This is a genomic window from Massilia sp. ST3 (assembly GCF_018119405.1).
Taxonomy (GTDB): Bacteria; Pseudomonadota; Gammaproteobacteria; order Burkholderiales; family Burkholderiaceae_D; genus Telluria.
In genome coordinates this window covers 1-45,766 of sequence record NZ_JAGPWC010000038.1, presented here as the reverse complement: position 1 = coordinate 45,766, position 45,766 = coordinate 1, and the positions used below count along the sequence as shown (strand labels likewise).

The 45,766-nt window shown below is 66.6% G+C and carries 33 protein-coding genes and 1 pseudogene; 24 read left to right on the top strand and 10 right to left on the bottom strand.

Annotated features, from left to right (window positions below; all coding sequences use genetic code 11):
• Positions 1-207: 207 nt before the first annotated feature.
• Positions 208-1,218 carry a LacI family DNA-binding transcriptional regulator gene (locus KBW98_RS14355; RefSeq protein ID WP_211520829.1) on the bottom strand — a complete coding sequence of 337 codons (1,011 nt, stop codon included), beginning with the start codon at positions 1,216-1,218 and terminating at the stop codon, positions 208-210.
• A 287-nt stretch (positions 1,219-1,505) separates the two neighbouring features.
• Between KBW98_RS14355 and KBW98_RS14350 the strand changes: the two genes are divergently transcribed.
• From KBW98_RS14350 to KBW98_RS14320, 7 genes are all read left to right on the top strand, one after another.
• Entirely contained in the window at positions 1,506-3,920 is a 2,415-nt protein-coding gene (locus tag KBW98_RS14350) for a TonB-dependent receptor (protein ID WP_211520828.1), read from the top strand.
• 76 nt (positions 3,921-3,996) lie between these two features.
• Complete coding sequence (locus KBW98_RS14345) at positions 3,997-5,340, top strand: GH1 family beta-glucosidase (RefSeq protein ID WP_211520827.1); 1,344 nt, start codon at positions 3,997-3,999, stop codon at positions 5,338-5,340.
• 37 nt (positions 5,341-5,377) lie between these two features.
• Positions 5,378-6,436 (top strand): glucokinase, encoded by a 1,059-nt coding sequence (locus KBW98_RS14340; RefSeq protein ID WP_211520826.1) that lies wholly within the window; start codon positions 5,378-5,380, stop codon positions 6,434-6,436.
• On the top strand, positions 6,423-7,760 hold the full coding sequence (locus KBW98_RS14335; RefSeq protein ID WP_211520825.1) for an MFS transporter: 1,338 nt from the start codon (positions 6,423-6,425) through the stop codon (positions 7,758-7,760). The genes KBW98_RS14340 and KBW98_RS14335 overlap by 14 nt, the downstream gene beginning before the upstream one ends.
• Complete coding sequence (locus KBW98_RS14330) at positions 7,757-9,949, top strand: heme-degrading domain-containing protein (RefSeq protein WP_211520824.1); 2,193 nt, start codon at positions 7,757-7,759, stop codon at positions 9,947-9,949. Before KBW98_RS14335 ends, KBW98_RS14330 begins: the two co-directional genes overlap by 4 nt.
• Complete coding sequence (locus KBW98_RS14325; protein WP_211520823.1) at positions 9,949-10,953, top strand: Gfo/Idh/MocA family protein; 1,005 nt, start codon at positions 9,949-9,951, stop codon at positions 10,951-10,953. The genes KBW98_RS14330 and KBW98_RS14325 overlap by 1 nt, the downstream gene beginning before the upstream one ends.
• A gap of 188 nt (positions 10,954-11,141) precedes the next feature.
• Positions 11,142-11,831 (top strand): PEP-CTERM sorting domain-containing protein, encoded by a 690-nt coding sequence (locus KBW98_RS14320; protein ID WP_211520822.1) that lies wholly within the window; start codon positions 11,142-11,144, stop codon positions 11,829-11,831.
• Here KBW98_RS14320 and KBW98_RS14315 read toward each other — a convergent pair whose 3' ends face one another.
• The gene (locus KBW98_RS14315; protein WP_211520821.1) at positions 11,832-12,908 is read right to left on the bottom strand and encodes a porin; all 1,077 of its coding nucleotides are present in this window, start codon (positions 12,906-12,908) and stop codon (positions 11,832-11,834) included.
• A 94-nt stretch (positions 12,909-13,002) separates the two neighbouring features.
• Positions 13,003-13,566, bottom strand: a complete 564-nt coding sequence (locus KBW98_RS14310) for a putative glycolipid-binding domain-containing protein (RefSeq protein ID WP_211520820.1) — start codon at positions 13,564-13,566, stop codon at positions 13,003-13,005.
• 312 nt (positions 13,567-13,878) lie between these two features.
• Here KBW98_RS14310 and KBW98_RS14305 point away from each other — a divergent pair, with 312 nt between their 5' ends.
• From KBW98_RS14305 to KBW98_RS24205, 12 genes and pseudogenes are all read left to right on the top strand, one after another.
• A complete protein-coding gene (locus tag KBW98_RS14305) occupies positions 13,879-14,406 on the top strand; it encodes a gluconokinase (RefSeq protein ID WP_229429195.1) in 528 nt (175 codons plus the stop codon).
• A gap of 88 nt (positions 14,407-14,494) precedes the next feature.
• A complete protein-coding gene (locus tag KBW98_RS14300; RefSeq protein WP_211520819.1) occupies positions 14,495-17,488 on the top strand; it encodes a TonB-dependent receptor domain-containing protein in 2,994 nt (997 codons plus the stop codon).
• Positions 17,489-17,501: 13 nt separating this feature from the next.
• Entirely contained in the window at positions 17,502-18,809 is a 1,308-nt protein-coding gene (locus KBW98_RS14295) for a gluconate:H+ symporter (protein ID WP_373888947.1), read from the top strand.
• 13 nt (positions 18,810-18,822) lie between these two features.
• Positions 18,823-21,843, top strand: coding sequence for a glycosyl hydrolase family 28-related protein (locus tag KBW98_RS14290; protein WP_211520818.1), 3,021 nt, complete (start codon positions 18,823-18,825; stop codon positions 21,841-21,843).
• Positions 21,843-22,736, top strand: a complete 894-nt coding sequence (locus tag KBW98_RS14285) for an alpha/beta hydrolase (RefSeq protein ID WP_211520817.1) — start codon at positions 21,843-21,845, stop codon at positions 22,734-22,736. Before KBW98_RS14290 ends, KBW98_RS14285 begins: the two co-directional genes overlap by 1 nt.
• Positions 22,737-22,754: 18 nt before the next feature.
• Positions 22,755-23,531, top strand: a complete 777-nt coding sequence (locus KBW98_RS14280; RefSeq protein WP_211520816.1) for a ThuA domain-containing protein — start codon at positions 22,755-22,757, stop codon at positions 23,529-23,531.
• 182 nt (positions 23,532-23,713) lie between these two features.
• Entirely contained in the window at positions 23,714-24,442 is a 729-nt protein-coding gene (locus KBW98_RS14275) for a YIP1 family protein (protein ID WP_211520815.1), read from the top strand.
• Positions 24,439-25,725: an efflux RND transporter periplasmic adaptor subunit gene (locus KBW98_RS14270; protein WP_211520814.1), complete on the top strand. Its 1,287-nt coding sequence runs from the start codon at positions 24,439-24,441 to the stop codon at positions 25,723-25,725. Before KBW98_RS14275 ends, KBW98_RS14270 begins: the two co-directional genes overlap by 4 nt.
• Positions 25,722-26,456 (top strand): ABC transporter ATP-binding protein, encoded by a 735-nt coding sequence (locus KBW98_RS14265; RefSeq protein ID WP_211520813.1) that lies wholly within the window; start codon positions 25,722-25,724, stop codon positions 26,454-26,456. The genes KBW98_RS14270 and KBW98_RS14265 overlap by 4 nt, the downstream gene beginning before the upstream one ends.
• Positions 26,449-27,678, top strand: coding sequence for an ABC transporter permease (locus KBW98_RS14260; RefSeq protein WP_211520812.1), 1,230 nt, complete (start codon positions 26,449-26,451; stop codon positions 27,676-27,678). The genes KBW98_RS14265 and KBW98_RS14260 overlap by 8 nt, the downstream gene beginning before the upstream one ends.
• Positions 27,679-27,771: 93 nt before the next feature.
• Positions 27,772-28,155, top strand: a complete 384-nt coding sequence (locus KBW98_RS14255) for a VOC family protein (RefSeq protein WP_211520811.1) — start codon at positions 27,772-27,774, stop codon at positions 28,153-28,155.
• 58 nt (positions 28,156-28,213) lie between these two features.
• Positions 28,214-28,390, top strand: a pseudogene (locus KBW98_RS24205) (anti-sigma factor domain-containing protein); the annotation flags it as partial.
• Between the two features lie 129 nt (positions 28,391-28,519).
• Here KBW98_RS24205 and KBW98_RS14250 read toward each other — a convergent pair.
• The gene (locus KBW98_RS14250; protein ID WP_211520810.1) at positions 28,520-29,137 is read right to left on the bottom strand and encodes a hypothetical protein; all 618 of its coding nucleotides are present in this window, start codon (positions 29,135-29,137) and stop codon (positions 28,520-28,522) included.
• Positions 29,138-29,217: 80 nt separating this feature from the next.
• Entirely contained in the window at positions 29,218-29,724 is a 507-nt protein-coding gene (gene ssb / locus KBW98_RS14245) for a single-stranded DNA-binding protein (protein WP_211520809.1), read from the bottom strand.
• 507 nt (positions 29,725-30,231) lie between these two features.
• On the opposite strand from ssb, the gene uvrA reads away from it, so the two are divergent.
• Complete coding sequence (uvrA, locus tag KBW98_RS14240; RefSeq protein WP_211520808.1) at positions 30,232-33,081, top strand: excinuclease ABC subunit UvrA; 2,850 nt, start codon at positions 30,232-30,234, stop codon at positions 33,079-33,081.
• Positions 33,082-33,087: 6 nt separating this feature from the next.
• On the opposite strand, the gene KBW98_RS14235 is transcribed toward uvrA, so the two are convergent.
• Genes KBW98_RS14235 through KBW98_RS14225 form a run of 3 tightly spaced genes read right to left on the bottom strand, consistent with a single transcriptional unit; the run spans position 33,088 to position 38,065 of the window.
• The gene (locus tag KBW98_RS14235) at positions 33,088-34,290 is read right to left on the bottom strand and encodes a cyanophycinase (protein WP_211520807.1); all 1,203 of its coding nucleotides are present in this window, start codon (positions 34,288-34,290) and stop codon (positions 33,088-33,090) included.
• Between the two features lie 10 nt (positions 34,291-34,300).
• Complete coding sequence (locus KBW98_RS14230) at positions 34,301-37,045, bottom strand: TonB-dependent receptor (protein ID WP_211520806.1); 2,745 nt, start codon at positions 37,043-37,045, stop codon at positions 34,301-34,303.
• Between the two features lie 24 nt (positions 37,046-37,069).
• Positions 37,070-38,065 carry a MurR/RpiR family transcriptional regulator gene (locus KBW98_RS14225; protein WP_229429194.1) on the bottom strand — a complete coding sequence of 332 codons (996 nt, stop codon included), beginning with the start codon at positions 38,063-38,065 and terminating at the stop codon, positions 37,070-37,072.
• 140 nt (positions 38,066-38,205) lie between these two features.
• Between KBW98_RS14225 and KBW98_RS14220 the strand changes: the two genes are divergently transcribed.
• Both KBW98_RS14220 and KBW98_RS14215 read left to right on the top strand, forming a co-directional pair.
• A complete protein-coding gene (locus KBW98_RS14220) occupies positions 38,206-39,336 on the top strand; it encodes a succinylglutamate desuccinylase/aspartoacylase family protein (RefSeq protein ID WP_307727600.1) in 1,131 nt (376 codons plus the stop codon).
• 2 nt (positions 39,337-39,338) lie between these two features.
• Positions 39,339-40,739, top strand: coding sequence for a YfcC family protein (locus KBW98_RS14215; RefSeq protein ID WP_211520805.1), 1,401 nt, complete (start codon positions 39,339-39,341; stop codon positions 40,737-40,739).
• 145 nt (positions 40,740-40,884) lie between these two features.
• Here the strand turns inward: KBW98_RS14215 and KBW98_RS14210 are convergent, their stop codons facing one another.
• Positions 40,885-42,747, bottom strand: a complete 1,863-nt coding sequence (locus KBW98_RS14210) for a phosphoenolpyruvate carboxykinase (GTP) (protein ID WP_211520804.1) — start codon at positions 42,745-42,747, stop codon at positions 40,885-40,887.
• A 341-nt stretch (positions 42,748-43,088) separates the two neighbouring features.
• Here KBW98_RS14210 and KBW98_RS14205 point away from each other — a divergent pair, with 341 nt between their 5' ends.
• The gene (locus KBW98_RS14205; RefSeq protein WP_211520803.1) at positions 43,089-44,081 is read left to right on the top strand and encodes a D-2-hydroxyacid dehydrogenase family protein; all 993 of its coding nucleotides are present in this window, start codon (positions 43,089-43,091) and stop codon (positions 44,079-44,081) included.
• A gap of 149 nt (positions 44,082-44,230) precedes the next feature.
• Here KBW98_RS14205 and KBW98_RS14200 read toward each other — a convergent pair whose 3' ends face one another.
• The gene (locus tag KBW98_RS14200; RefSeq protein WP_211520802.1) at positions 44,231-45,004 is read right to left on the bottom strand and encodes an L-asparaginase; all 774 of its coding nucleotides are present in this window, start codon (positions 45,002-45,004) and stop codon (positions 44,231-44,233) included.
• A 146-nt stretch (positions 45,005-45,150) separates the two neighbouring features.
• Here KBW98_RS14200 and KBW98_RS14195 point away from each other — a divergent pair, with 146 nt between their 5' ends.
• Positions 45,151-45,636 (top strand): asparaginase domain-containing protein, encoded by a 486-nt coding sequence (locus KBW98_RS14195; RefSeq protein ID WP_211520801.1) that lies wholly within the window; start codon positions 45,151-45,153, stop codon positions 45,634-45,636.
• The last annotated feature ends 130 nt before the right edge of the window (positions 45,637-45,766 follow it).

The window sequence follows — 45,766 nt, the reverse complement described above, 5'->3', positions numbered from 1 at the left end:
CACCACCACGGTGGGCACCACCGCCGCCTGCTACGCCAACGCGACCGCGGCGGGGGGGGGGGCGGGGGGGGGGGCGCGCCCCCCCCCCCCCGGGGCCCCCGGGGGGGGGGGGGGGGGCGGGGGCCCCCCCCCCCCCCCCCCCCCCCCCCCCCACAGCGCAGAGAAAACAAGCAGGAGCTGGGATCAACCCCGGCCCATACGCCACCATCAAACCAGCCTCACCGACTCCCTGACAATCAAGCTCAGCGGCGGCACTTCCGCCGGCGCCTGCTCATGTCCCAGTAAGGACAGCATCCTGCGTCCGATCCCGACACCCACCTCATACAGCGGCTGGCGCACCGTGGTCAGCGGCGGCGTGGTGTACATCGAGCTGTGCAAGTCGTCGAAGCCGACGATCGAGATGTCTTCCGGCACCCGGATGTTGCGGCGGTACAGGGCCAGGCGCGCGCCGTAGGCGCTCAGGTCGTTGCTGGCGAAGATGGCGGTGAAGCGGCGGTTGGCGCTCAGCAGCTGGTTCACGGCCAGCAGGCCGCCGGATTCCTGGAAGTCGCCCGGCACCACCAGTTCCGGATCGGCATCGATCCTGTGCCTGGCCAGGGTGTCGTAATAGCCGGCCAGGCGCGCGCGGGCGTCGGCGTGGTCGGCCGGGCCGGTGATGAAGGCGATGCGCCGGTGGCCCTGCTGGACCAGGTAGCCCACCGCTTCGCAGGCGCCGGCATAGTTATCGAGGCAAAACCCCTGCATGCGCTCGCCCGCCAGCTGGCGGCCGAATGCCACGATCGGCACGCGCCGCGAAAAGTCCAGGATCTGTTCGTCGCTCAGCTTGCCGGTCAGGATGGCCACGCCGTCGACCCGGCGCCCGATCAGGAGCTCGACGCGCTCGGCTTCCTCGTCCGCGTGCCAGTGGCCGCTCATGATCAGGAGCGCATAGCCGGCCGACTTGACCGCATCCTCGATCCCCACCATGGCGCCGTTGAAGTAGCCGCTTTCCAGCGCCTGGGTCAGCACGCCGATCGTACGCGTGCTGCCCATCTTGAGGCTTTGCGCGAGGCGGTTCGGTTTGTAATTGAGCTCCTGGATGACGCGCTCGATCATGCGCCGCTTGTCGTCGGAGACCTTGGCGGTGCCGTTCAGGAAACGCGATACCGTGGCGGGAGAGACACCGGCCGCACTGGCGACCTGATACAAGGTGGTGGTGGTGCTCTCGTCGTTTTTCATGAATTCCGGTGGCCGGCCAAGCAGATTTTGTCCTGAGTATATCACGCGCTTTTTCCCGTTCCTCCGCCCATGCAAGCACCATGAAACTCTTTCATAAGTATGATTATGGTAGCGCTATCGCAACAGGATGTATATTTTTTAAAAAATTCCGTTTGACATATCTTCCCAGGTAAAAATACTATGAAATCGGTTTCACATTTTATGAAATCGGTTTCTGAATATTGCTGTAGATCTCGCTGTAGAACGACCCCTACTTAAAAATCAATAATTCAAAGATTGGAGACCGTATGACGAACTCCGTACCTCGAGGTGTGCGGGCGCTCGCGCCCATTCCGTTTGCCGTCCTCACCCTGATCGCGGCCATGGGCGGCGCCCAGGCTCAGAACACCGGGGCCGCCGCTTCGACCCCGACCACGGCCGCCGCCGGCGCCGCCAACGACGGCAAGATCGCCGAAGTCGTGGTTACCGCGACCAAGCGCTCGACCTCGCTCCAGCGTACCCCGGTGGCGGTGACCGCGCTGAACGCCGCCACCCTGGCCGACAACCACGTCCAGACCATGCTGGACGTGGTCAACCTGGTGCCGGGCTTCCAGGCCACGGCCCAGGGCGACCACGGCGTCACCACCATGACCCTGCGCGGCATCGGCAACGACAGCGCCAAGACCCAGTACGCCGACCCCGAAGTGGCGAGCTTCGTCGACAACGTCTACTCGCCGCGCGCCGAAGGCGCCACCGCCCTGATGTTCGACGTCGAGGGCATCGAGGTGCTGCGCGGGCCGCAGGGCACGCTGTGGGGCCGCAACTCCACTGTCGGCGCGGTCAACATCACCACCGTCAAGCCGGAACTGAACAGCCGCTCCGGCTACGTCGAAGGCGGCATCGGCGACTACAACCGCTTCGGCGCACGCGGCGCGGTCAACATTCCGCTGGCCGACAACGCCGCCCTGCGCTTCGCGGTGGTGCACGAGCGCCATGACGGCTATGTCGACTACCAGAAATTCCCGGGCGTGCCGGTCGAGCAGCAGCGCGCGGCCTTCCTCGCCGCAGGCGGCAACGCGGCCGCCTTCCGCCCGATCAACGGGAACAACTACGTCACCGACGGCGACAAATACAGCGCCCAGGACCAGACCGCGGCCCGCCTGTCGCTGCTGTGGCAGCTCGCGCCCAACCTGCGCTGGGACATCGCCTACGAGAAGTTCATCGACCGCGGCACCCCGAGCGCCAACCTGATGCAGACCCCGCGCGCCGGCCAGGACCACTGGTCGATACTGAGCGACAGCGCCCCCTGGATCCGGCGCGACAGCCACAACCTGCGCAGCCGCCTGAGCTGGGACATCAATCCGGACATGTCGCTGCACTACGTGGCCGGCGCCTCCAAGTACAAGGGCAGCATGCGCTTTGACCAGGACGGCGGCGCGGTGCTGCCGACCTCGATCATCTCGGGCGGCGTGTGGCAAGAGCACACCACGGTCGATTCGGACTACCGCAGCCAGAGCCACGAACTGCTGCTGCAGTCGACCGGCACCCGCACCGTCGACTGGCAGGCCGGCGCCTACTACGCCAACGAGAAGAACAGCATCCGCTTCGACATCCCGATCATGAACGGCACCGAGGACGGCACCGTCGTCTGGCAGGGCTCCTTCATCCAGCCGAAGGAAACCGTGGATTCCTACGCGGTGTTCGGCCAGGCCACCTGGAACCTGAGCGACAAGCTGCACCTGACCGGTGGCGTGCGCTGGACCCACGACAAGCGCGCCAACATCGGCGGCCGCGCCTATACCTGGGCCTACGACGCGACGTCGCCCCAGCTGCCCCTGAATCCCTCGATGGATCCGCGCCTGCCGGGCCAGGGTTTCAAGGAAGACGTGCCGGGCAACGACGGGGAGTTCAGCGACAGCAAGGCCACCGGCCTGGTGCGCGTGAACTACGACATCGACCGCGCCAACATGGTCTACGCCAGCGTCTCGACCGGGTACAAGTCGGGCGGCGTGCAGGACCGCGGCGTGCCCTACTTCCCCGAGACGCTGACCAACTACGAGGTCGGCTCCAAGAGCACCTTCCTGAACGGCGCGCTGCGCGTCAACAACGCCCTGTTCTACATGGACTTCAAGGACTTCCAGTTCAATTCGCCGGTCAGCTTCCCGGACGGCAGCCGCGGCCTGGCGATCGAGAATGCCGAAGGCGCCGAGGTCTATGGCCTGGAATCGGAAATCGCCGCGCGCCTGTCGCCGGACGACCGCCTGTCGGTGAGCTTCGCGCTGCTCAAGTCCAAGCTGGGCCGCCTGATCGCCGGCTCGAACGACTATGCGCTGCCGCCCTGCACGGTCGACACCCGCATCGCCACCTGCCTGGACGTGACCGGCCACACCATGCCGCACTCGCCGCGCTTCTCGACCACGGTCCAGTACCAGCACACCTTCCGCTTCGATAACGGCTCGACCCTGGTGCCGCGCATCACCGCGCGCTACGAGACCGACGCCGAGCTGAGCGTGTTCAACCTGGGCGCGGAAGACCGCCAGGAATCCTATGCGACCGCGGACCTCGGCCTGCGCTACCAGAAGGATAAGTGGTGGGTCGACGGCTTTGTCAGGAACGTGAACGACAAGAAGATCAAGACCAGCGCCTTCAACGGTTTCGGACCGTGGCTGGCGCAGTACAAGCCGCCGCGCACCATCGGCATCAACACCGGTTTCGACTTCTGAGACCGGACCACGGCAGGCGCCTCCCGGCGCCTGCCGTTTTCCATCCGCCTGACCGGCATTGCAACCTGAGACAGACATGACCAAGAGCCCCGACTTCGACTTCCACAACGACTTTCCCGCCGACTTCACCTGGGGCGTCGCCACCAGCTCCTTCCAGATCGAAGGCGGCTGGGACGCCGACGGCAAGGGGCCCTCGATCTGGGACACGTTCTGCCTGACTCGCGCCAACATCAAGGACGCCAGCGACGGCACCGTTGCCTGCGACCACTACCACCGCTACCGCGAGGACGTCGGCATCATGGGCTCGCTGGGGGTGGACGCCTACCGCTTCTCGATCGCCTGGGCCCGGGTCCAGCCGGACGGCAAGGGCGCCTGGAACGAAGCCGGCTTCGCCTTCTACGCACGCCTGCTCGACGAGCTGGAGGCCAGGAACATCCGCGCCCACGTGACCCTCTACCACTGGGACCTTCCCCAGGGCCTGCAGGACGACGGCGGCTGGCTGAACCGCGACACCGCCTACCGCTTCGCCGACTATGCGCGCGAAGTCGCGCGCCGCTTCGGCAACCGGGTCGAGGCCATCGCCACCCACAACGAACCCTGGTGCACGGCCAATCTCGGCTACGGCAACGCCCAGTTCGCGCCCGGCGTGGCCGACCTCAGGCAGTCGATCCAGGTCTCGCACCACCTGCTGCTGTCGCACGGCCTGGCCATGACGGCGATGCGCGAAACGGGCGTGTCGGCAAAACTCGGCATCGTGCTGAACCAGTGGACCGCCGATCCGGCCACCAATTCGCCCGAAGACCGCGCCATGGCGGACTTCGAATACGCGCGCTCGACCCAGTGGTTCATGGACCCGATCTTCAAGGGCCGCTACCCCGAACTGGCCCTGCGCGGCCATGGCGCCAACGCGCCGGTGGTCGAGGACGGCGACTTCGCCATCATCCGGCAGAAGATCGACTTCCTGGGCTGCAACTACTACTTCCGCGCCTGGTGCAGCGCCGCCACCCCGCCGGTTCCGGCGCCGGCCCCGCACGGCACCACCGACATGGGCTGGGAAATCTATCCGGAAGGCCTGCCCGAGCTGCTGCTCAAGCTCAAGGCCGAGTATCCGGACCTGCCCCCTATCTACATCACCGAGAACGGCATGGCCAATCCCGATGCGGTGAGCGGCGGCCAGGTGCACGACCGCGAACGCATCGCCTTCGTGCGCAGCCACCTGGATGCGCTCAAGGAAGCCATGGACAAGGGCGTCGAGGTGCGCGGATACTTCCTGTGGAGCCTGCTCGACAACTTCGAATGGAACTCGGGCTACAGCAAGCGTTTCGGCATCGTCCATGTCGACTACGCCACCCAGCAGCGCACGCTCAAGGACAGCGCGCTGTGGTACCGCGAATTCATCGCGGCGCGCGCCGCGGCTTGACCCTGGCGCGTACAAGAACAAGGACATGGAGGAGACAATGCAAAGCTACAACGACGGTGCGTATGTCGGCGGTCCGCGCCTGCTGGCCGACATCGGCGGCACCAATGCCCGCTTCGCCCTGGAGCCCCGCCCGGGCGAGATCGGCGAGATCACGGCGCTGGCCTGCGCCGACTTTCCGCGCTTCGAGGACGCGCTGCGCGCCTTCCTGGGCGGGCGGCGCGTGCGCCACGCCGTGATCGCGATCGCCAACCCGGTCGACGGCGACGCCATCAAGATGACCAACCACCACTGGGCTTTCTCGATCGAAGGCGCGCGCCGCGAGCTGGGACTGGACACCCTGCTGGTGGTGAACGACTTCACCGCGCTGGCGATGTCGCTGCCCGTGCTCGCTGCGGCCGACCTGATGCAGGTCGGCAGCGGTGCGGCGCGGCCCGGCAGCGCCATCGGCCTGGTGGGCGCCGGCACCGGCCTGGGCGTCTCCGGCCTGGTGCCGGCGGAAGGACGCTGGACCCCGCTGCATAGCGAGGGCGGCCATGTCGCCTTCTCGCCGATGGACGAGCGCGAGCTCGAGGTGCTGCGCTACTGCTGGCGGCGTTTCGACCACGTGTCGGCCGAACGCTTCGTTTCCGGCCCGGGCCTGGCCCTGATCCGCGAGGCGCTGGCGGTCAGCCGCGGCGTGGCGGCCGACCTGGCGCTGGCGCCGTCCGATATCGTGGCGCGCGCGCTCGAAGGCGACGACGCCCTGTGCCGCGAAACCGTCGACTGCTTCTGCGCCATGCTCGGCACGGTGGCGGCCAACCTCGCCGTCACCCTCGGCGCGCAGGGCGGCATCTACATCGGCGGCGGCGTGGTGCCGCGCCTGGGCGACTACTTCGCCGCCTCGCCCTTCCGCGCGCGCTTCGAAACCAAGGGCCGTTTTTCAGGCTTCACCGCCCGCATCCCGACCTTCCTGATCACCGCGCCCTACCCCGCCCTGCTGGGCGCCTCGAGCATCCTGGCCGATCATCTCGCGCATGCCGCGCCCGCCCAGCCAGCGCGCGGCATGGCGCGCCCTGGCAGCCATCAGACCCTGCGAGCCGATCATGCATCCTGCTAAACCTTCCGCTTCCCCATTGCTGTGGGTGCCGACGGGCTACTTCACGATGGCGCTCGGCTACGTGATGCTCACCAGCGTCACCGCCATCATGTTCAAGAACCTGGGCATGGACAACGGCCGCGCGGCCCAGTATTCGAGCCTGCTGATCCTGGCCTACACCATCAAGCCGCTGTTCGCGCCCTTCGTCGAGATGTACCGCACCAAGAAGTTCTTCGTGCTGTGCGCCCAAGTGCTGATCGGCGCCGGTTTCGCCGGGGTGGCCCTGCTGATGGAGCTGCCCGGCTACATGAGCTTCCTGATGGCGATCTTCTTCGTCTTGTCCTTCATCGGCGCCACCCAGGACATCGCCAGCGATGGCGTCTACGTCACCTCGCTCGACGCGCGTTCGCAGTCGCTGTACTGCGGCATCCAGAGCCTGTCGTGGAACATCGGCCCGATCGTCGCCGCCGGCGGCATGGTGTTCCTGAGCGGCTACCTGCACACCAGCGTGTTCGGCTACGATCCCAAGGTCTTCGGCCCGGACTGGATCGACGCCTGGCGCATCATCTTCCTCCTGGTGGCGGCCATCACGCTGCTGATGGCGGCCTGGCACTGGCGCATCATGCCGGAAGGCGCGCGCGCCGCCGATACCCCGTCGAGCGTCAAGGACGCGGGCCGCATCCTGCTCGACGCCTTCGTCACCCTGTTCCAGAAGCGCGACGTGTGGCGCATGATCGCCTTCGCCTTCCTGTTCCGCCTGAGCGTGGGCTTCCTGGAAAAGATCGGCCCCTTCTTCATGGTCGATCCGGCCGCGAAAGGGGGCCTGGGCCTGTCCAACGAGATGCTGGGCCTGATCTACGGCACCTATGGCCTGGCGGCGGTGCTGCTCGGCTCCCTGCTGGGCGGCCTGTACGTGGCCAGGCGCGGCCTGAAGCGCACCCTGTTCGTGCTGTGCTGCGCGATCAACATCCCGAACGCGGCCTTCCTGGTGATGAGCATCTACCTGCCATCCAGCCTGATGCTGATCACGCTCGGCGTGGTGGTCGAGAAGTTCTTCTTCGGCTTCGGCGCGGTCGGCTTCATGATCTACCTGATGCAGCAGCTGGCGCCGGGCAAGTACACCACCACCCACTACGCCTTCGGCACCGGCCTGATGGGCCTGTGCAACCTGGTCACCGGCGTGGTCAGCGGCCACCTGCAGGAGATGATGGGCTATGTCAGCTACTTCGTGTTCGTGATGGTCGCCACCATCCCGTCCTTCCTGGCCACCTGGTTCGCGCCCTTCCACCACGACGACGGCAGCGCGCCCGCGCTGGATGCGAACGGAAAGGCGGTGCCGGCATGAAGCTCCTGGCGCTGCCCCTTCTCCTGATCGCCGGCGCCGCCGGCGCCCAATCGAACACCATCAAGCTCAACCAGCTCGGCTTCCTGCCCCAGTCGCAGAAGCTGGCCGTGGTGCCGCAAGGCGCCGGCGAGCGCTTCGAGGTGATCGGCGCCGACGGCAAGCCGGCCTTCGCCGGCAAGCTGGGCGCCGCAACAAGCTGGGCTCCTTCGGGCGAGACCGTGCGCGTGGCCGATTTTTCCTGGCTGAGCAAACCGGGCGCCTACCGCCTCAAGGTCGAGGGCCTGCCCCTGTCCGATCCCTTCACGGTGGCCCAGGACGGCTACCGCGCCCTCAACAGCGCGGCCCTGAAGGCCTTCTACCTGAACCGCGCGGGCATCGCGCTCGACCCGAAGCATGCGGGCCGGTGGGCGCGCCCGGCCGGCCACCCGGACGACAAGGTGCTGGTGCACGCCTCGGCCGCCTCCACGGCGCGTCCGGCCGGCACGGTGCTGTCCAGTCCCAAGGGCTGGTACGACGCCGGCGACTACAACAAGTACGTGGTCAATTCGGGCATCTCCACCTATACCCTGCTGGCCGCGCTCGAGCACTTCCCGCAATGGTTCGCGCGCCAGGACATCGGCATCCCGGAGTCCGGCAACGGCGTGCCGGACATCCTCGACGAGGCGATGTGGAACCTGGAGTGGATGCTCAGCATGCAGGACCCCTTAGATGGCGGCGTGTACCACAAGCTGACCAACCTGCGCTTCGACGGCATGGTCATGCCGCATGCGGTGGGCAAGGAGCCGCGCTACGTGGTGGCCAAGGGCACCGCGGCGGCGCTCGACTTCGCCGCCACCATGGCCGCCGCCAGCCGCGTGCTGGCGAAGCATGACCAGCAATGGCCCGGCATGTCGGCCAAGATGCTGGCGGCCGCCGAACGCGCCTGGCAGTGGGCCGCCGCCCATCCCGCGGCCGTGTTCAAGAATCCGGCCGGCGTGGTCACCGGCGAATATGGCGACGCCCACCTGGAGGACGAATTCGCCTGGGCCGCGGCCGAGCTCTATATCGCCACCGGCAAGGAGGCCTACCACAAGGCGCTGCGTCCCGAGACCGTGGCGGCCACCGCACCCTCGTGGAGCGACGTACGCGGCCTGGCCTGGATGTCGCTGGCCCAGCATCGCGATCGCCTCAAGGCGCCGGATGCCGCCCTGGCCGCGAGCCGCCTCGACGGCCTGGCCCGGCAGCTGGTGCAAGAATGGCGTTCGTCCGGCTACCGCGTGCCGATCAAGGGATCCGAGATGGTCTGGGGCAGCAATGCGGTGATCCTGAACCAGGCCATGATGCTGCTGCAGGCCTACCGCCTGAACGGCGCCCAGGACTACCTGCTGGCCGCGCAGTCGGCGCTCGACTACGTCCTGGGGCGCAACGCCACCGGCTATTCCTTCGTCACCGGCTTCGGTACCCGCTCCACCCTGCATCCGCACCACCGGCCCTCGATGGCCGACGGCGTCGACCTGCCGGTACCGGGCTGGCTCGCCGGCGGACCCAATCCGGGCCAGCAGGACAAGAAGGATTGCCCGGTGTCCTACCCGAGCGCCCTGCCCGCGCTGTCGTATATCGACCATGGCTGCAGCTACGCCGCCAACGAGGTCGCCATCAACTGGAACGCGCCGCTCGTCTACGTGAGCGCGGCGCTGTCCGAACTCACGCCCAAGCCGAGGACCACCGCCATGACCGACACCCCCGTTCCCCTCGAGGTGCTGCAGCGCCAGGAACAGCTGCTGCAGTTCGAGCGCTTCGACAACGATACCGCGCTCGAGATCGGCCTCAAGCTGATCGAGCTGGCGCGCGCCAGTAAAAAAGCGGTGTCGGTGGAGATCGCCCGCAACGGCACCGTGCTGTTCGCGCATGGCATGAACGGCACCTCGCGCGACAACAGCGACTGGATCCGCCGCAAGAGCAACCTGGTCAACCGCACCGGCCATAGTTCCTTCTACATCCACAACCAGGTGCGCCTGGCGGGCGGCGACCACGACGCCATCCCCGCCCTCGATCCGCGCGAGTACGCGGCGCATGGCGGCTCCTTCCCGATCGTGCTCAAGGGCAGCGGCCAGGTCGGCACCATCACGGTCTCCGGCCTGCCGGGCGCGGAAGACCATGCGATGGTGGTGGCGGCGCTGAAGGATTATCTCAAGGTGGCGGAGCTGTAATGGACAGACCGATCAGATGGGGTATCCTGGGCACCGGCCGCATCGCCCATGACTTCGCCGCAGGCCTGCGCGATGCGCCCGGCGCGGTGCTGGCGGCGGTGGGTTCGCGCAGCAAGGAAAGCGCGCAGGCCTTCGCCGACGAATTCGGCGTGCAATCCGGAGCGAAAGCCGGCATCGCCGCCTACGGCTCCTACGGCGAGCTGGCGCTGGCGCCGGACATCGACATCATCTACATCGGCACCCCGCATCCGATGCATGCGGAGAACGCCGTGCTGGCCCTGCGCGGCGGCAAGGCGGTGCTGTGCGAGAAGCCCTTCGCCATGAACCGGCGCGAGGCCGGCGAAATGGTGGCGCTGGCGCGCGCGAAAAACCTGTTCCTGATGGAGGCGATGTGGACGCGCTTCATGCCGGCGCTGGCCGAAGTGAAGCGCATCATCGCCTCCGGCGAGATCGGCACGGTGACCCAGGTGCATGCCGACTTCGGCTTCTCGGCCACGCAAGATCCCGAGCACCGCGTCAACAAGCTGGAACTGGGCGGCGGCGCGCTGCTGGACCTGGGCATCTATCCGCTGTCGATCGCCTGCGCCCTGCTCGGCAAGGTGAGCGCGGTCCAGGCCCAGGCGATCATGGGCGAGACCGGCGTCGACCTGAGCACCGCCTTCACCATGAAGCACGCGGGCGGCACGCTGTCGGTGTGCAGCTGCTCGCTGCGCGCCCGCTCCGCTTCCGAACTGGTGGTGTCGGGCACCGAAGGCCGTGTACGCATGCACCGCATGTTCCACCTGGCGACCGGGGTGACGGTCGACCTGGCCGACGGCAGCACGCGCACGGTGCCCACGCCCTACCTGGGCAACGGCTATACCCACGAGGCGATCGAAGCCGGGCGCTGCCTGCGCGAAGGCTTGATCGAGCATCCCCTGATGACGCATGAGGAGACGCTCGGCCTGATGGCCTTGCTCGACACGATCCGCCAGCAGATCGGGCTGCGCTACCCCAGCGATTGACGCCAGCCGGAATGCATACTTTCCTGTCGGAATTTTTTACATCCTGGCAAACAATGTGACGTTAAAGCATGGACAAGTGATTGATTCCTCAGAATTAATTCTCTTAGGCATGAAACGTGCTTCATGGTAACCCAATAAGATGGTGGCCCCGTCCACCGCCAACGCATTCGACAAGACAAGGGAACTCCATGAAACGCCTCTTTGCCGCCGCCGCTGTCGCAGCGCTGTTCGCCAGCACCACCGCCCAGGCCGATGTGATCGGCGTCTACGGTTCCTACCCGAGTGCGGGTACGGTCCAGGCCCTGAGCCAGCACGGCCATACCGTGCTCGACCTGGAAAGCCTGTCGGCCGGCGCGCTGGCCAAGGTCAGCACCGTGATCCTGGGCCGCGACCGCACCGGCAATGCCGACCTGGAGATGTTCATTAACGCCGGCGGTAAACTGATCACCGAATGGAGCTCGGCAAGCTACGGCATGCACCTGCTCGGCGGCGTCGCCGCGGACGCCTGGAATCCGGCCGTCAGCAACGTCGTATTCACCAATGCCGGCCTTGACGCCGGCCTGGGCCAGGCGCTGGGCGCCCAGTACAGCGACGACAACGCCACCCAGTACTTCCAGTACTTCAGCAACCTGGGCAAGGGCACCGTCTATGCGACCCGCAACGGCACCGACGCGGCGATCGTCGGCGGCGCCGTCGGCGCGGGCTTCGTCTGGGTCAACGGCTACGACTGGGCCGACTACCCGGGCGCTCCGACCATCCAGCTGCTGGCCAACGAAATCGCCTTCGACGGCGTGCCGGCCGACGTGCCGGAACCGGGTTCGCTGGCCCTGCTGGGCATGGGCCTGCTCGGCCTGGCCAGCCTGCGCCGCCGCGCCTGATCAGAAGGCGTGCCGCAACCCGAGCGCCGCGCCCCTGAGCGTGACGCCGGGCGCCTGGCCAAGACCGTTGATGGCGAAGTCATAGGCTGCCGCGGCCTCGTTGTCGAGGCGCGTGACATAGGCGTAGACGCCGCTGCGCTTCGATAGCGCCACATCCATTCCCAGGGTCAGGTGCAGGGCGCCGGTCTCCTCCCCGCCGCGCACGAAGCCGATCCGGCTGCCCGGCGCGCCCTTGCCGTCCCCCGCCCAGCCCAGTCCCGCGCGCAGTCCCAGCGCGCCCAGCTGGTGGCTGAGCGACACATAGGCCGCATTGCGCGCCAGCTTGCCGGACGCGAGTCCGTACTTCAGCCTTTCCGCCACCAGCGCCACGCGCGTTGCGCCGAAGGCATGGGCCAGCGCGGCCTTGGTGCCGCTGTCGTGGCTTCCCGGCCCCTGGTAGTCCCGATGGCGCTCGTGCGCCAGCACCGCCTGCCACGCCCCGCGTTCCATCAGCAGCGCGGCCGAGTGCAAGGCCGGCCTGGCGCCGCCCGCCGGGCGTTCCTCGTTCACGCCATGCGTCAGGCGCAGGCTCAGGCCATGCCAGGGGCGGCTCCAGTAATGCAGCGAATTGGCCTGGCGCCGGTCGAAGGAAGCCAGGCTGCCGCCGTTGTCCGCCGAGGGCGCGGCGCCGTTGGCCAGGATGCTCATGGTGCCGGCCGTGGTCGGATAGAAGGGATCGAGGCTTGAAGTGGCGCCGGTATAGGCCGTGGTCCAGTGGCCGAGGAAGAGCGTGCCGAAGCCGCCGTCCAGGCCGATGCGGGTGTCGCGCCGCGCGATCTCGCCGGCGCCGGTGTCGGGCGCCAGCGTGCCTTCGACCTGGAACAGCGCCTTCAGGCCGCCGCCCAGGTCCTCGCTGCCGCGCAGGCCCAGCACGGAGCGGTTGTTGACGATGCGGACCTGGCTGCCGTCATCCCCCTTTCGCATCGTTTCGGCGGCCACGTTCAGCCGTCCATACACCTGTACATCGGTCTGCGCGCACGCTGATGCAGCGCACAGCGCCACGCATGCTGCCGCGCTGTGGCGAAGCGTCTTGCTCATTGAATCCTCCTTGGGAGGCAGATTGTTGCCCGCGCGGCGACGCGCCGGCCATCTCCCATCCGAAGGCGCCGCCGTCCACCCGGTCGTGTCTTGCTCAGGCGCCGCGCCGGTCGAACAGGCCGGGATAACGCAGCACCAGCCCATCCTCGTCGGTCTCGATCTCGGCGCGGAATCCATGTTCCGGACTCTCGAACAGGTAGCGCCCCGCATCGAGCCGGGTGTACAGCTGGGGCCAGGCCTTGAGCGCCAGTCCCGGGAAGTCGACGAAGGCGACCCGGATCGCCTGGCGTTCGCGCAGAGCATCGCCCAGGCGCCGGATCGGCAAGGTATTGGTGAAGGGGCTGCAGGCGAGATCGACATCGATGCAGCCGTCCAGCGCGGGCAGCGGCGCGCCGGCGCCGTCGGTCCAGCGCCCTTCGCCGTCGGCCGCCAGCGCCAGCGACGGGCCGCCGCCGACACGCAAGGCCAGCTCGCGCACGCGCCAGTCCGGATCGCAGCGCAGGCGGTAGATGCAGCCGAAAGGCTCGTCGCCGAACAGCGCGCCGGATACTGGACCGATCACCACGCCTTCGGCCACGATGCCGTCGGCGGACAGGTCGAGCGCCAGGTGCTCGATGCCGCCCCCTTCCACGGTGTGCCAGCGAACGATGCGCCGCATGTGTCCTCCTCCCGATGCGATCCAGGCCTTACGATAAGCCAGCCGCGCGCGGCGGCAAACACGTGTCGTAAACACCACATTGAACTTTCCATGCTGCAGCGCGATATTGTTAGCGCTATCAAACTACTGTCTTCACCGCTGAGCGAAACCTGGCTTCGCTAGGAATGACAGCTCTCTCAAAAGCGTGTGCATCGGCCGCGCACGATGTTGCGATGCAACACAAATCGCATGTTTACAAAATTCCGGGCTTGTTGAAAACTTACTGAAAATAATGATAGCGCTAACGTAAGTCCTTCGGAGACCAGACCAAACATGGCAAGCGATTCACTTCCACCCCGCCAGGGCAGCACCACCCGCTGGGTCATCATGGGTGTCAGCGGCTGCGGCAAGAGCACCATCGGCACCGCACTCGCCAATACCTTCGGCGTCCCCTTCCTCGAAGGCGACGCCTTCCACCCAGAAGCCAACGTCGCCAAGATGTCGGCCGGCGTGCCGCTCGACGACGCCGACCGCGCCGGCTGGTTGCAGGCGCTGGCGGCCGAGATCCGGCGCGCGCGCCAGCAAGGCAAGGGCCTGGTCCTGTCCTGCTCGGCCCTCAAGCGGCGCTACCGCGACCAGTTGCGCGAGGCCGATCCGGCCCTGCAGTTCGTGCACCTGGCGGGCCCGCGCGAACTGATCGCCGCGCGCATGCAGCAGCGCGTGGACCATTACATGCCGCCGTCCCTGCTGGACAGCCAGCTGGGCATCCTCGAACCGCTCCAGGACGACGAGGCCGGCATGGTCCTGGACATCACGCTGGCGCCGTCGGCGCTGGTCGAACGCATCACCGGCACTGCTTGAGCGGGGGCCTGCCCCCGCGACACGTCGCACACCTGGCGCAGCCGCCCGCATCGAGGCGGCGCGCCGATTCGATCACAAAGGAGACAATATGCGTACCCCAGTTCAAAGGACCTTGATCAGCCTGGCCGTGTCCAGCGCCTGCTACCTGCTGGCTTCCAGCGCCCACGCCCAGGCCCAGCCGGACGCCGTGCCGGCCGCTCCGGCCACCGAAACCGCAACGGCGCCGGAAGCGCCGCCCGCCGCTCCCGCCGTGCCGACCGTGGCCGCCGACACCAACGTGGTGCGGATCTCCGGCTCGCGCATCGTCGCGCGCGGCTTCACCCAGCCGACGCCGACCACCAGCCTGTCCAGCGCCGACCTGGAAAAGGCGGCCAAGCCCAACCTGTTCAACACCCTGACCGAACTGCCGGCCCTGCAAGGCAGCACCGGCCGCACCACCAGCACCAACAGCACCAGCTCGGGCATCCAGGGCCTGTCCTCGCTCAGCCTGCGCGGCCTGGGCACGATCCGGACCCTGACCCTGCTCGACGGCCAGCGCGTGGTCGGCGCCAACGTCACCGGCGTGACCGATGTCAGCCAGTTCCCGCAGCTCCTGGTCAAGCGCGTGGACGTGGTCACCGGCGGCGCCTCGGCGTCCTACGGCTCGGACGCGGTGGGCGGGGTGGTCAACTTCGTCACCGACAAGCGCTTCACCGGCTTCAAGGCCAACGTCCAGGGCGGCCAGACCAAGTACGACGACGACAAGGGCGCCACCGTGCAGGCGGCCTGGGGCCGCGGCTTCCTGAACGACCGCTTCCACGTGGCCGTCAGCGGCGAGTTCACCAAGGAGAACGGCATCGAGTCGCCCGGCTTCGGCCCGGACGCCGCCAACGGCCGCACCTGGTTCGACAACGTGGCCTATTCGGTACGGCCGCTGAACCAGACCGGCGACGGCCTGCCGCAGTACCGCGTGATCCGCGAGGCGCAGCAGTACCAGTATTCGAAATACGGCCTGATCACCAACGGCCCGCTGCAGGGCACCGCCTTCGGCGACGGCGGCGTGCCCTTCCCCTTCCAGTACGGCTCCAACGGCCGTCCGACCGGCACCGGCGCCGTCACCAACTGCGTCAACCCCTTCTGCATCGGCGGCGACCTGAGCGGCAGCGTAGGCGCGGGCACCAACCTGGCGATGAACTTCAAGCGCCAGGTGGCCTACACCCGCATGTCCTACGACCTGACGCCGGACCACCAGCTCTATTTCACCGCCAACTACGGACAGGTGGCCTCGCACTTCTCGCCCAACCCGGGCGCGGCCAAGAACGCCAACCTGACGATCCAGTGCGCCAACCCCTTCCTGCCGGCCTCGATCGTCGCGGCCTGCGCCCAGAACAACATCACCAGCTTCCAGTACGGCACCGCGAACGCCATCTTCCCGGCCAACATCAACGTGCACCCGACCCGCACCCAGCGCCGCTTCGTGCTCGGCGCGGAAGGCAAGTTCGGCGCCTTCGGCAAGGACTGGCGCTACGACGCGTACGTGACCCACGGCGAGAACAAGACCAACATCGACGTCAAGGACATCACGCTCAACGCCCGCTACAACGCCGCCATCGACGCGGTGCGCCTGCCGGACGGCAGCATCGCCTGCCGCAATCCGGTGGCGCGCGCTTCCGGCTGCGTCCCGCTCAACATCATCGGCAACAATCCGATCGATCCGGCGGCCTGGCGCTACATCGCGCCTGAACAGGGTCCGCGCCAGCGCACCACCCAGAGCCAGGACGTGGCCAGCTTCAACATCAACGGCGAAGTGCACGAGGGCTGGGCCGGCCCGATCTCGCTGGCCACCGGCGCCGAGTACCGGCGCGAGAAGTACCGCGTGCGCGGCGACGCCTACGGCAACGGCGTGTGGGCCGAGTCGCCCAACAACGCCTACTACCCGGCCGACCCGCTGCTGAACACCGCGGTCGGCAACAACTGGTATGCGGGCAACTACCACAACGGCCAGGGCGAATACAGCGTGCGCGAAGCCTACCTGGAACTGAACGTCCCGCTGTTCAAGAACGAGGCCTGGGGCGAGGCCAACCTCAACCTGGCCGACCGCGAGACCAAGTACAGCACCGCCGGCAGCGTCGGCACCTGGAAGCTGGGCGCCAGCTGGCAGACCCCGGTCGACGGCCTGCGCCTGCGCGGCGTAACCTCGAAGGACGTGCGCGCTCCCAACCTGAGCGAACTGTATGCGGCGCCGGTGGTGGTCAACAACGTGGTCCAGTACCAGGGCAACACCATCAGCATCCAGGACCGCACGGTCGGCAACACCAATCTGCGCCCTGAAGTAGCGCGCAACAACTCCTTCGGCATCGTGCTGAACCAGCCGAAGTGGGCGCCCGGCTTCTCGCTCTCGCTCGACTACTTCGACATCGAGGTCAAGGGCGTGATCTCGGCCCTGACCACCCAGCAGGAAGTCGACCTGTGCGTGGCCGGGAACCAGGAGATCTGCTCCGCCATGGTGCTGAACAGCCCGGGCAACAACTACGTCACGGTCCAGAACTTCAACCTCGCTTCGCTGAAGACCAAGGGCTTCGACGTCGAGACGGCCTACCGCACCGGCCTGGACAAGCTGAACCTGCCGGGCCGCTTCACCTTCCGCGCCCTGGGCACGCGCAACCTGCACTACATCACCGATTCCGGCGTGGTCGGCACCATCCCGGTCGACTCGGCCGGCTCGAACATGGGCAACACGCCAAAGTGGAAGGTGCTGGCGCAGCAGACCTGGGAACACGACAAGCTGAGCCTGACCCTGACCGAGCGCTGGATCAGCGACGGCACCTACCGCAACGACTTCATCGAGTGCCAGACCAACTGCCCGGTGTCGACCCTGATCCACCCGACCATCTACGACAACAAGATGAAGGGCGCGACCTACGTCGACCTGGGCGGCAGCTACAACCTCTCGAAGCAGCTGCAGTTCTACTTCAAGATCGACAACATCGCCGACCGCGATCCGGTCGGCGCGCCCCAGACCAACGCCGGCTTCGGCATCAACCCCGCCCTGTACGACGTGGTGGGCCGCACCTATCGCGTAGGCCTGCGCTACAACCACTAAGCGGGAGCCGGCCGTGTGGAATATCGTTTCCGTACTGCTGGCGGTGGGCCTGCTGACCGTCATGATCGCCTGGGGCAAGGTGCAGCCCCTGCTGGCCTTCGTGGTGGCGGCGCTCATCGCCGCCCTCCTGCTGGGGGTGCCGCCCAAGGACATCCCGGGCGCCATCGAGAAGGGCATCGGCGACCTGCTGGGCTCCCTGGTGGTGATCATCTGCCTGGGCGCCGTGTTCGGCAAGCTGATCGCCGACAGCGGCGCCGCACGCCGCATCGCGACCTGCCTGATCGCGGGGCTGGGGCCGTCGCGCCTGCCGGTGGCCCTGACCTTCACCGGCTTCGTGGTCGGCATCCCGCTCTACTACAACGTCGGCTTCGTGCTGCTGGTGCCGCTGATCTTCTCGCTGGTCACCCAGTCGGGGCGGGCGGCGGTGGCGCTCGCGATTCCGCTGCTGGCCGGCCTGTCGATCGCGCACGGCTTCCTGCCGCCGCATCCGTCGCCGGTGGCGCTGGTGTCGGCGATCCAGGCCGACATGGGCGCCACCCTGCTGTACGGGATCGTGGTCGGTATCCCGACCCTGGTCATCGCCGGGCCGGTATTCGCCATGTCGCTGCGCCACATCCGCGCCCAGCCGGCGGGGGTGTTCCGCGCCGCCGAGGTGGCGGATGCCGACCTGCCGGGCGTCTTCAACAGCTTCGCCACCGCCCTGCTGCCGGTGGTGCTGCTGGCGGCCACCACCCTGCTCACGATGGCGCGCCCGGAACTGAACGGCGCGCTGGCGGTCCTGTCGAATCCCCTGGCCGTGATGCTGCTGTCCTACGCGGTCGCGATCGTCACCCTGGGCCTGGGACGCGGCAAGCGCTTTTCCGAGGTAATGCAGGGGCCGGCCGAGGCAATGCGCGAGATCGCCCCGATCCTGCTCATCATCGCCGGCGCCGGCGCCCTCAAGCAGGTGCTGGTGGTGTCGGGCGTGAGCGCGGAACTGGGCGCCCGGCTGGCCGGGCTGCCGGTGCCGCCGCTGGTGCTGGGCTGGTCGGTCGCAACCTTGATCCGCATCTGCCTCGGCTCGGCCACGGTGGCCGGGGTCACGGCCGGCGGCATCGTGGCGCCGCTGGTGCAGAGTTCGGGCGTCGATCCGAACCTGATGGTGCTGGCCATCGGCGCAGGGAGCCTGATGTGCAGCCACGTGAACGATTCCGGCTTCTGGATGTTCAAGGAATATTTTGGTTTATCGCTGCGGGATACCTTCCGCTCCTGGACCTTGATGGAGACCCTGGTCGGGGTGGTGGGCCTGCTGTTCGTACTGCTCTTGTCGCTGTTCGTCTGATAAGGAAATAACAATGAAAATGACGTTCCCGGCCCGCCCCGCGCTGGCCCTTGCCGTACTTCTGGCTTTTTCCGGCGCCGCAACGGCCGCCTCGGTATCCGCCTACCAGACCATGCCCGAGGACCCGAAATCGGTCGTCGTGCGTGCCAAGGGCGACGGCAAGGCCGACGATACCGCCGCCATCCAGGAGGCCATCGACCAGGCCGCCAACAAGGGCGAAGGCGGCGTGGTCTTTCTGCCCTCGGGCCGCTACCGCATCACCCGCTCGATCCTGATCCCGCTCGCCGTGCGCGTGTACGGCGTCGGCCCGACCCGTCCCGTGTTCGTGCTGGCGCCCAACACCCCCGGCTTCCAGAAGGGCGTGGCCAACATGGTGATCTTCACCGGCGGCGACCAGTACACGGTGGGCAAGGTGCCGATGCCTGTGCCCAGCGCGGTCCCCTTCAGCGAGAACGTGCGCAACGCGAATTCGTCGACCTTCTATTCGGCGCTGTCGAACGTCGACTTCGAGATCAAGGACGGCAACCCGGCAGCAAGCGCGGTGCGCATGCACACGGCCCAGCACTCGAACCTGAGCCACATCGACTTCCACATCGGCTCCGGACTGGCCGGCGTCTACCAGGTGGGCAACGTGGCCTTCAACCTGCGCTTCTACGGCGGCCGCTACGGCATCCTGGCCGAGAAGACCTCGCCGGCCTGGCAGTTCACCCTGATGGACTCGACGTTCGAGGGCCAGCGCGACGCCGCGATCCGCGAGCACGAGGCCGGCCTCACCATGATCAACACCGAGATCAAGAACACGCCGGTGGGCGTGGAGATCGACCGCGGCTACGGCGACTGGCTGTGGGGCAAGGACGTGCGCTTCGAGAACGTCAGCAAGGCGGCCGTCATCGTCAGCAACGAGGACAACGTCTACACCCAGGTCGGCTTCGAAAAGGCCATCGCGCGCAACGTGCCGACCTTCGCGCGCTTCCGCGACAGCGGCAAGACCCTGCCGGGCAAGGGGCGCGACTACCACGTCAGCGAATTCAACTACGGCATGGTGGTAAAGCAGATGGGCGAGCCGGGGCAGTTCACCACCAACTACAAGACCGCGGCCATTCCAGCGAAACCGGCGGCCACGCGCGCCTTGCGCCCGCTGCCGTCCACCAAGGAATGGGCCAACGTGCGCAAGTTCGGCGCGCTCGGCGACGGCCGCACCGACGATACCGCCGCGATCCAGAAAGCGATCGACAGCAGCCGCGTGGTCTACCTGCCGCTGGGCTTCTACGTGGTCAACGACACCATCCGCCTGAAGCCGGATACGGTCATCATCGCCCTGCATCCGGGCCTGACCCAGCTCATGATCCCGAACGGCTCGCCGAAGTTCCAGGGCGTCGACACGCCGGTGCCGCTGGTGGAGAGCGCGCGCGGCGGCGACGCCATCGTGTCCGGCATCGGCCTGGCCACCGGCGAGGTGAACCCGCGCGCGGTGGCCCTGATGTGGCGCGCCGGCGAGCATTCGCTGGTGGACGACGTGCGCATCCAGGGCGGCCACGGCACCCGCCTGTACGACGGCAGCCGCAACGACCCGTACAAGAAGGACGCCAAGTTCGACACCACCGCCCACTGGGACCGCCAGTATCCGAGCGTGTGGGTCACGGACGGCGGCGGCGGCACCTTCAACGCCATTTGGTCGCCCAGCGGCTATGCCCAGGCCGGCTTCTACGTGAGCAATACCAAGACCCCGGGCAAGGTCTACGAGCTGTCGGCCGAGCACCACGTGCGCGCCGAGATCGTGCTCGACGGCGTGGAGAACTGGGAATTCCTGGCGCCCCAGACCGAGGAAGAAATCCGCGACGGCGCCGACGCCGTTTCGCTCGAGATCCGCAATTCCAGGAACCTGCTGTTCGCGAACTACCACGGCTACCGCGTGACCCGCTCCTACAAGCCGATGCCGGCCGCCGTATTGATCAGCAACTCGAGCGACATCCGCTTCCGCAACGTGCACGTCAACGGCGAGAGCGGCTTCGCCACCTGCGACGAGAACGGCTGCGCCACCTACCTGCGCGCCAACAAGTACGCTTACGAGAACGCGATCCGCGACGTCACCAACAAGCTCGATATCCGCGAACGCGAATTCGCCGTGTTCGACTACAGCGGCAAGCAGACCAGGGCCCCTGCCGCGCTGGGCAAGGTCGAGAAGCTGGAAGACGGCTTCTATTCCATCGCCGGCGCCGCCGTCGACGCCAAGGGCAAGCTCTATTTCGTGGACCGCTACTGGAAGCGCATCTACAGCTGGAGCAAGGACCAGGGCCTGCTGGTGGTGCGCGACGCCCCGCACGATCCGGTCAACCTGGCGATCGACAACAGCGGCAACCTGATGGTGATGTCCTCCTATGGCCCGCAGGCCACGGTCTACGCCTTCAAGCCCGATGCAGCGCCGAGCACCGGGCTCATCATGATCAAGCCGACGCCGGTGGCCCAGCGCGCGGGCGCCAAGGTGGCGATCCCGGTCAACTTCTGGCAGAACGGCGAATTCAAGGACCAGCTCAACTTCGACACCTACGAATTCACCACCCTGGCCGAGATGTTCGCACGCGACGTGGCCCTGCCCAAGGCGAACGAATACGTGTCGCCGGACGGCAGCCTGGTGCTGCCGGCCTACCGCGTGCTGCGCCAGGGACCGGCCGACCACCTGGGCTGGCGCTGGGCCGATTCGCTCCAGGCCTACGGCTTCGTCACCGCACCGGTGGGCCAGCGCGTGGTGTTCACCAACGGCTCGGAAAACCGCACCTTCAGCGGCGTGGTCAACCAGGGTGGCGGCCTCTCCGACCTGAAGCGGCTGGCCGACCGTGGCGGAGAGAGCGCGGTGCTGGGTCCGGATGGCGACGTCTATGTCGCCAACGGCCAGGTCTTCGTATATGGCCAGGACGGCAAGCAGAAGGGCCGCATCGACGTGCCGGACCGCCCGCTGCAGCTGATCTTCGGCGGTCCCGACAAGCGCACCTTGTTCATCCTGACCCACCACGCGCTGTACTCGGCGAAGATCTGATGCGCGCCCTGCTCCTGTGCTCTGCGCTGCTGCTGGTGCCGGCGCTGCCGGCCATGGCCCAGCCCGCGCCGCCCGTGGTGCGCCTGTGGCCGGACGGTGCGCCCGGTTCCGCGCAGCGCCGCGGCGAAGCGGAAGCCGTCAAGGACGGAATCTATTTCAGCAACGTGCACGACCCTTCCCTGACCGTCCTGCAGGCCGACCCGCGCCACGCCAACGGCGCCGCCGCGATCGTGGTGCCGGGCGGCGGCCACCGCATGCTGGTGTTCCAGAACGAAGGCATGCTGGCGGCGAAAAACCTCAACCGCATCGGCGTCACCGCCTTCGTGCTGAAATACCGGCTGGCGCGCGACCAGGGCTCGGGCTACTCGATCGAGAACGATGCCGCCGCCGACCTGCGCCGCGCGGTGCGCTGGGTACGCGCGCATGCGCAGGAATACGGCGTCGATCCCGCCCGCATCGGCGTGATGGGCTTTTCCGCGGGCGGCGAACTGGTGTCGCTGGTAGCGGACAATCCGGAGCCGGCGCGCACCGGCAAACGCGATGCGCTCGACAGCGTGAGTGCGCGGCCGGACTTCCAGGTGCTGGTTTATCCTGGTCCGCTGGGCGTGCCGGCGCAGGATGCGGCGAATGCGCCGCCGGCCTTCCTGGTGGCCGGCTCGCGCGACAGCTGCTGCATGCCGCCGACCCTGGCGCTATACCAACAACTGGTGGCGGCCGGCGTCTCGGCCGAGCTGCACCTGTATGCCGATACCGGTCACGCCTTCAACGTCGGCCAGCGCGGCGAACGCCTCTCGCTGCAGCACTGGCCGGACCGCCTGAACGACTGGCTGGCCGACGGCGGCTGGCTGGTGCCGCGCGGCGGCCGCAAGCCGGAAGGCGTGCCCGCGCCATAACCCTATCAAGGAGACACGATGAAACGAAGCCTGATGGCGCTGGCCGCATCGATGGCCATGGCGCCGGACAGCTGGGCGGACAGCCAGTTCAAGCTGCTGGTGCTGGCCATGCCGAGCAAATACCACTACGAATACATCCCGATCGCGCGCGACAGCCTGGAACGGCTGGCCAAGCTGCACGCCTTCGAGTTCGACTGGACCAACAAGACCCAGTCCTTCGACGGCGACCTGTCCCGCTACGCGGCGGTGGTCTTCATGAACACCCCCGGCGAGGAGCTAAACCCGGCCCAGCGCCAGAAATTCGAGGCCTACATGCGCGCCGGCGGCAACGCCGTCGTCGTGCACCGTGCGGCCATCACGCCGCCGGACAACTGGCCCTGGTACGAAAAACTGGTGGGCCGCCGCGTGGGCGTGCACCCGATGCTGCAGACCGGTGTGGTCACCGTGGCCGACAAGGGCTTCCCCGCCACCTATGGGCTGCCGGAGCGCTGGATCTGGAGCGACGAGTTCTACACCACCACCAATCCCTACAATATCCGGATCAACACGGTGCTGGGCGTGGACGAAGCGAGCTATGACCCGCGCAAGATCTGGCCTGGGCAGGTGTCGGAACCGATGGGCAAGGACCACCCGATCGCCTGGCACCACCAGGTGGAGAAGGGACGCGTGTTCGTCACCACGCTCGGCCACAACGGCGAGATGTACCGCGACCCGCAGTACCTGGGGCACCTGATGGGCGGTATTTACTGGGCCGTCACGGGCAAGGGTGCGGCCCCCGCGCCGGCACTGCGCTGATTGCAACACAATCGGCACCGGCCATGTCAACAATACCTATCAACTTTCCTAGTATTCGGCTCCGCCGCCAGGCCCGGCGATAGCGCTGCCGCTTCTCCGCATGCTATCTTTCATCGCAGTATTTTTGCGGGCGCCGCTGTCCGGAGCGCCCTTCCCAGGAAGATGGAGTTGAATAGAACGCGATGGAATTGATTGACAAATCGGCACCTGCCACGACCTCCCCCCTTGGCGCCCTGTTCAGCGTGCTGTACGAACCGAGCGCCACGTTTTCCCGGCTGGCGTCCCGCCCCATGGCCTGGCTCCCGGCCATCACGCTGTGCCTCACCAGTTCCACGGTCATGCTGTGGTATTTCCTCGGCTTCGTCGACTACCCCTGGCTGCAGGAGCGCATGCTGGAAGCCATCGCCGATCCCGAGGCGCGCGCGCAGGGACAATCCATGGCGATCGGCCAGCAGGCCATGGGGATGATGAGTCTCGTCGGCGCCGTCTTCGGCACCTTGATGACCTTCCTCATCGGCGGCCTGTACTACCTCATCGTGGGCAAGTTCACGGGCCGCGAGATGAGCTTCGGCAAAGGCTTCGCGCTGTCCGCCTGGGCCTCGGTGCCGATGATCCTGCTGCTGCCGCTGGGCGCCATGCAGATGCTGCTCGCTTCCAACGGCCAAATGCCCTATGAAGCGCTGAATCCGACCACGCTCAACCAGATGATCTTCCACTACGAGGCAAGCCACCCGATGGCCGGCGTGCTGGAATCGCTCTCGATTCCGATCGTCTGGTCGACGGTCCTGTCGGTGATCGGCTACCAGGCATGGACCGGCGCCTCGCGCGCCAGCGCGCTGCGCGTGGTCCTGGTACCGACCGTCCTCCTTTATGGCGCCTGGCTGGCGTACGCACTGAGCAAGACAGCATGAAACACAAAAAACTAGTGGCAGGAGTGGCGATCGCCGCGATGCTCTGCATCCCCGTGGCCGCCAAGCTGACCCGCGGCAGCGGGCCGGCAAAAGACGTCGAAACCGACAAGATCGGCTACCGCGAGATCAAGTCCTCGATCCTGGCGTCGGGCCACCTGCTGTACGACGAGCAGGTGATGCTGTCGCCGGAAGTCATCGGCAAGGTCAGCAGCATCTACGTCAAGGAAGGCCAGCAGGTCACCAAAGGCGATCTGCTGCTGCACCTGGACGACCAGACCTACCGCGCCGAAGTCGCGCAGCAGGAAGCCGTGGTGCGCCAGCAGCGCATCGCGATCGAACAGCAGCAGCTGAGCGTGCAGAACCAGGAAAGCCAGTACCGGCGCAAGGTCGAGCTGCACAAGATGAAGATGCTGGCCGACTCGGCGATCGACGACGCCCGCTTCGCGCTCGACGCGGCGAAGATCGACCTGCGCAACAGCCGCTCGCGCCTGGAGCAGGTGGAGGCGACCCTCAAGCTGGCCAACGAGCGCCTGTCGAAGACCACCGTGCGCGCGCCGATCTCGGGCACCATCACCGCGCTCGACATCAAGGTCGGCGAAACCGCGGTGGCCAGCCAGGTCAGCATCGCCGGCTCGACCCTGATGACCATCGCGAATACCGCGACCATGCTCACCGAGGTCAACGTCGACGAAGCCGACATCGCCAAGGTGGCGGTCGGCCAGGAAGTGGCGATCACCACCGCCGCCTATCCCGATACCGCCCTCACCGGCAAGGTGCTGTCGATTCCGCTCTCGCCCAAGCAGAACCCGGCCGCGGCCGCCCAGGGAGGCTCGAAGTCGCGCAACTACGACGTCAAGGTCGAGCTCCTGGACACCAAGAAGCTGGCCCTGCGTCCCGGCATGAGCGTGCGCGCGGAAGTGTTCATCTCCAGCAACGGCAAGTCGCTCGCGCTGCCGCTGCAGGCGGTCCTGACCAACAACGAGGAAACGACCGAAGGCCCCAAGAAGAACGGCAAGAAGAAGACCGACATCAAGACCGAAAGCTGGGTCTACGTCGCCAAGGACGGCAAGGCGGAAAAGCGCATCGTCACCACCGGCGCCTCGGACGACAGCATGCAGGAGATCCGCAGCGGCCTGGCCAACGGCGAGACCGTCATCACCGGACCGTACAAGATCCTGCGCCAGCTGAAGCAGGGCGACATCGTGGCGCCGGTCGCCAAGCCGGCGCAAGCCGCGCAATCCGACGTCGCGGCCAAGCCCGCGGCCAAGCCGGCTGCGACATGACGCCGGCAGCTCCACTCATCCGGCTCGAAGGCATCACCAAGCATTACAAGATGGGCGGTGAAACGATCGCCGCGCTGGCCGGTATCGACCTGCAGGTCGCGCGCAACGATTATGTCGCCTTCATCGGCTCCTCCGGTTCGGGCAAGTCGACGATGATGAACATCCTCGGCTGTCTCGATACCCCGACGACCGGCCGCTACTTCCTCAACGGACGCGACGTCGCCGGCATGAGCGACGCCGAGCTGGCGCGCGCCCGCAACGAGGAGATCGGCTTCATCTTCCAGAGCTTCAACCTGCTGACCCGCGCCACCGCGGTCCAGAACGTGATGCAGCCCCTGATCTACCGCGGCGTGCGCCCCGCCGAGCGGCTGCGCCGCGCGACCGAGGCGATGGCCAGGGTCGGCCTGGAACACCGGCTCGACCACCTGCCCAACCAGCTCTCGGGCGGCCAGCGCCAGCGCGTGGCGATCGCCCGCGCCCTGTGCAGCGAACCGTCGATCCTGCTGGCCGACGAGCCGACCGGCAACCTCGATTCGACCACCGCGGCCGACATCATGTCCCTGTTCGACACCCTGCATACCGAAGGCCAGACCGTGATCATCGTGACCCACGAGCCGGACATCGCCGCCCACTGCAAGCGCACGGTGCGGCTGGCCGACGGCCGCGTGCAGAGCGACGTCGTGAACGCGGAGCGCACCAGCTTCCGCCCACGGGGAGCAGCCCATGCTTAGTTTCGTCGAAAGCGTCCGCTCCGCACTGCAGAGCATCTTCGCGCACCGCTTCCGCAGCTTCCTGACCTCGCTCGGCATCATCATCGGCGTCGCCTCGGTGATCGCGGTGGTGTCGATCGTGCAGGGCCTGTCGGCCTCGATCAGCAACGAGTTCAAGGGCCTGGGCTCGAACAGCCTGACGGTCGAGGCCTACACGACCTTCGAGGAAGCCCTGCAGGGCAAGGAGAACGTGCTCGGTCTGAACGACTACGAGCGCATCGTCACCCACATCGACGACATCAGCAACGTCTCGCCCATGTTCGCCCCCTTCGGCAACTTCGGCACCACGGTGCGCGCCGGCGCGACCTCTACCTTCACCCAGGTGATGGCCGTGACCGAGGCCTACATGGAATCGGCCCAGGTCTTCCCCGCCCAGGGACGCTTCCTGCGCACCAGCGACGACAAGTCGCGCCGCCGGGTGGCCGTGGTCGGCAGCAAGACCCTGGAGAACCTGCGCCTGACGGGCGACCCGCTGGGCCAGTTCATCGACATCGGCGGCGAATGGTTCAAGATCATCGGCATCACCGAGGAAAAGGGTGAGTCGCTGGGCTTCAGCAAGGACAACTACATCCTGATTCCGTTCTCGGTGGGCCAGGTGATCGCGGGCACCACCACCAAGCTGAACATCTCGATCAGCTTCACCGTCGACGACATCGAGCAGATCGACGCGGTGCAGGGTCGGGTGACCTCGCTGCTGCGCCAGGCCCACCATCTCAAGCCGGGCCAGCGCAACGACTTCAAGGTGCAGACCGCCCAGCAGCTGTCGGAATCCTTCGAGAGCATCATCTCGACCCTGACCCTGGTGCTGGGCGGCGTCGTCAGCATTTCGCTGCTGGTGGGCGGCATCGGCATCATGAACATCATGCTGGTGTCGGTGACCGAGCGCACCCGCGAGATCGGCATCTGCAAGGCGCTGGGGGCGCAGCGCCACCATATCCTGATGCAGTTCCTGATCGAGGCCACCACCCTGTCGCTGCTGGGCGGCCTGGTGGGCCTGGTGCTGGGCTACCTGCTCGGCTTCGGGGCGGCCAAGCTGATCCCGAACTTCCCCGACGCCTTCGTGCCCTGGTGGGCGATCGCGATGGCCTTCGGCTTCTCCAGCCTGGTGGGCATCCTGTTCGGCATCATGCCGGCCGCCAAGGCGGCCAACCTGCATCCGATCGACGCCCTGCGCTACGAGTAAGCAGCTGCGCAGCGCATCCGCAATGGTGCGCTGCGCAAAATTCGATCGCGGTAGGCTATCCGCTTCCCTGACCGGCCAACCGAGGAGGCCATCATGCTGTCACATGTGGATGCGATCGCGACCGTCGCCACGCGCGATATCGCCAAGGCAAAAGAGTTCTACAGCAACATATTGGGACTGGAGGAAGAAGACGGCGGGGACGATTGCCCCGACGTGCTCAGCTACCGGAGCGGCAAGTCGCGCATCTTCGTGTACAGGTCCGACTATGCCGGCACCAATCAGGCCACGGCCATCAACTGGGACGTCGGCGTCGAAATCAAGACGGTGGTGGACACGCTGAAAGCCAAGGGCGCCGTCTTCGAACGCTACCAGATGGAAGGCATGCGCCTGGAGGACGACATCCATGTCGGCGAACAGATGAAGGTGGCGTGGCTGAAGGATCCGGACGGGAATATCCTGAGCATCATCGGCAAGTAGCCCAGGAAAGAGGCGGCCCCGGCCTCCTGCCCCGGCTTCCGGCACAAGCCAGCCCAGCCTGGCAGGCGCCCAAAAAAAGTCAGTTTCCCTGAATCCGTCATCGCGCCAGCGACGTATCGACGTGCGCGTGGTCGACACGCTGGCAGTCCCAAGCGATAGAACGCTGCAGCTATGGGCGATTTCCAGGCAGGGGACGCCGCGATCGCTGGGCATCTTGCCGGATAACCGCAGCGCGCGGCTGGCCCTGTGCTCTACAAGGGCAGCTGGGTGCGCACCACCTTGTGACGGGCAGGTTCGGCCGATGTCTACCGCCAGGCCAGGCACAACATGGCCGGGCAAGGCCGCGCAGAACCGGGGGACGCTCTCAGCGGCGCGATGCCGACAGCCAGGCGGCATATGCGCAATCCGGAAAACGCTCGGCGAAACGTGCCCGCAGGTGCGCCATCGGCTCCAGGACGCCGCCGGCCGGCGTGGCGCCGAGCACCTCGATGGCCGCGACATGGCGCAGCACGTTGCGCTCCCCCAATTCGCCGACGACGATGATCTCCGCCAGTTCCTGCAATGCCGCCGCGTCCAGGCCGTCCCCTTGCGCCGGCGGAACCGCCAGGCTCAGGCGAACCGGTCCTTCCTGCCCGGACATCGTCCAGGCCCATTCGCGCCCCTCGATCTCCAGCGCCTTTCCACCGAAGCTGGCCTTGAAATAGATGTCCCAGTCGCGTGGCGGGACGCCGAGATCGACGATCCAGCCTTCGCCGCGCAGCGGAAATCCGGCAGTGAAGTCCTCGTCGTCGAGCAGCGCCGGCGCATGCATCACCGACAGGCTGAGCAGATCGATGTCCGCATCGGAAAGAGCCGGGCCGAGCTCCCAGCCTAGTCCAGGCAAGCCGGCGAGTATCTTGCCCATCAAGTCGGTAAAACCTTCCGCCGGGACTTGCTTCCGGTAGTTCATCAGGTGCGCCAGGTTGCGGAGCAATTCCTGCATCGTGCTTGCCTCGTTCGTAAAAATAAAAAACCCATTTCCCGCGCAGGAAATGGGTTGTCCGGATGCCGGTAAAGCTGGCTTTAGAACGGAATGTCGTCGTCCATGTCCGAGAAGTTCGGCGCCGGTTTCGGCTGCGGACGGGCTGCCGGGGCCGGCGGCGCCTGGCGCGGGGCCGGACGCTGCGGGGCCGACGAGTAGTCGTCGTCCATGCCGCCGCCCATGCCGCCACCCATGCTGTCGCCGCCCATGCCCTGGCGGCCGCCCAGCATCTGCATGTTCTCGGCGATGATGTCGGTGGCGTAGCGTTCGATGCCGTCCTTGTCGGTGTACTTGCGGGTCTGCAGGCGGCCTTCGACGTAGACCGACGAACCTTTTTTCAGGTACTGGCCGACGATTTCAGCCAGGCGGCCGAAGAAGGAGATGCGGTGCCATTCGGTCAGCTCTTTCTGCTCGCCGGTATTGCGGTCCTTCGACTTGTACGAGGTGGCCACCGCGATGTTGGCGATGGCGTCGCCGCTCGGCATGTAGCGGATTTCCGGATCGCGGCCGAGGTTGCCGACGATGATGACCTTGTTAACTGATGCCATGTTGTTACTCCTTCTGGGTGTTGTGAGCCCTGACTCTGCACTTGACCAAACGTCAGGGAACGGGGTGAATCAACTCAATATTATGGGGCCTGTCGGGCTGCTTCAAAAGAACAATTTTTGAGCTCGCTCAACGATTTTCCTGCTCTTCCACACGTGCGCTTTCGACAAGCATCGTCGCCCCAGCGCCACGCTCAAGGCGCCGCCACGACGCCAGCGGTTCATCCGCGGTTCAGCAGATTTTTCTGCGATTCCTGAACCCTTTGTCATTGAAGGGCGCCGCTTACGGCCCACATACAGCACACTGAAGGCAAACCGGGCTGATCGCCTGCACGTTTTACTTGCACGGAAAGCAGCGCAAGCCTCCACCTCCATCATAAGAAATTGCTGGATGGATGTACAGCATTTCGAAAAACAAGCTACACTTATGGGTTCTCTCCGATTGGCCCGCTCACTGCGTTTTTCCTCGTGCGCCGGCCCGCAAAAACTTATTGAAAGCCTGCAAACTTAATGGAAGAAATTCGTATCCGCGGCGCGCGCACGCACAATCTGAAGAACATCAACCTGGACCTGCCGCGCAACAAGCTGATCGTCATCACCGGCCTGTCGGGGTCCGGTAAATCCTCCCTCGCCTTCGACACCCTCTACGCCGAGGGCCAGCGCCGCTACGTCGAGTCGCTGTCGGCCTATGCGCGCCAGTTCCTGCAGCTGATGGAAAAGCCGGACGTCGACCTGATCGAAGGCCTGTCGCCCGCGATCTCGATCGAACAGAAGGCCACCTCGCACAACCCGCGTTCGACCGTGGGCACGGTGACCGAGATCCACGACTACCTGCGCCTGCTGTACGCGCGCGTCGGCACGCCGTATTGCCCGGACCACCCGCAGGAGCCGCTGGCGGCCCAGACCGTGTCGCAGATGGTCGACGCCGTCCTCGCCATGCCGGAAGGCACCAAGCTGATGATCCTGGCCCCCGTCGTGGCCAACCGCAAGGGCGAGCACGGCGATTTGTTCCAGGCCATGCAGGCCCAGGGCTTCGTGCGCTTCCGCGTCCAGAGCGGCGTGAATGCGGGCAAGATCTACGAGGTCGATGAGCTGCCCAAGCTCAAGAAGACCGAGAAGCACAGCATCGACGTCGTGATCGACCGCGTCAAGGTGAACCCGGAGATCAAGCAGCGCCTGGCCGAGAGCTTCGAGACCGCCCTGCGCCTGGCCGACGGCCGCGCCGTGGCCTACGAGATGGACACCGAGAAGGAAACGGTGTTCTCAAACAAGTTCGCCTGTAATGTCTGCGGCTATTCGCTGCAGGAACTCGAGCCGCGCCTGTTCTCGTTCAACAACCCGATGGGCGCCTGCTCGGAATGCGATGGCCTCGGCCATATCGAGTTCTTCGATCCCAAGCGTATCGTCGCCTTCCCGCACCTGTCGCTGGCCTCCGGCGCCGTGAAGGGCTGGGACCGCCGCAACCAGTTCTATTTCCAGATGCTGCAGAACATCGCGGCCTACTACGACTTCGACCTGGACACCCCCTTCGAGGACTTGCCGGCCAAGGCCAAGGACGCCGTGCTGCACGGCTCGGGCAAGACCACGATTCCGTTCTCCTACATCAACGAGCGCGGCCGCACCGTGATCCGCGAGCACAGCTTCGAAGGCGTGGTCAACAACCTGCAGCGCCGCTACCGCGAGACCGATTCGATGGCGGTCAAGGAAGAGCTGGCCAAGTTCATCAACGAGAAGAAATGCCCGGCCTGCGAAGGCGCGCGCCTGCGCACTGAAGCGCGCTTCGTGAAGATCGGCCAGGGCGCCCAGCAGCGCGCCATCTATGAGGTATCGGACCGCCCGCTGCGCGAGACGCTGGCCTACTTCGAGTCGCTCGAACTGACCGGCGCCAAGCGCGACATCGCCGAGCGCGTCATCAAGGAAATCACGGCGCGCCTGAAGTTCCTGAACAACGTCGGCCTGGATTACCTGTCGCTCGACCGCAGCGCCGACACGCTCTCGGGCGGCGAGGCGCAGCGTATCCGCCTGGCTTCGCAGATCGGCTCGGGCCTGACCGGCGTGATGTACGTGCTGGACGAACCTTCTATCGGCTTGCACCAGCGCGACAACGACCGCCTGATTGCGACCCTGAAGCACCTGCGCGACATCGGCAACAGCGTGCTGGTGGTCGAGCACGACGAGGACGCGATCCGCACCGCGGACTACATCGTCGACATGGGTCCGGGCGCGGGCGTGCACGGCGGCGCGGTGATCGCTGCCGGCTCGCTCAAGGAAATCATGAAGAGCAAGCACTCGCTGACCGCCCAGTACCTGGACGGCCGGCGCAAGATCGAGGTGCCGAAAAAGCGCACCCAGGCCGACCCGAACCGTCAGCTGGTGATCACTGGCGCAACCGGCAACAACCTGAAAAACGTGAACCTGACCCTGCCGGTGGGCCTGATGACCTGCGTGACCGGCGTGTCCGGATCGGGCAAGTCTACCCTGATCAACGACACCCTGTTCCCGGCCCTGTCGCGCCACCTCTACGGTTCGCAGACCGAGCCGGCGGACCATGCGTCGATCCACGGCCTGGAGCACTTCGACAAGGTGATCTCGGTCGACCAGGCGCCGATCGGCCGTACCCCGCGTTCGAACCCGGCGACCTATACCGGCTTGTTCACCCCGATCCGCGACCTGTTCGCGACCGTGCCGACCGCGAAGGAGCGCGGCTATTCGGCGGGCCGCTTCTCGTTCAACGTGAAGGGCGGCCGCTGCGAGGCTTGCCAGGGCGACGGCGTGATCAAGGTCGAGATGCACTTCCTGCCGGACGTGTACGTGCCTTGCGACGTCTGCCACGGCAAGCGCTACAACCGCGAGACGCTGGAGGTGCAGTACAAGGGCAAGAACATCACCGAGGTGCTGGACATGACGGTCGAAGATGCGCACGCCTTCTTCAAGCCGGTGCCGGTCATCGCGCGTAAACTCCAGACCCTGCTGGACGTGGGCCTGGGCTACATCAAGCTGGGCCAGAGCGCGACCACCCTGTCGGGCGGCGAGGCGCAGCGCGTCAAGCTGTCGCTCGAGTTGTCCAAGCGCGATACGGGACGCACCCTGTACATCCTCGATGAACCGACCACCGGCCTGCACTTCGCCGACATCGACCTGCTGCTGAAGGTGATCCACCGCCTGCGCGACCAGGGCAATACCCTGGCGATCATCGAGCACAATCTGGACGTGGTCAAGACCGCGGACTGGATCGTCGACCTGGGACCGGAAGGCGGTGCAGGGGGCGGGCAGATCGTGGCGGCCGGTACGCCGGAGGATGTAGCGGCGAACAAGGCCAGCGTGACCGGCAAGTACCTCAAGCCGCTGCTGAAGGCTTGACCCTCCCTACTCTGCCGTATAGAGCGGCTGGTGCAGCCGCACCGGCCGCACGTCCATCCGGATGCGGTAGATCGACCAGCCGTCCTCGCGGTTGGTCACGTACTGCCTGCTGTCGGGCGCGCGGCTGAAGCTGAATTCAAAGCCGCGTTCCGGCGTGCGGCTTTGCGGCCCTTCGAAGGCCAGCCCGGTGGCGCGCCGCAGGTCGCTATCGACCAGCTTCGCCAGGATGCTGACGACGGCATTGTTACCCAGGATGTCGGTATAGAACAGGTGGTCGCGATGCTCGGGCCGCGTGGCGTCGACCGGCTCCTTGCCCGGCCCCGGCACATAGGTCCGGCTGGCCAGGTTGAAGCTGTCCCCGCTGTCGAGATAACTGATGCGGCCATTGGACAGGTTGAAGGCCGGCCTTGTCTTGTCCGTGCTGGCCTCGTGCAGCTCGAGCACGATCGCCCCGGTATAGCCGATGATATTCACCTCGCGCGTGGGCCCGACCACCGCGGCCGTGTTCTCGTCGATGCCCAAGCCCAGCTTGTAGCCCTTGCTCAACATCGCCGGCAGCATGCGCGCGAAGCGTCCGCGCGCCAGCAAGTGCTGGTCGATGAAAACATCGTCGCCAACGAAGCCCAGGCCGGGAGCGATGTCCTTACCGTCCGCCACGCCGTCCTTCAGCAGCGGCGCCACCTCCAGCGGCGGATCATGGAACATGGTGCTGCTCATGATCGCGGCCCCGGCACTGGTGCCGGCGATTACGCCGCCGCGCCGGTACAGGGCCCACAGCGCGTCAAGTACTTGCGTGTTGGCGCCGTCGGCGCGCCGCAGCGACCCCGTGATGCGGGCCTGGTCGCCGCCGGTGAAGAAGGCGCCGCCCGCCTCGCGCACCTGGTGCGCCAGGACTGGATCGTCGGCAAGCTTGCGCGCATCCGTGCCGGCCAGGCGTGGCGCTATCGGCACCACGAAGGGACGGGCGCCGTAGCGGCTCAGGAGGTCGGCCGCCATCCGCCCTTCGCGCTCGGGATTTTCGGCGGCCGAGGGAAACACCGCGATGCGCGCTCCCTTGCCGCCCGCCAGCTCGACGATCTTTTCCCATACCGCGGCATTATCGGGGCGCAGCCCCCCCCCGATGATGACCAGCGATCCCTTCGGTGACTCCGCCGCCGCGGCGCCCGCCGCCAGCACGAGTGCCAATACGCAGCACAGGATTTTCAGCATGGAGACTCCGTCACTTGAACGAGTAGTTCACGCTCACGAAGCCGCTGCGGCCGCGCGGATCGGTGTAGCTCGGATCATACCCGGCCAGGAAGTAATAGGCCTGGTTCGAGAACGGCGGATCCTTGTCGAGCAGGTTCAGCACGCCGGCGCGCAGCTTGAGCTGCTTGCTGATCGTCCAGCTGCCGGTCAGGTCCCACAGCGAATACGATTTCACCTGGTTCGGCGCCAGCAGCGCGTCGGTGAACGGATCGTAGGTCGTGTTCTGGTCGGTGTAGCTGGACGAATACTGGTTCGCCAATGTCAGCGCGACCGGACCGTGATCCCACTCGAAGTTCACGCGGTGGCGCCATTTCTGGATTACCTGGTCGTTCAGGAACACGCCCAGGTTGCTGCGGTAGGGCTCCGCCGGTCCGAACTGGCGGTCGTAGGTGAGGATCCGGGTGCCGGACAGGTTGACGCCAAACCGTCCCCAGGCGCCCCGTTCGCTGCGCCACTCGGCCGCCACGTCGATGCCGCGGGTCTTCAAGCGGCCCTGGTTCTCCTTCATCAGGAGGATATTCGAGATGAAGCCGTCTTCGTCGCGCTCGATGTACTTGCCGTTGTAGGCGGCCGGGTTCTCGATGATGACCTGCTCGCCCAGGGTGCTGATCACGTCGCGCTTCTCGATGTTCCAGTAGTCGAGCGAGAAGTTGGTGCGCTTGTTCAGCTCCACCACGGCGCCCAGGGTGAACTGGCGCGACTTCTCGGGCTTCAGGTCCGGGTTCGAGCGGCGCTCCACATTCCACTGGTCGGTGCACAGGTCGATGCTGCCTTCCTGCTGCACGCACTGCGGGTCGGTCAGAATGCCGGCCGATGTGCCGAAGATGGTCGGGCGCTTCAGGTCCGACAGCGACGGGGCGCGAAAGCCCGTGCCGGCCGAGGCGCGCAGCAGCAAGGCGTTGCTGGGCTGCCAGCGCAGGCCGATCTTCGGGTTGGTGGTGCTGCCGACTTCGCTGTAGTGGTCGTAGCGCAGCGCGAACTGCATCTCGAGTTCCTTGGTGAAGGGCGCGCTCACCTCGGTGAATACCGAGCCGACCCGGCGCCGGTTGTCCGCCGTCTCGACCTCGAGCTGCTCGCCGGCCGGCACCGTGCTGTCGCGGTCGCCCGCGATGTTGTTCGACTTGAGCAACTCCGAGGGCGTAAAGAGCTGATGCTCGCGCCGGTATTCGCCGCCGATCGCGATCGCCAGGTCGCCGCCGCCCAGCGCCATCAGGGCGCGTGACATCTTGCCGTCGACCGAGGTGGAGATGCCCTTGGCCTTGCGCGCCTCGTCGTTGACCTTGATGCTGTCGATCAGGTCCTGTCCCGCCTGGGACGAGGGAGCGAAGGGATTGACGGTGCCGTTGCGCACGGCGGCGTCGAAGCGGTCGAACAGGACGTAGCCGTCGTAGTACTTGTCGACCGCGCGGTTCTCGGCGCGCGACACGGCCAGGTCGTAGTCCCAGCCCTTCAGGTTGCCGGTGGCGCCCAGCACCAGGCGCTGGCCTTCGCTGGTCACGTCGTTGCTGCGGTTGCCCGCTTCCTGCATGCGATAGCGGATGCCGCTGAAGGTGTCCGGCAGGCCGGGGCCCGACAGTGCGCGGCGGTAGGCCTCGGGCAGGATGCTGACCGGCAGGTTGCGGATGCGGACCGGGTTCGGCGACAGCACGTACTTGGTCTTGGCTTCGGTCTGCACCAGCTCGGCGAACAGCTGGTTGTCCTGGTCGAACTGGAAGGTGGCGCGGCCGATGAAGCCGATCTTGCGCGATTCCGGATAGATCTCGGTGTCTTCCATGTAGTCGTAGCTGCAGCCGGCCACGCCGCCCGGTCCCTGCGCGGCGTAGACGGTGGCGGGCGGGTTGCAGCCCGGCGCGCTCGGGTTGACGCGGCTGGCCCGGCTGCCGGCCGGCAGCAGGCCGGCGGCGATCAGGGCATTCCTCTGCGCGGCCGAGATGTCGACGTTGGCGGGGAAGGTATTGCTCGACATCTGGGCCGGCAGCGTGGTCGCCAGCGCGCGCTCGGCGATGAAGCCGCGCTGGCGCGAGCGCAGGCGGTCGAGCTCCTGCACGTCGAGCACGCCGAACACGTTGAAGCGGTCGGTGGCCAGGTCGCCGACGCCCGCGCTGATGCTGGCGGTGCGCTTGCCGGCCCCCCCATGCTCGGTGCCGGCGGCCGATGCCGCCAGGTCCAGGCCGGTGTAATCCTTGCGCGTGATGAAGTTGATCACGCCGCCGATCGCGTCGGTGCCGTAGATCGCCGAAGCGCCGTCCTTGAGCACCTCGACGCGCTGGATGGCGGCGGCCGGGATGTTGTTCAGGTCGACGCCGGCATTGTCGCCTGGTGCGGCGAAGTTGGCCAGGCGGCGGCCGTTCAGGAGCACCAGGGTCGAGGACACGCCGATGCCGCGCATGTTGGCGGCGTTCAGGCCGCGCTGGCCCGAGGTGCCGTCCGAGATGCTGGGACCGTCGGTGAGGGGCGCCGTGTTGGCGCTGATGTTGCGCATCAGTTCAGCGGCGGTAGTGGCGCCCATCTTGTCGATGTCCTCGCGCGTGATCATCTCGACCGGCAGCGCGGCCTCGCTGTCGATGCGCTTGATCGACGAGCCGGTGATCTCGACGCGGTGGACCTTCGGCTGCTCGGTCTGCGCCAGCGCCGCCGGCGCCGCCATGCCCAGCGCGGCCACGATGCTCGAGGCCAGGATGGTCGGCCGCAAGGTATTCGGAATGTGCTTACTCATGCATTGCTCCCTCTTGGTAATGTCTCAGGACTTCTTGGCGGTCTGGCGCCGGGCGGCGCCCTCTTTCTTGTGCGTGCTGCCGGTACGAATCTGATGGTCACCGTAGAGGTAGGCGGCGATTGCCTCGGTGTGGCGCGCGGCCTTGGCCACGTTGGCCTTGTTGGAGGTCATGAGCGACACGGCGAGCGCCTCGATGACGGCCAGCGCGGCGCTCGCACTGCTGGGCAGGACCGGGTGCGCGCTGTGCGCGTACAGCACGTGGTGCCCGAGTTCGGCCAGCGGCGAGGCGGGGGAATCGGTGATCGAGACGACGGTGGCGCCGCTGTCGCGCGCGAAGCGCGTGAGCGACACGGCCGCCAGCGTATAGCGCGGCAGCGATATCACCACCAGCACGTCCTTGTCGGTGATGGTGGCCAGCTGGCTGGCCGCGACCTCGGTGCCGCCGGCGGCCGCGACTTCGACCACGTGGCGGCAGAAGGGCTGCAGGTGCATCGCCAGCGTGCCCGCCAGGAAGGTCGACAGCCCGAAGCCCAGCACGTAGACGGTGCGCGCCTTGGTCAGGCCGGCGCCGATGCGGTCGAGCTGGGCGCCGTCGAGCGAGCGGCTGGTGGCCGTGATCGCCGCCTCGGCATAGCCCAGGCTCTCGAGCGCCGCGGAGGCGGGGCGGCGCGCGATCGAACTGCGCAGCTTCTCGACCGGCTGCAGCATCGACTGCAGGGTTTCGGCCACGGCGCCGCGCATCGCCGCGTAGTTCTTGAAGCCGAGGTCGCGCGCGAAGCGGCTGATGGTGGCGGTCGATACCTCGCAGGCCTCGGCCAGTTCCTCGATGCCGAGTGCGGTCACGCGCATCTGGTTGCGCAGCAGGTAGTCGGCCAGCGCGCGGTTCGAGGCCGAGCCTTCAGCCAGCACGCGCAGCAGCGACTGGCCCAGCGAAGACCCGGCGAAGCCGATGTCAGGGGTGGCGTTGCGCAGGTCGGGAGTGCTCATCGTGGCGTGGGTTCCGTGGTCCAGGTGGATCATGCAAATTACAAAACATTTGCCAAATGTAATCCATGTGTATTGACCAACTCAACAGGTTTTTGAAAATATTTTTTCAGTGATTTACGTTGTGTAAAAAAACCTACATAATTCCCCGGACCACGCAAACGGCCCAGGAGACCATGTCCATGCATCTCGAGACCCACCCGATCGCGGCCGAGCCCGGCCTTGCGGCCTACCAGCTCAATGTCTTGCGCTTCGGTCCGCCGGACGGCGCCGGAGGAGGCAGGAAGGCCTATATCCAGGCCGCATTGCATGCCGACGAAGTGCCGGCCATGCTGGTGGCGCACTTCCTGCGGCGCGCGCTGGAAAAGCTCGACGCCGAAGGGCGCGTGCGCGGCGAGATCGTGCTGGTGCCGGCCGCGAATCCCATCGGGCTGTCGCAGCTGGTGCACGGCGCGCCCTTCGGGCGCTTCGACCTCGGCACCGGCGTCAATTTCAACCGCGCCTTCCGCCACGTGGCCGGCGAACTGAAGGACAGGCTGGCGGGCCGCCTCGGTCCTGACGCCGCGGCCAACGTGGCCGCCATCCGTGCCGAGGCGCGCGCCGCCGTGGCGCGCTGGGAGCCGGAAGACCATACCGGGGTGCTGAAGAAGACCCTGCTGTCGATGGCGATCGACGCCGACATCGTGCTCGACCTGCACTGCGATAACGAAGCCCTGCTGCACCTGTACACCGGCACCGCGCTGGCCGAGCGCGCCGCGCCGCTGGCCGCGCTGCTCGGCGCGCGCGCCCTGCTCCTGTCCAGCGCCTCGGGCGGCGCCCCCTTCGACGAAGCCTGCAGCCGCCTGTGGTGGGACCTTGCCGATCATTTCAGCGAGGCCGCGATTCCTCCCGCCTGCGCCGCCATCACGGTCGAACTGCGCGGCGAGATGGACGTGCGTTACGACTATGCCGAGCAGGACGCGCAGGCACTGCTGCAATTCCTGGCGCGTGAAGGCCTGCTTGACATCCCGCCCACGCCGCCTCCCGCGGCGCCGTGCGCGCCGACCGCGCTGGAAGCGGTCGAGCCCCTGCATGCGCCGCACTCGGGCGTACTGGTGTTCCTGAAGGCGCTGGGCGAGCGGGTCGAAGCCGGGGAGGCGGTGGCCGACATCGTCAACCCGGTGAGCGGCGCCACCACCACCCTGCGCGCCAGCCAGGGCGGGCTGCTGTTCGCCAGCACCGCCCACCGCCACCTGCTGCGCGGCATGCAGGTCTGCAAAATCGCGGGCGCTACGCCCTTCCGTTCCGGTTCCCTTTTGAGCGACTGACCATGCGCCTGCGAATGCCCAACACCTTCGTGCTGCTGTTCTCGATCCTGGCGCTGATCGCGCTCGCGACCTGGTTCGTCCCCGGCGGCAAATACGAGACCCACCTGGTCAACGGTCGCCAGCTGGTCGACCCGGATTCCTTCCATTACGTGGCCAGCAGCCCCCAGGGCGCGGTGGCCCTGCTCAAGGCGCCGATCCGGGGCTTCGTCGAATCGGCCCAGATCATCGGCTTCGTGCTCTTCGTCGGCGGCGCCTTCGCGGTCCTGCAGCGCACCGAGGCGATCGACACCCTGATCCGCTCGATCGCTAGGGCGCACCGGCATTCGCCGCTCGTGCGGGCGCTGGTGATTCCCGTCTTCGTGGTCCTGTTCTCGCTGGGCGGGGCCACCTTCGGCATGAACGAGGAGGTGATACCCTTCATCCTGATCTTCGTGCCGCTGGCGCTGGCGCTGGGCTACGATACCGTGGTCGGCGTGTCGATCCCCTTCCTCGGCTCCCAGGTCGGCTTCGGCGCCGCCTTCCTGAATCCCTTCAACGTCGGCATCGCCCAGGGGATCGCGGGCGTGCCGGTGTTTTCCGGGATCGGCTACCGGCTGGTGGTGTGGGCTGCGGCGACCTTCGTAACGGTCGCCTTCCTGATGTGGTATGCGGCCCGCGTCAAGCGCAATCCGGCGCTCAGCCCCACCTATATTCTCGACCAGGCCAAGCGCCGCGAGATGACGGCGGCGCACGAGGGCGAGTGCGAGCCCGCCGATGCGCGCATGAGCGGACGCCATGCGAGCGTGCTGGTCCTGTTTGCCCTCACCCTGGCCGCGATGGTGGTCGGGGTCGTCAAGTTCGAGTGGTTCATCGACGAGATCGCCGCACTGTTCTTGGCCATGGCGATCGTGGTCGGGCTGGTAGCGCGCCTGGGCGCCGACGACTGGGTGGCCGCCTTCCTGCAGGGCGTCAAGGATCTGGCGCCCACCGCGCTGGTGATCGCGATCGCGCGCGCCACGATGGTGATCGCACGCGAGGCCCACATCATCGACACCATGCTGCACGCTCTGATGCCGCTGGTGCAGTCCAGCCATCCGGTTTTCGCGGCTCAGAAGATGTACCTGATCCAGTCGGTGATCAACTTCTTCATCCATTCGGGCAGCGGCCAGGCCGCATTGACCATGCCGATCATGGCGCCGCTCGCCGACCTGGTGGGCGTGTCGCGCCAGACCGCGATCCTCGCTTTCCAGCTCGGCGAGCTGTCGACCTCGATGATCCCGACCTCGGGCATCACGGTCGGCGTGCTGGCCCTGGCCCGCATTCCATGGCTGACCTGGGCAAAGTGGATGATCCCGCTGCAGCTGATCTACCTGGTGCTGTCGCTGCTGCTGCTGGTGCCGCCCTGCCTGATGGACTGGCAGTAAGGAGATGAACAGGGACGGCTCGGGCGGCACGCCGGGCATGGCCACAAAAAAAACCGGGGCAGCGCCATCGGCACTGCCCCGGTTTCTCTTTGTCGCCGCGTTATCGGGATAGTTTCCCCGCGGTCTCTCCCCCACGTTGCCGGTATCAGCCGGCCAGATGTTTCTCCAGCTTGGCCTTGGTGTCCACCAGCTCCTGCGGCAGGTGGTAAGCCAGCTTCTCGAACAGCTCGCTGTGCAGCTTGAGCTCTTCCTTCCACGCGTCCTTGTCGATCGAGGTGATCTGGGTGAACTGCTGCTCGGTGAAGTCCAGGCCGTCCCAGTTCAGGTCGCCGTAGTTGGGCGAGGTGCCGAACAGGTGCGACTGGCCGCCGCTGGCGCCGCCTTCGGCGCGGTCCAGCACCCACTTCAGCACGCGCATGTTGTCGCCATAGCCCGGCCACACGAACTTGCCGGCGTCGTCGGTACGGAACCAGTTGACGCAGTAGATCTTCGGTGCGGCGCCCTTGGCTTCGATTTTCTTGCCCAGGTCCAGCCAGTGCTGGAAGTAGTCGCTCATGTTGTAGCCGATGAAGGGCAGCATCGCGAACGGATCGCGGCGCACGATGCCCATCTGGCCGGCGGCGGCGGCGGTGGTTTCCGAGCCCATGGTCGCGGCCATGTACACGCCTTCCACCCAGTTATTGGCCTCGGTCACCAGCGGCACCGTGGTCGAGCGGCGGCCGCCGAAGATGAAGGCCGAGATCGGCACGCCGGCCGGATCGTCCCAGGCCGGGTCGATCACCGGGTTCTGGGTCGCGGCGACGGTGAAGCGCGCGTTCGGGTGGGCGGCCTTGGTGCCGGACGCCGGGGTCCAGTCCTTGCCCTGCCAGTCGATCAGGTGTGCCGGGGCTTCCTTGGTCATGCCTTCCCACCACACGTCGCCGTCGTCGGTCAGCGCCACGTTGGTGAAGATGACGTTCTCGCGCAGCGAGGCCATGCAGTTCGGGTTGGTCTTGTCGTTGGTGCCCGGGGCCACGCCGAAGTAGCCGGCTTCCGGGTTGATCGCGTACAGCTGGCCGTCCTGGCCCGGCTTGATCCAGGCGATGTCGTCGCCGATGGTGGTGACTTTCCAGCCGTCGAAGGTCTTCGGCGGGATCAGCATCGCGAAGTTGGTCTTGCCGCAGGCCGAAGGGAAGGCGGCGGCGACGTATTTCTTCTCGCCCTTGGGCGATTCGACGCCCAGGATCAGCATGTGCTCGGCCAGCCAGCCGGTGCCGCCGGCCTGCGCTTCCTGGTAGCCCATGTTCGAGGCGATGCGCAGCGCGAAGCACTTCTTGCCCAGCAGGGCGTTGCCGCCGTAGCCCGAACCGAAGGACCAGATCTCGCGGGTTTCCGGATAGTGGACGATGTACTTGGTCGGGTTGCACGGCCATGGCACGTCCTTCTGGCCGGAAGCCAGCGGCATGCCGACGGTGTGCACGCAGGGCACGAACTCGCCGTCCTGGCCCAGCACGTCGTACACGGCCTTGCCCATGCGCGTCATGATGCGCATGTTGACGGCGACGTAGGGCGAGTCGGACAGTTCGACGCCAATGTGGGCGATCGGCGAGCCCAGCGGACCCATCGAGAACGGCACCACGTACAGCGTGCGGCCGGCCATGCAGCCGTCGAACAGGCCATTCAGGGTGCGGCGCATCTCGGCCGGGTCGGTCCAGTTGTTGGTCGGGCCGGCCTGCTCCTTGGTAGCCGAGCAGATATAGGTACGGTCTTCGACGCGCGCCACGTCCGACGGGTCGGACCAGGCCAGGTAGGAATTCGGACGCTTGGCCGGGTTGAGCTTCTTCATCGTGCCGGCTTCGACCATCTGTGCGCACAGGCGGTCGTACTCTTCTTCCGAGCCGTCGCACCAGTAGATGGCGTCAGGCTTCGTCAGGGCGGCGATTTCCGCGACCCAATTGATGAGCTTTTGGTGTTTGATGTAAGCTGGAACGTTCAGTGCGGCGACGCCGCCCATCACGGGCTGGTTCATAGGTACCTCCAATGCCAATTAAGAATGCTTTCTGTCCCGGCACGGCAGGATCGTCGTCTGGCCGGCTGCGGAAGCGTCCATGCGAAAGCAATGACGAACGGCGGCGGTACGGCGGTCGTGTCGACAGCCTCTGGCAAGGCTGGGAACGGTGCTGCAGGGGACATGCGAGCAGCATGTCAAACCCTCAAGTTCCGATCGATTGTACACCCGCCCACCCCGGATTCGGGCTCTTCCACTACAAAAAAGTAGGAATATTGCCCCAGTAATGTAGTAGGCTATTTGAGCACTCGGCATATCGTGTTATTTCTTTACGAGCGACTCATTTCAATCTGACAACACTCATGAAAATTGCGATTCTTGACGATTACCAGGACACCGTACGCGGCCTCGACTGCTTCCGCCTGCTCGACGGGCACGAGGCCAAGGTCTTCACCAACTCGGCCAAGGGCCTGGGCCAGCTGGCCATTCGCCTGGCGCCTTTCGACGCCCTGGTGCTGATCCGGGAGCGCACCGCCCTGCCGCGCGCCCTGCTCGCCAAGCTGCCGAATCTGAAACTGATTTCGCAGACCGGCAAGGTCAGCGGGCACATCGACGTGGCCGCGGCCAGCGAGTACGGCGTCGCCATCGCCGAGGGCATCGGCTCGCCGGTGGCGCCGGCCGAGCTGACCTGGGCGCTGGTGATGGCGGCCAGCCGCAAGATCGTGCCGTATGCGAACAACCTGAAGGACGGCCTGTGGCAGACGGCCTCGGTCAATCCCCAGCTCAACGGCCTGGGGCGCTCGCTGCGCGGGCGGGTGCTGGGGCTGTGGGGCTACGGCAAGATCGGCAAGCTGGTGGCAGGCTATGGGCGCGCCTTCGGCATGCGCGTGCTGGTGTGGGGCAGCGAGAACAGCCGCCAGGCCGCGGTGGCCGACGGCTTCGAGGCGGCGGCCTCGCGCGAAGCCTTGTTCGAGGCTGCGGACGTGCTGAGCCTGCACCTGCGGCTGGCGGAAGGCACGCGCGGGATCGTCACGGCCGAGGATTTCGCACGCATGAAGCCGGACGCCTTGTTCGTGAATACGAGCCGGGCCGAACTGGTGGCGGAGGGGGCGCTGGAAGCGGCGCTGCGCAAGGGGCGGCCGGGGCAGGCGGCGCTGGATGTGTTTACCAGCGAGCCGCTGGCGGCGGATGCGGAACTGCTGCGGATCCCGACGGTGCTGGCGACGCCGCACCTGGGGTATGTGGAGAAGGACAGCTACGAGATCTATTTCCAGATCGCGTTCGAGAATGTGCTGAAGTTTGCGCAGGGGGAGCCGGACAATATTTTGAATCCGGAGGCGTTGGGCAAAAGGTGACGTAACTGGTTTACGGGCAAACTTGGGTCCCCGCCTGCACGGGGATGACGTTCTGAAGCTGGCACTTAGAACACTGGTAACATTTTTCGCAGACGCTGCCTTAGCACGTCGTCCCCGCGAAGGCGGGGATCCAAGTTCGCCGCGCAGTGTCAGCGCGTAACCGCACCGTCACTATCGAAACTCGGCTCCCCCGTCAAACTGACTTTGCGCGCCGGCATGACATGCGTCCCCGTCCACAGCCCGGCCCAGCCCGGCGGCCAGCCGATGTCCGGCCCCGCATAGGCCTTGAGCCCCGCCTTCACCGGCACCACCGGCACCGGCGGCGCCTCGACCAGGCCGCCCGCGGGCCGCTCCATGTTCAGGCTGTACATGTAGCCCGGCAGCAGCAAGTCGCAAGCCTGCGCGAACCAGGCCGTGTGGTCCTCGTCGCGTCCCAGCGCCTGCGCCAGCCCTTCCGGGTCGAATTTGGCCAGCGCATGGATCAGCTCTTCCGTGCTGGCCCCCGGCTGGTCGCCCCAGCCCATCACCGGATTGCCGTTGTAATCGGCCCCCGATCCATACCAGCCCTCGCGCCAGGAGCGCTGCATCCAGTTGCGCGGCCCGGTGAACAGGTGCCAGCGCCAGTGCAGGCCCGACGGTTTGGGCCAGGAATACAGATACAGCTTCTGGTAGCCGGCCTGGTGCAGCTCGCGCACCACGGCCATCAGGCGCGCATGCGGCATGCGGTCCGGGGGCGTGCGCCGGAACATGATGGGCTCGCCATCGGCGTGCTGCACCTCGTCGCTCGACAGGTTCAGGTCCAGGGTGCGCGACTCGCTCCCGAAACGCGCCGAAATCCAGCCCGTCAGGAGGTTGACGTGGACGATGACGCCATAGCCTCGATGGCGGTGGAAGATAACGGTTCCTGGTGCGACGGCTTTCATTGGGGAACGAGATAGGAGGAAAAGAGGGATCAGTGTACTCATCCGATCCAGTCGATTCTAGCGCAGTCACACACGGATACAAGCCCGTTTGCGGCTATCATGAGCGGGCTTTTTTCTTCGCCTTGATAAACGTACATTAAACAAACATGACTCTCCGACTCATCGCCACCGGCGGCACTTTCGACAAGCACTACAACGAACTCAACGGCGTGCTCGGCTTCTCCGACAGCCATTTGCCCGAGGTGATCAAGCGCAGCCGCATGACGGTGCCGGTCGCCCTCGACGTGCTGCCCCTGCTGGATTCGCTCGACATGCAGGACGCCGACCGCCAGCGCGTGCTGGCCGCCTGCCAGGCGGCGCCGGAAAAGGCGATCGTCATCATCCACGGCACCGACACCATGCGCGAGACCGCGGCGGTGCTGGGCGCGGCCAATCTCGGCCAGACCATCATCCTGACCGGCGCCATGATCCCCTACGAGATCGCCAATTCGGACGCGCTGTTCAACCTGGGATTTGCCTGCGGCGTGGCGCAGGTCTTGCCGGCGGGGGTGTATGTGGCCATGAACGGCCAGGTGTTCCCGTGGGATAACGTTCAGAAGAACCGCGCCGCGGGTGTGTTCCAGAACCTGTGATGCATGCGTGACCGGCATGGTGAAAGCCGGTTGAGCGCGTCGGGGGGGGGGGCCCCCCCCCCCCCCCCCGCCGGGGCGGGGGCGGGCCGCCCCCCCCCCCCCCGGGGCCGGGCGCCCTGGCCCCGGCCGA

What these genes read in the sequence shown, in the direction of transcription:
- KBW98_RS14320 (WP_211520822.1), top strand. Translation starts at nt 11,142, where the DNA reads ATGAAACGCCTCTTTGCCGCCGCCGCTGTCGCAGCGCTGTTCGCCAGC.
- KBW98_RS14330 (WP_211520824.1), top strand. Translation starts at nt 7,757, where the DNA reads ATGAAGCTCCTGGCGCTGCCCCTTCTCCTGATCGCCGGCGCCGCCGGC.
- KBW98_RS14275 (WP_211520815.1), top strand. Translation starts at nt 23,714, where the DNA reads ATGGAATTGATTGACAAATCGGCACCTGCCACGACCTCCCCCCTTGGC.
- uvrA (WP_211520808.1), top strand. Translation starts at nt 30,232, where the DNA reads ATGGAAGAAATTCGTATCCGCGGCGCGCGCACGCACAATCTGAAGAAC.
- KBW98_RS14290 (WP_211520818.1), top strand. Translation starts at nt 18,823, where the DNA reads ATGAAAATGACGTTCCCGGCCCGCCCCGCGCTGGCCCTTGCCGTACTT.
- KBW98_RS14250 (WP_211520810.1), bottom strand. Translation starts at nt 29,137, where the DNA reads ATGCAGGAATTGCTCCGCAACCTGGCGCACCTGATGAACTACCGGAAG.
- KBW98_RS14285 (WP_211520817.1), top strand. Translation starts at nt 21,843, where the DNA reads ATGCGCGCCCTGCTCCTGTGCTCTGCGCTGCTGCTGGTGCCGGCGCTG.
- KBW98_RS14230 (WP_211520806.1), bottom strand. Translation starts at nt 37,045, where the DNA reads ATGAGTAAGCACATTCCGAATACCTTGCGGCCGACCATCCTGGCCTCG.
- KBW98_RS14315 (WP_211520821.1), bottom strand. Translation starts at nt 12,908, where the DNA reads ATGAGCAAGACGCTTCGCCACAGCGCGGCAGCATGCGTGGCGCTGTGC.
- KBW98_RS14270 (WP_211520814.1), top strand. Translation starts at nt 24,439, where the DNA reads ATGAAACACAAAAAACTAGTGGCAGGAGTGGCGATCGCCGCGATGCTC.
- KBW98_RS14340 (WP_211520826.1), top strand. Translation starts at nt 5,378, where the DNA reads ATGCAAAGCTACAACGACGGTGCGTATGTCGGCGGTCCGCGCCTGCTG.
- KBW98_RS14235 (WP_211520807.1), bottom strand. Translation starts at nt 34,290, where the DNA reads ATGCTGAAAATCCTGTGCTGCGTATTGGCACTCGTGCTGGCGGCGGGC.
- KBW98_RS14300 (WP_211520819.1), top strand. Translation starts at nt 14,495, where the DNA reads ATGCGTACCCCAGTTCAAAGGACCTTGATCAGCCTGGCCGTGTCCAGC.
- KBW98_RS14200 (WP_211520802.1), bottom strand. Translation starts at nt 45,004, where the DNA reads ATGAAAGCCGTCGCACCAGGAACCGTTATCTTCCACCGCCATCGAGGC.
- KBW98_RS14335 (WP_211520825.1), top strand. Translation starts at nt 6,423, where the DNA reads ATGCATCCTGCTAAACCTTCCGCTTCCCCATTGCTGTGGGTGCCGACG.
- KBW98_RS14325 (WP_211520823.1), top strand. Translation starts at nt 9,949, where the DNA reads ATGGACAGACCGATCAGATGGGGTATCCTGGGCACCGGCCGCATCGCC.
- KBW98_RS14310 (WP_211520820.1), bottom strand. Translation starts at nt 13,566, where the DNA reads ATGCGGCGCATCGTTCGCTGGCACACCGTGGAAGGGGGCGGCATCGAG.
- KBW98_RS14255 (WP_211520811.1), top strand. Translation starts at nt 27,772, where the DNA reads ATGCTGTCACATGTGGATGCGATCGCGACCGTCGCCACGCGCGATATC.
- KBW98_RS14205 (WP_211520803.1), top strand. Translation starts at nt 43,089, where the DNA reads ATGAAAATTGCGATTCTTGACGATTACCAGGACACCGTACGCGGCCTC.
- KBW98_RS14345 (WP_211520827.1), top strand. Translation starts at nt 3,997, where the DNA reads ATGACCAAGAGCCCCGACTTCGACTTCCACAACGACTTTCCCGCCGAC.
- KBW98_RS14260 (WP_211520812.1), top strand. Translation starts at nt 26,449, where the DNA reads ATGCTTAGTTTCGTCGAAAGCGTCCGCTCCGCACTGCAGAGCATCTTC.
- KBW98_RS14265 (WP_211520813.1), top strand. Translation starts at nt 25,722, where the DNA reads ATGACGCCGGCAGCTCCACTCATCCGGCTCGAAGGCATCACCAAGCAT.
- KBW98_RS14220 (WP_307727600.1), top strand. Translation starts at nt 38,206, where the DNA reads ATGTCCATGCATCTCGAGACCCACCCGATCGCGGCCGAGCCCGGCCTT.
- KBW98_RS14350 (WP_211520828.1), top strand. Translation starts at nt 1,506, where the DNA reads ATGACGAACTCCGTACCTCGAGGTGTGCGGGCGCTCGCGCCCATTCCG.
- KBW98_RS14225 (WP_229429194.1), bottom strand. Translation starts at nt 38,065, where the DNA reads ATGATCCACCTGGACCACGGAACCCACGCCACGATGAGCACTCCCGAC.
- KBW98_RS14195 (WP_211520801.1), top strand. Translation starts at nt 45,151, where the DNA reads ATGACTCTCCGACTCATCGCCACCGGCGGCACTTTCGACAAGCACTAC.
- ssb (WP_211520809.1), bottom strand. Translation starts at nt 29,724, where the DNA reads ATGGCATCAGTTAACAAGGTCATCATCGTCGGCAACCTCGGCCGCGAT.
- KBW98_RS14305 (WP_229429195.1), top strand. Translation starts at nt 13,879, where the DNA reads ATGGCAAGCGATTCACTTCCACCCCGCCAGGGCAGCACCACCCGCTGG.
- KBW98_RS14355 (WP_211520829.1), bottom strand. Translation starts at nt 1,218, where the DNA reads ATGAAAAACGACGAGAGCACCACCACCACCTTGTATCAGGTCGCCAGT.
- KBW98_RS14210 (WP_211520804.1), bottom strand. Translation starts at nt 42,747, where the DNA reads ATGAACCAGCCCGTGATGGGCGGCGTCGCCGCACTGAACGTTCCAGCT.
- KBW98_RS14215 (WP_211520805.1), top strand. Translation starts at nt 39,339, where the DNA reads ATGCGCCTGCGAATGCCCAACACCTTCGTGCTGCTGTTCTCGATCCTG.
- KBW98_RS14280 (WP_211520816.1), top strand. Translation starts at nt 22,755, where the DNA reads ATGAAACGAAGCCTGATGGCGCTGGCCGCATCGATGGCCATGGCGCCG.